The organism is Pseudopedobacter beijingensis, assembly GCF_042678145.1.
Classification (GTDB): Bacteria; Bacteroidota; Bacteroidia; order Sphingobacteriales; family Sphingobacteriaceae; genus Pseudopedobacter; species Pseudopedobacter beijingensis.
This window is the reverse complement of record NZ_JBHUDG010000004.1, coordinates 230686-288356: the sequence shown is the minus strand read 5'-3', so window position 1 is coordinate 288356 and position 57671 is coordinate 230686. Positions and strand designations below refer to the sequence as shown.

59 protein-coding genes and 1 tRNA gene (2 of these 60 only partly in view) are annotated in these 57671 nt (G+C 36.1%); 22 read left to right on the top strand and 38 right to left on the bottom strand.

Translation table 11 applies throughout. From position 1 onward, the window contains the following. Positions 1-197, bottom strand: partial view of a pyrophosphohydrolase domain-containing protein gene (locus ACFSAH_RS06220; RefSeq protein ID WP_379661846.1) — the 5' end (the start) only. The gene continues 271 nt to the left of window position 1, outside the view; 197 of the gene's 468 nt are visible here — the first part of the coding sequence; its start codon is at positions 195-197; its stop codon lies off the left edge, out of view. 146 nt (positions 198-343) lie between these two features. On the opposite strand from ACFSAH_RS06220, the gene ACFSAH_RS06215 reads away from it, so the two are divergent. Beyond that, the gene (locus ACFSAH_RS06215) at positions 344-1687 is read left to right on the top strand and encodes a deoxyguanosinetriphosphate triphosphohydrolase (RefSeq protein ID WP_379661871.1); all 1344 of its coding nucleotides are present in this window, start codon (positions 344-346) and stop codon (positions 1685-1687) included. A 143-nt stretch (positions 1688-1830) separates the two neighbouring features. Here ACFSAH_RS06215 and ACFSAH_RS06210 read toward each other — a convergent pair whose 3' ends face one another. From ACFSAH_RS06210 to ACFSAH_RS06170, 9 genes are all read right to left on the bottom strand, one after another. Next, complete coding sequence (locus ACFSAH_RS06210) at positions 1831-3075, bottom strand: sugar MFS transporter (RefSeq protein ID WP_379661845.1); 1245 nt, start codon at positions 3073-3075, stop codon at positions 1831-1833. A gap of 52 nt (positions 3076-3127) precedes the next feature. Beyond that, positions 3128-4228 (bottom strand): SGNH/GDSL hydrolase family protein, encoded by a 1101-nt coding sequence (locus ACFSAH_RS06205; RefSeq protein WP_379661844.1) that lies wholly within the window; start codon positions 4226-4228, stop codon positions 3128-3130. A 10-nt stretch (positions 4229-4238) separates the two neighbouring features. Continuing rightward, positions 4239-5750, bottom strand: a complete 1512-nt coding sequence (locus ACFSAH_RS06200) for a DUF4434 domain-containing protein (protein WP_379661843.1) — start codon at positions 5748-5750, stop codon at positions 4239-4241. Positions 5751-5911: 161 nt separating this feature from the next. Next, positions 5912-7225 carry an acetylxylan esterase gene (locus tag ACFSAH_RS06195; protein WP_379661842.1) on the bottom strand — a complete coding sequence of 438 codons (1314 nt, stop codon included), beginning with the start codon at positions 7223-7225 and terminating at the stop codon, positions 5912-5914. 11 nt (positions 7226-7236) lie between these two features. Continuing rightward, positions 7237-8244 carry a DUF4434 domain-containing protein gene (locus tag ACFSAH_RS06190; protein WP_379661841.1) on the bottom strand — a complete coding sequence of 336 codons (1008 nt, stop codon included), beginning with the start codon at positions 8242-8244 and terminating at the stop codon, positions 7237-7239. A gap of 7 nt (positions 8245-8251) precedes the next feature. Beyond that, positions 8252-9352 carry a glycan-binding surface protein gene (locus tag ACFSAH_RS06185; RefSeq protein WP_379661840.1) on the bottom strand — a complete coding sequence of 367 codons (1101 nt, stop codon included), beginning with the start codon at positions 9350-9352 and terminating at the stop codon, positions 8252-8254. Between the two features lie 29 nt (positions 9353-9381). Further along, positions 9382-11004 (bottom strand): RagB/SusD family nutrient uptake outer membrane protein, encoded by a 1623-nt coding sequence (locus ACFSAH_RS06180; RefSeq protein ID WP_379661839.1) that lies wholly within the window; start codon positions 11002-11004, stop codon positions 9382-9384. A gap of 34 nt (positions 11005-11038) precedes the next feature. After that, on the bottom strand, positions 11039-14218 hold the full coding sequence (locus tag ACFSAH_RS06175; RefSeq protein ID WP_379661838.1) for a SusC/RagA family TonB-linked outer membrane protein: 3180 nt from the start codon (positions 14216-14218) through the stop codon (positions 11039-11041). 19 nt (positions 14219-14237) lie between these two features. Continuing rightward, on the bottom strand, positions 14238-15422 hold the full coding sequence (locus tag ACFSAH_RS06170) for a n-acyl-d-glucosamine 2-epimerase (protein WP_379661837.1): 1185 nt from the start codon (positions 15420-15422) through the stop codon (positions 14238-14240). Between the two features lie 247 nt (positions 15423-15669). Between ACFSAH_RS06170 and ACFSAH_RS06165 the strand changes: the two genes are divergently transcribed. Together ACFSAH_RS06165 and ACFSAH_RS06160 are read left to right on the top strand one after the other, a co-directional pair. Beyond that, a complete protein-coding gene (locus ACFSAH_RS06165; protein ID WP_379661836.1) occupies positions 15670-16899 on the top strand; it encodes an ROK family protein in 1230 nt (409 codons plus the stop codon). Positions 16900-16921: 22 nt separating this feature from the next. Continuing rightward, positions 16922-17374 (top strand): hypothetical protein, encoded by a 453-nt coding sequence (locus tag ACFSAH_RS06160; protein ID WP_379661835.1) that lies wholly within the window; start codon positions 16922-16924, stop codon positions 17372-17374. A 185-nt stretch (positions 17375-17559) separates the two neighbouring features. Here the strand turns inward: ACFSAH_RS06160 and ACFSAH_RS06155 are convergent, their stop codons facing one another. Together ACFSAH_RS06155 and ACFSAH_RS06150 are read right to left on the bottom strand one after the other, a co-directional pair. Further along, a complete protein-coding gene (locus ACFSAH_RS06155; protein ID WP_379661834.1) occupies positions 17560-17922 on the bottom strand; it encodes a CoA-binding protein in 363 nt (120 codons plus the stop codon). A gap of 120 nt (positions 17923-18042) precedes the next feature. Then, complete coding sequence (locus ACFSAH_RS06150; RefSeq protein ID WP_379661833.1) at positions 18043-19605, bottom strand: NAD(P)/FAD-dependent oxidoreductase; 1563 nt, start codon at positions 19603-19605, stop codon at positions 18043-18045. Between the two features lie 91 nt (positions 19606-19696). Here ACFSAH_RS06150 and ACFSAH_RS06145 point away from each other — a divergent pair, with 91 nt between their 5' ends. The 4 genes from ACFSAH_RS06145 (at position 19697) to ACFSAH_RS06130 (ending at position 22394) form a co-directional block, all read left to right on the top strand. After that, on the top strand, positions 19697-20275 hold the full coding sequence (locus tag ACFSAH_RS06145) for a LemA family protein (RefSeq protein ID WP_379661832.1): 579 nt from the start codon (positions 19697-19699) through the stop codon (positions 20273-20275). A 121-nt stretch (positions 20276-20396) separates the two neighbouring features. Next, a complete protein-coding gene (locus tag ACFSAH_RS06140; RefSeq protein WP_379661831.1) occupies positions 20397-20825 on the top strand; it encodes a TPM domain-containing protein in 429 nt (142 codons plus the stop codon). Positions 20826-20835: 10 nt separating this feature from the next. Beyond that, positions 20836-21600, top strand: a complete 765-nt coding sequence (locus ACFSAH_RS06135; RefSeq protein ID WP_379661830.1) for a TPM domain-containing protein — start codon at positions 20836-20838, stop codon at positions 21598-21600. A gap of 242 nt (positions 21601-21842) precedes the next feature. Further along, entirely contained in the window at positions 21843-22394 is a 552-nt protein-coding gene (locus tag ACFSAH_RS06130) for an NUDIX hydrolase (RefSeq protein ID WP_379661829.1), read from the top strand. 205 nt (positions 22395-22599) lie between these two features. Here ACFSAH_RS06130 and dnaA read toward each other — a convergent pair whose 3' ends face one another. From dnaA to ACFSAH_RS06110, 4 genes are all read right to left on the bottom strand, one after another. Continuing rightward, on the bottom strand, positions 22600-24027 hold the full coding sequence (dnaA, locus tag ACFSAH_RS06125; RefSeq protein ID WP_379661828.1) for a chromosomal replication initiator protein DnaA: 1428 nt from the start codon (positions 24025-24027) through the stop codon (positions 22600-22602). A 96-nt stretch (positions 24028-24123) separates the two neighbouring features. Continuing rightward, the gene (locus ACFSAH_RS06120; RefSeq protein ID WP_379661827.1) at positions 24124-25071 is read right to left on the bottom strand and encodes a bifunctional metallophosphatase/5'-nucleotidase; all 948 of its coding nucleotides are present in this window, start codon (positions 25069-25071) and stop codon (positions 24124-24126) included. Continuing rightward, positions 25049-25801, bottom strand: a complete 753-nt coding sequence (locus ACFSAH_RS06115; protein ID WP_379661826.1) for a 5'-nucleotidase C-terminal domain-containing protein — start codon at positions 25799-25801, stop codon at positions 25049-25051. The genes ACFSAH_RS06120 and ACFSAH_RS06115 overlap by 23 nt, the downstream gene beginning before the upstream one ends. Positions 25802-25813: 12 nt before the next feature. Further along, positions 25814-26341 carry a DUF7935 family protein gene (locus tag ACFSAH_RS06110; RefSeq protein ID WP_379661825.1) on the bottom strand — a complete coding sequence of 176 codons (528 nt, stop codon included), beginning with the start codon at positions 26339-26341 and terminating at the stop codon, positions 25814-25816. Positions 26342-26433: 92 nt separating this feature from the next. Between ACFSAH_RS06110 and ACFSAH_RS06105 the strand changes: the two genes are divergently transcribed. Then, the gene (locus tag ACFSAH_RS06105) at positions 26434-26787 is read left to right on the top strand and encodes a HesB/IscA family protein (protein WP_379661824.1); all 354 of its coding nucleotides are present in this window, start codon (positions 26434-26436) and stop codon (positions 26785-26787) included. 136 nt (positions 26788-26923) lie between these two features. On the opposite strand, the gene ACFSAH_RS06100 is transcribed toward ACFSAH_RS06105, so the two are convergent. The 3 genes from ACFSAH_RS06100 to folP are packed head-to-tail and all read right to left on the bottom strand — an operon-like array spanning position 26924 to position 28894. Beyond that, positions 26924-27181: a (2Fe-2S) ferredoxin domain-containing protein gene (locus tag ACFSAH_RS06100; protein ID WP_379661823.1), complete on the bottom strand. Its 258-nt coding sequence runs from the start codon at positions 27179-27181 to the stop codon at positions 26924-26926. A gap of 11 nt (positions 27182-27192) precedes the next feature. Next, positions 27193-27984 carry a diadenylate cyclase CdaA gene (gene cdaA / locus ACFSAH_RS06095; RefSeq protein ID WP_379661822.1) on the bottom strand — a complete coding sequence of 264 codons (792 nt, stop codon included), beginning with the start codon at positions 27982-27984 and terminating at the stop codon, positions 27193-27195. A gap of 40 nt (positions 27985-28024) precedes the next feature. After that, positions 28025-28894: a dihydropteroate synthase gene (gene folP / locus ACFSAH_RS06090; protein WP_379661821.1), complete on the bottom strand. Its 870-nt coding sequence runs from the start codon at positions 28892-28894 to the stop codon at positions 28025-28027. Positions 28895-28955: 61 nt separating this feature from the next. On the opposite strand from folP, the gene ACFSAH_RS06085 reads away from it, so the two are divergent. The 3 genes from ACFSAH_RS06085 to ACFSAH_RS06075 all read left to right on the top strand — a co-directional run bounded on the left by ACFSAH_RS06085 (position 28956) and on the right by ACFSAH_RS06075 (position 31268). Continuing rightward, positions 28956-29501 carry a DUF1599 domain-containing protein gene (locus ACFSAH_RS06085; protein WP_379661820.1) on the top strand — a complete coding sequence of 182 codons (546 nt, stop codon included), beginning with the start codon at positions 28956-28958 and terminating at the stop codon, positions 29499-29501. Between the two features lie 2 nt (positions 29502-29503). Beyond that, positions 29504-30664 carry a BT_3928 family protein gene (locus ACFSAH_RS06080; RefSeq protein WP_379661819.1) on the top strand — a complete coding sequence of 387 codons (1161 nt, stop codon included), beginning with the start codon at positions 29504-29506 and terminating at the stop codon, positions 30662-30664. Between the two features lie 91 nt (positions 30665-30755). Next, positions 30756-31268, top strand: coding sequence for a shikimate kinase (locus ACFSAH_RS06075; protein ID WP_379661818.1), 513 nt, complete (start codon positions 30756-30758; stop codon positions 31266-31268). A 2-nt stretch (positions 31269-31270) separates the two neighbouring features. Here the strand turns inward: ACFSAH_RS06075 and ACFSAH_RS06070 are convergent, their stop codons facing one another. The 8 genes from ACFSAH_RS06070 to pheS all read right to left on the bottom strand — a co-directional run bounded on the left by ACFSAH_RS06070 (position 31271) and on the right by pheS (position 37837). Further along, a complete protein-coding gene (locus tag ACFSAH_RS06070) occupies positions 31271-31783 on the bottom strand; it encodes a phosphoribosyltransferase family protein (RefSeq protein WP_379661817.1) in 513 nt (170 codons plus the stop codon). Between the two features lie 85 nt (positions 31784-31868). Next, entirely contained in the window at positions 31869-32258 is a 390-nt protein-coding gene (locus tag ACFSAH_RS06065; RefSeq protein WP_379661816.1) for a hypothetical protein, read from the bottom strand. Further along, positions 32258-33655 (bottom strand): 23S rRNA (uracil(1939)-C(5))-methyltransferase RlmD, encoded by a 1398-nt coding sequence (gene rlmD, locus ACFSAH_RS06060; protein ID WP_379661815.1) that lies wholly within the window; start codon positions 33653-33655, stop codon positions 32258-32260. Before rlmD ends, ACFSAH_RS06065 begins: the two co-directional genes overlap by 1 nt. Before the next feature lie 373 nt (positions 33656-34028). Further along, positions 34029-34901 carry a cysteine synthase CysM gene (gene cysM, locus ACFSAH_RS06055; RefSeq protein ID WP_379661814.1) on the bottom strand — a complete coding sequence of 291 codons (873 nt, stop codon included), beginning with the start codon at positions 34899-34901 and terminating at the stop codon, positions 34029-34031. A 1-nt stretch (position 34902) separates the two neighbouring features. Beyond that, complete coding sequence (epsC, locus tag ACFSAH_RS06050) at positions 34903-35715, bottom strand: serine O-acetyltransferase EpsC (RefSeq protein WP_379661813.1); 813 nt, start codon at positions 35713-35715, stop codon at positions 34903-34905. Positions 35716-35785: 70 nt separating this feature from the next. Then, positions 35786-36361 carry a TetR/AcrR family transcriptional regulator gene (locus ACFSAH_RS06045; RefSeq protein ID WP_379661812.1) on the bottom strand — a complete coding sequence of 192 codons (576 nt, stop codon included), beginning with the start codon at positions 36359-36361 and terminating at the stop codon, positions 35786-35788. Then, entirely contained in the window at positions 36361-36792 is a 432-nt protein-coding gene (locus ACFSAH_RS06040; protein ID WP_379661811.1) for a hypothetical protein, read from the bottom strand. The genes ACFSAH_RS06045 and ACFSAH_RS06040 overlap by 1 nt, the downstream gene beginning before the upstream one ends. Before the next feature lie 10 nt (positions 36793-36802). Further along, the gene (pheS, locus tag ACFSAH_RS06035) at positions 36803-37837 is read right to left on the bottom strand and encodes a phenylalanine--tRNA ligase subunit alpha (protein ID WP_379661810.1); all 1035 of its coding nucleotides are present in this window, start codon (positions 37835-37837) and stop codon (positions 36803-36805) included. A 181-nt stretch (positions 37838-38018) separates the two neighbouring features. On the opposite strand from pheS, the gene ACFSAH_RS06030 reads away from it, so the two are divergent. The 3 genes from ACFSAH_RS06030 to trhO all read left to right on the top strand — a co-directional run bounded on the left by ACFSAH_RS06030 (position 38019) and on the right by trhO (position 42132). Continuing rightward, complete coding sequence (locus tag ACFSAH_RS06030) at positions 38019-40235, top strand: DUF5686 family protein (RefSeq protein WP_379661809.1); 2217 nt, start codon at positions 38019-38021, stop codon at positions 40233-40235. Positions 40236-40294: 59 nt separating this feature from the next. Further along, entirely contained in the window at positions 40295-41014 is a 720-nt protein-coding gene (locus ACFSAH_RS06025; protein WP_379661808.1) for a YoaK family protein, read from the top strand. Between the two features lie 170 nt (positions 41015-41184). Next, on the top strand, positions 41185-42132 hold the full coding sequence (gene trhO / locus ACFSAH_RS06020) for an oxygen-dependent tRNA uridine(34) hydroxylase TrhO (protein WP_379661807.1): 948 nt from the start codon (positions 41185-41187) through the stop codon (positions 42130-42132). A 107-nt stretch (positions 42133-42239) separates the two neighbouring features. Here trhO and ACFSAH_RS06015 read toward each other — a convergent pair whose 3' ends face one another. From ACFSAH_RS06015 to ACFSAH_RS05965, 11 genes are all read right to left on the bottom strand, one after another. Beyond that, positions 42240-42635: a hypothetical protein gene (locus tag ACFSAH_RS06015; RefSeq protein ID WP_379661806.1), complete on the bottom strand. Its 396-nt coding sequence runs from the start codon at positions 42633-42635 to the stop codon at positions 42240-42242. Positions 42636-43921: 1286 nt separating this feature from the next. Beyond that, entirely contained in the window at positions 43922-44218 is a 297-nt protein-coding gene (trxA, locus tag ACFSAH_RS06010; protein ID WP_379661805.1) for a thioredoxin, read from the bottom strand. Next, positions 44205-44375, bottom strand: a complete 171-nt coding sequence (locus ACFSAH_RS06005; RefSeq protein WP_379661804.1) for a hypothetical protein — start codon at positions 44373-44375, stop codon at positions 44205-44207. Before ACFSAH_RS06005 ends, trxA begins: the two co-directional genes overlap by 14 nt. Positions 44376-44393: 18 nt before the next feature. Continuing rightward, positions 44394-44861 carry a DUF6691 family protein gene (locus ACFSAH_RS06000; RefSeq protein WP_379661803.1) on the bottom strand — a complete coding sequence of 156 codons (468 nt, stop codon included), beginning with the start codon at positions 44859-44861 and terminating at the stop codon, positions 44394-44396. Between the two features lie 3 nt (positions 44862-44864). Then, the gene (locus ACFSAH_RS05995) at positions 44865-45431 is read right to left on the bottom strand and encodes a YeeE/YedE family protein (RefSeq protein WP_379661802.1); all 567 of its coding nucleotides are present in this window, start codon (positions 45429-45431) and stop codon (positions 44865-44867) included. Next, a complete protein-coding gene (locus ACFSAH_RS05990) occupies positions 45428-46135 on the bottom strand; it encodes a rhodanese-like domain-containing protein (RefSeq protein WP_379661801.1) in 708 nt (235 codons plus the stop codon). The genes ACFSAH_RS05995 and ACFSAH_RS05990 overlap by 4 nt, the downstream gene beginning before the upstream one ends. Positions 46136-46138: 3 nt before the next feature. Continuing rightward, positions 46139-47551 carry an MBL fold metallo-hydrolase gene (locus tag ACFSAH_RS05985; protein ID WP_379661800.1) on the bottom strand — a complete coding sequence of 471 codons (1413 nt, stop codon included), beginning with the start codon at positions 47549-47551 and terminating at the stop codon, positions 46139-46141. Between the two features lie 36 nt (positions 47552-47587). Next, positions 47588-48382 carry a sulfite exporter TauE/SafE family protein gene (locus tag ACFSAH_RS05980; protein WP_379661799.1) on the bottom strand — a complete coding sequence of 265 codons (795 nt, stop codon included), beginning with the start codon at positions 48380-48382 and terminating at the stop codon, positions 47588-47590. Further along, entirely contained in the window at positions 48382-48699 is a 318-nt protein-coding gene (locus tag ACFSAH_RS05975; RefSeq protein ID WP_379661798.1) for an ArsR/SmtB family transcription factor, read from the bottom strand. Before ACFSAH_RS05975 ends, ACFSAH_RS05980 begins: the two co-directional genes overlap by 1 nt. A 67-nt stretch (positions 48700-48766) precedes the next feature. Then, positions 48767-49411, bottom strand: a complete 645-nt coding sequence (locus tag ACFSAH_RS05970; RefSeq protein WP_379661797.1) for an HAD family hydrolase — start codon at positions 49409-49411, stop codon at positions 48767-48769. 47 nt (positions 49412-49458) lie between these two features. After that, positions 49459-50523 carry an AI-2E family transporter gene (locus tag ACFSAH_RS05965; protein ID WP_379661796.1) on the bottom strand — a complete coding sequence of 355 codons (1065 nt, stop codon included), beginning with the start codon at positions 50521-50523 and terminating at the stop codon, positions 49459-49461. Positions 50524-50643: 120 nt separating this feature from the next. Here ACFSAH_RS05965 and ACFSAH_RS05960 point away from each other — a divergent pair. From ACFSAH_RS05960 to ACFSAH_RS05925, 8 genes are all read left to right on the top strand, one after another. Next, positions 50644-50730 (top strand) — tRNA-Ser (locus ACFSAH_RS05960). A 232-nt stretch (positions 50731-50962) separates the two neighbouring features. Then, on the top strand, positions 50963-51448 hold the full coding sequence (locus tag ACFSAH_RS05955; protein WP_379661795.1) for a c-type cytochrome: 486 nt from the start codon (positions 50963-50965) through the stop codon (positions 51446-51448). 154 nt (positions 51449-51602) lie between these two features. Then, positions 51603-53567 carry a Sec-dependent nitrous-oxide reductase gene (nosZ, locus tag ACFSAH_RS05950; RefSeq protein ID WP_379661794.1) on the top strand — a complete coding sequence of 655 codons (1965 nt, stop codon included), beginning with the start codon at positions 51603-51605 and terminating at the stop codon, positions 53565-53567. Between the two features lie 240 nt (positions 53568-53807). Beyond that, positions 53808-54422 carry a hypothetical protein gene (locus tag ACFSAH_RS05945; protein WP_379661793.1) on the top strand — a complete coding sequence of 205 codons (615 nt, stop codon included), beginning with the start codon at positions 53808-53810 and terminating at the stop codon, positions 54420-54422. Then, positions 54403-54855 carry a nitrous oxide reductase accessory protein NosL gene (locus tag ACFSAH_RS05940; RefSeq protein WP_379661792.1) on the top strand — a complete coding sequence of 151 codons (453 nt, stop codon included), beginning with the start codon at positions 54403-54405 and terminating at the stop codon, positions 54853-54855. The genes ACFSAH_RS05945 and ACFSAH_RS05940 overlap by 20 nt, the downstream gene beginning before the upstream one ends. After that, positions 54825-56072 (top strand): nitrous oxide reductase family maturation protein NosD, encoded by a 1248-nt coding sequence (gene nosD / locus ACFSAH_RS05935; protein WP_379661791.1) that lies wholly within the window; start codon positions 54825-54827, stop codon positions 56070-56072. The genes ACFSAH_RS05940 and nosD overlap by 31 nt, the downstream gene beginning before the upstream one ends. Positions 56073-56160: 88 nt before the next feature. Next, entirely contained in the window at positions 56161-56880 is a 720-nt protein-coding gene (locus ACFSAH_RS05930) for an ABC transporter ATP-binding protein (protein WP_379661790.1), read from the top strand. A 35-nt stretch (positions 56881-56915) separates the two neighbouring features. Further along, positions 56916-57671, top strand: the 5' portion of a protein-coding gene (locus ACFSAH_RS05925) for an ABC-2 transporter permease (RefSeq protein WP_379661789.1). The gene runs 12 nt beyond the window's last position; 756 of the gene's 768 nt are visible here — the first part of the coding sequence; its start codon is at positions 56916-56918; its stop codon lies off the right edge, out of view.

Sequence of the window (57671 nt, the reverse complement as noted above, 5' to 3'; positions counted from 1 at the left end):
TCACAAAAAGCATCGGCCACCTCTACCAAATCATTATTTTCTATTGCTTCCTGAAGTTCCTTAAGCTCTTCTTTCAATAGTGACAATCTTAATTCACATCGCTCTTTGGTAGGAATTACAGGCGCTTGCTCTATCGGGTGTTTAAAGGTCGAATGAAATTCTGCCACACTTTTCAATGGATTTGGATCTTGTATCATATCTCTAAAAAATTAAAAGTGGAAAGTTAAAGGTTTAGACTGAAAATTGGAATTATACAGTGTAATTGTTGAAAAAGGAGCAGAAATAAAGACGGAATACTTTGTGCTTGATACTTGTTACTAATTACTTATTTTTGGACGCTATGATGGATTGGAAACATTTAATATCTAACAGAAGATTTGGACAGGAAGACAGACCTTTATATGCGGACAGAGCGAGGTCTGATTTTCAAAAAGATTATGACAGAATTATTTTTTCCTCTCCGTTCAGAAGGCTGCAAAATAAAACTCAGGTTTTCCCTTTACCGGGAAGTATATTCGTCCATAACCGACTCACCCATAGTCTGGAAGTTGCCAGTGTAGGTCGTTCTTTAGGAACCATTTTCCATAACAAGGTACAAGACGAACGCCCGGAGCTTTTAAAAGAGGTTCCGTTAATCAGCGAAGTGGGAAACATTGTTGCCGCCGCAGCCTTAGCCCATGATTTAGGAAATCCCGCTTTTGGCCATTCTGGTGAAGCTGCTATTTCAAGGTATTTCACAGATGGTGACGGAAAAAAATATCAGGACAAGGTTAATCCTGCTCAATGGAAAGATTTAATCCATTTTGAGGGAAATGCCAATGCCATCAGAATTTTAACCCATCCATTCAATGGAAAAGGAAACGATTCTTATGCATTGACTTACTCTACCTTAGCCACCATTGCAAAATACCCCTGTGCATCTATTGCCGGAAAGAACAAGTCTTTTATCAATAGAAAAAAATATGGCTTCTTCCAATCCGAACAGGAAAGCTTTCAAAGGATTGCTAATGAATTACAACTTTTAAAAGTAGAGGATGATCCTATCATTTATCACAGACACCCTTTAGTTTATTTACTGGAAGCGGCTGATGATATTTGTTACAGCATTATAGACCTGGAAGATGCTCATCGTTTAAAAATATTATCCTATGATGAAGTTAAGTCTTACCTGCTGCCTCTAGCTAACAGCAATTCTACAGAAGCCCGGCTAGAAACCGATTATGATGATAATGATGCCAGAGTGGGCTTGTTAAGGGCTAAAGCCATCAACACGTTAATTAACAATTGCACACAGATTTTCTTTGATAATCAAGAGTTGATATTAAAAGGTGAATTTAATCAAAGCCTGACAGAATCTTTGCCTTCTCCCTTAATTGAGGCATGGAAAGCAATTGAAAATATATCTATAGAAAAAATATATAACTACTCTTCGGTAATTGAAAAAGAAGTAGCCGGATACAAAGTGATGGCCGGATTATTGGAAGAATTTGTTCCGGCTTTTATCCATAACGATACACATTACTATAAAAAATTAGTAAAACTGATTCCAAAGCAATTTTTAACGGACAAGGATGATACTTATTCTAAAATACAGTCGGTTTTGGACTTTGTATCAGGAATGACGGATTTGTATGCTGTGGAATTGTATGGAAAGATAAAGGGATTGTCTTTTCCTGCGATAAGGTAATATGTAACAAATGTGAATAAATATTCAGATTTGTTACATATTGTATTCTTCAAAGAGACTATCAAGTATCTATCTAATTCATTCTTCAGAATTATTTTAAGCAATCGAATAAAGATAGTTTAATAAATTTACTCATAGTTCCTTCAATGATTGAATCTGGATTTATACCCATTAAGTCCATAAAAAATCACATATAAATAACAGATTATAGGTATAATAAATGCAACTTGCCAAGTATTCGAATCTTTAACAAGTCCTTGTGCATAAGACACTACCGCCCCTCCTGCTATAGCTGTGGATAGTAGTCCAGATGCTTTAGTAGTATAACTTCCCAAACCATTTACTGATAGAGAAAAAATAACAGCAAACATAATTGAATTACATAATCCGACTAAAATCATTGTCCATACAGCCAGAGTCCCACTAGTATTAATAGAAATTAAAATAAGTGTTGCGGCTAATATGGCCGATGAAGCCAATACAACGGATGGCCTTACAGATCTCAGAACAACAGACCCTGCTAAACGCCCTACCAACATACCTCCCCAATAAAATGCCACATAATTGTTAGCTATATGTTCACTGATGTCTAAAGTATCCGCTATATAGTTTGTAAGAAAAGTACCTATTGCTACTTCAGCACCTACATACATAAAAAGTGCTATTATCCCAAGATTCAAATTTCTGAATCTAAATATACTCTGTCTTGCTTCTTTATCTTGTATCCTTTTGTCTACTACGGTTTGTATATTAGGTAAAGATAAGCGGGAAAGGATTACAGCTATAAAAACCAAAGATATCCCAATCCCCAAATAAGGATAACTTACGGCATCACTGGAAGAACTTGACTCCGTTAGTCTAGACAAGATAAAATGAGCTCCGAAAAGAGGAGCTACGGTAGTCCCTATAGAGCCTACTCCCTGAATTAATGTCAACCTAGAAGAAGCTGTTTCTGGTTTGCCTAATACCGTAATATAAGGATTCGCTGCAACCTGGAGTAACACTATTCCAATAGCCAGAATAAATAGTGCTACTAAGAAAACCGAATATTGATGAAATACAGAAGCTGGAAAGAAAAGTAAAGCGCCAAAAGCAGCTATTACAAATCCCGTGACCATTCCATTTTTATAACCTATATGTTCTACTAATTTTCCTGCTGGAATGGAGACAATTGCATAAGTTAGAAAAAAATAGAACTGTACGAGAGAAGATTCCGAATAACTAAGAGTGAAACCTTCTTTAAAAAAAGGAACTAAAGTATCATTCAAGCAGGTAATAAAACCCATCATGAAATATAATACTGCTAATGAAATTAAAGCAGGCGTATAATTAGAATTACCTGTTGCAGTATTAGATACTTCCATATTTTGACCTGAAGTAAATGCCATATTTTAAAATTTGTTTTTTGTTAAATTAATTTAATACTATAGAATTAAATAGTTATTGAACAGGCCTGTCCTGAAGCTCCCAACCAAGAATAGTTGATATATACGGTATAATAAACATTGCCATTTTTTTCTGACCGGAGTATCCGGGATGCCAAGCAGCCCCCATATCAGAATCATCGTTAAACACACCTTTTAAAGACGCAGTTATATGTAAATTTAGGTCATCTAATTCTGCTGCGAAAGTTTTTATATATTTTTCTAAATCTTCGCTCAAGCGTGGCACAACACATAAAACAGGGACTTCTCCGTAATTATTCCGAATATTAGCAAGAATTTTTTTGTATGCCGAATGAAATTCTACTTCTGACGGATAAGGCTTGGTTGAAAAGTCATTTGTACCCAAATTAACTACAACAAGGCTTGGTTTATACTGATTAAAATTATATTTATGTATGGTATCACTATTTAAAGTGTTCATCATTGCATCCTTCATCGTATATTTTGATTGTGTTAGTGGGTCTCCGTAGTTTCTAACAGCTCCTCTACCGGAATGTGCTATAAGTGCATAATCAGAATTAAAATAACGGGCAATAATACATGCGTAAGTTTTATTCGCATTTTCTGTTTCTATAAAAAAAGGGTCATCGCGATGGTTTCCATCAGTTCCATAACCTGCCGTATAGGAATCTCCTATAAATTCAATAAATCTGTTGTTATTAAAATAATTTCCGGAATATATACGGCCTTTCTTTGGTAGAATAAAATGATGTATAGTAGTTTTTCCAAACTCTCCTTCTGATCTTTTTTGAACTTTTAATCGGTGTTTATTATTTGGATTCAATCCCGATGCTATAACAACATTGGTATCTTTACGTGAAACTCTAATAACATGAGCCAATGTATCGCCTAAGAAAACATTATAAAAGCTAACTCCAGTTTCAGTAACTTTCATAGAACATGATTCTCCAATAAAATCAAAGCCAAAATAAGTACCTGCCCAGTCAAAAGTAACATCCCCAATATTATTGACTAATGTTCTTCCAAAATACTTTATTTCCGGGGCAACTGCTTTAATGTGCACCAAGTCATTAGATTGCCCATATAGTATCTGCGATAACAGACTAAATAAAATAACAAAAGATAATTTTCTCATTCGTTCAGTTTTAAAATACAGGATTAACTAATACTTCGTCTGATAATATCTGTCCGTCTTTATCTCCTTCTGCTATTATTTTTATAAAGCGAGCAGTCTCGTTTAAATCGCCAACCATTGCAATATCTATCCAACTATCATGACGATCATTAGGGCTTGCCTCCATAGCTATTGTCTTTGCTTTTTTAAACTTTCTCCCATCAGAAGAAACATAAAAATCTACGATATTTGGTAGTAGTACGTTTTCTTTTCGATAATGTAAAAAACGTACAGCTATTGATTTAATATTTATTATCTTCTTAAGATCAACCTCAAAATTCATGATACCATTTTCGAAAGACAACCAATTACTATCAGAAGGATCCTCATAACCATATGAATTATCTGTAAGCTTACCTTTATTTATTTTGGAAGAAGGAAGCGTATTAAATTTCACATATTTACCTGTGGCTAAGTTATTTACATTACCCATAAAAGTTTTCTCTAATAAAGGCCATCGCCCGATACCATTTTGCCAATCTGTATAATCTGAATAAAACTTTGCAGAACCAATTGGCTGGCCTATTGGCATTTCCGAAGTAGATTTATCCATAATCCCGTAAATCGAAAAACTCACTATTTCTTTAGCTCCAGACATACTTGCTCCAACTATCTGTGATAGATATCTCGAAAAAGCTGCAGGTACGAGTGCTGATTCACGAGAATTATCTTCTTTTTCCCACGTAAAAGACTCTACATTAGCCCAAAACTCTATTTTTGTCTCTTTATGAATTTGACCTAATATTTGGAAGTTTTCTTTCACTCTTTTTATCGGAAACGGTTCCCTCACACAACCTACTTCATCCTGATAAGCTATAATATCTACTTTTAATTTCTTAATCTGATCTGCAAATTTCCTGTTTCTTATATCTGCATTCCATATACCATACGGAGAAATCATAATTTTCGCATTGGGAGTCAGACTTTTTGCTGTTTCGGTCAATGTATTTACAGCTTCTACCGATTGATCTGGAAGTACAGGAGACAAGCTATCCTCAACAGGAAGATACCATCCATAAAAAGATTTATGCTTACTAAAAAGTTCGGCCGTCTCCCTCATAATCTTTTGTTGAATTACTTTAATCTCCGGTCTACGAATATCATCATCCTGATTAATCGCCCATCCACAACTCATAAAAACATTCATTCCATACTTATCTGCTGCATTCATTATTGCTTCTACAGGACTTTCCTGTCCTTGTGGATAAGCTAAGGCCATAAACTGTGAAGGATAAAAAGACTTTTCTTCATTTGCAACAGCCATGATAACGATATATGAAAGCCCCATTTCTGCATATTCCTTTATTTTAGTATGCCAAAAGAGCGGGTCTGTATAATTCACATGTTTCGGATTCATATACTTATTTCTGACATCCTGATACGGCAAATTCACCCATGTACCTTTTACTTGTTTTGTTGTCTGAGCAAAAGAACATCCTAATGTTAGCAATGTAATTACAATTATATTTATCCACATTTTCATACAAACATTCATTCTGATTTTATTACTTTATGCGTTGTAGTTTTATTCAAGTGTTGACACTTCTTTTGTTAATAACATCTTATATAAGCTTTGAATAACTATATTTTATTTCCCACTTAGGAATGGTTAATTTATTACACATATCTTTCATTAAAGAAAAACTAATGAGTATTGTTATTAAATTGTCTAAAAATCCAGTTATTTACTTTTTCCCATTGATCAGGCGCTGACCAATGTCCCAATCGGGGATCAGGAAATAATTCTTTTGGACTTTGAATTTCGTTATAAGCAGCATAAGTAGAAGTTGGAGCACAAGCTTCATCATTAAAACCCCAAAGATAAAATCCCGGAATTTTCAATATTCTAGCGAAGTTCACCGTATCATAATAACCCGCTGTTTCAATTTTTTTCTGTTGTATGGGATCATTGATATATTCTGGATAAACTATCTGAGGAGCGCCACCTGCTCTCTGATGTAAATAACCAGTGAGATCACATAGAGCTGGATAAAGTGCTGCAACACAATTAACCCTTTTATCCAGTGCTGCAGTTGCAATGGCTAATGCACCTCCCTGACTCCCTCCGCAAACAGCAAGTCGACTTCCGTCAAACTCTGGAAGTTGAAAAATCAAATCCACAGCCCTAATGCAGCCAAGAAAAACGCGCTTATGATAATATTTATTTTTATCCTCAAGATTATACATAAAATAGCCATTAAGTGCACCTGCATTTAACGCTGAATAAAGCGCTGGGTCTAATGTAAGCGGTATACCATGAATCCCTATATCCAGCGTAATGACACCTTGTTCTGCGAGATTTGGCTCACCATACAAGGGCCAAACTCCCGCCCCTGGAAATTTTATGATAGCGGGATACTTTCCTTCTTTTTTGGGTATGCAAAGTATGCCATACACTTTATTTCCAGGCATATAATTATTTACACTTACCTGATACACATTCACCTTATCTGTATTCCTTTCAGGTAATGGTGTAAACACCGGATCCATTGCTATTTTTTCAGAAGCTAAGATGCTACTGTTCCAAAAATCGAGAAAATCTTCAGGCATTTTTGCGACAGCTTTTATTTGACTTGGCTCAAATCCTACAGTCGCAAGATTTCTATAGGTAACCCCATCCATAGTGGTAGTTACTACACAACGTAAAAAACCAGGTTGATCAAGTGTCCCACCCTGTAATATAATGGTTCCTTTTGTGGAAGACTTCCCTGAAAGCATAGGCTTCATTTTTTCTGGACCGATTTCATAATAAATTTCAGCATTCTTAGCAGGTCTTTCTTTGAATAGTACTGTTACCTTAAAAGAAACAACTTCACCCATTTTATATAACGAGTTAGTGTGATTGGGCTCTATTCTTATTTGCACAGATGCCTTACTGTCTGGCTGTTGTGAATAAGCAGTATTTAAGAATGAAAGGCCTAACATACAAAGTATAACAAAAAACATTAATTTTCTCATAAGTCAATATTTTATAACTTTCCTGTTTTTAAATAATTTTTATATCGCTGATGATAATCACCAGACACAGTCACAGGACTATAATAATGGGAATAAGCAAAAGTGATGATACCACTTACATATGGCTGTACAATTTTCATTTGTTCAACAAAACGCTCTATCGGCGCAGGAGACCAATTGCTTTGTACAAAAGTTTCTGCATCAGACCAAAACAATAATCCTGGTTTTGTCTCTACAGCTTTTGATAAATGGTAAAACCAACTATCTAACATTTCGATTTTCAAACCATCTGCTCCGATACAGTCTTGTGGTGCAAAAACATCTCCTGCCTTAAAATTGGTTTTGGAAAATATATAGGTCCACATTTTACTATACTCACTTGCTGATCCCAATCTGTAATTCATAAACGGACATAACATTACAGGCATATCGGGAGTAATAGATCGTAGATGATTAAGATTACTATTAAGTGCATTAACCAACATATCTTGCTTACTTTGAGTTTTATAATTTAAATTGTCAATTTCCCAAGCCCAATACCAACCGTAAAAAGAATTTTTGTACTTTTCGGAATATTTTTCTTTTATCTCACTGGCAATCTGATTACCGATATTCATCTGCTCGTATAACCATGATGAAGTATAAGGCTGCCACCAATCTTCGTGAAAATTTAATCCTATAAAAACTTTCATTCCTGCCCGCTCGGCATTACGCAGGCATCTATCAAGAACATCTACGTTATACTTACTCGTAATACCTGGTAGTTCACTTTCATACAGGGATTGATTATTATAAACAGAAGCATAAAACACAATATATTTCATTTTGACTTCTTTCAACACACTCAATTCTTGTTGCCATTTAGCATCATCCCAGTTATAAACAAGAAAATCCTGTATAAAAGTACCACTAGCCACCAGATATTCTTTTTGTTCTTCTCCTTTAGTTGCTGTTGTCTTTTTACATTGAATAATAGTTGACAATATCAAAAGCAACAAAAAGATTATATATTTTCTCATACGGTGGTTATTTAGCTGGTACTATTCTGAAATTACAAAAAGCGACATCATAATCATCAGGTCCATGTCCATCAAAAGTGATTTGCCATACATATTCCTTATCCAATAAATTACTTTGAATCTGGGACATAGGAATAGTAATCGTTTTCCATTGTCCATTGGTTGTAAAACTTCCAGTTTGTTCAAATGGTTTCCAGCTATAAACTGGAGCATAATCCAGATAAAAAGTCGCCTGCATATTTTTAATAGGCTTTTGGACACTAACTTCAAACTTCAAAACGTAATTAGCGGTAGATCCCACCACGCCAAGTTTACGGGGAACAGAAAATAAGGTTAACCACTGAAAATTGGCATCCCAATTTTGTTTCACATGATAATAATTACCAGTAATCGAAGCGGGTATTGGACCTGCGGACACCATTCCTACTCCATAAATCTCATCTGCTGGATAAGGTGTTAGCGGAAAAAACAAATTACGGTTGTCCTTATAAAATCCATCTGTAACAAGAGGAACAGAAAGTGATGGAGCATAAATACTCAATTTTCCAGACTGTGCTCCCACAGGAACAACAACCTTAAGGGTATTTGCTGAAGCTTCAATAACAGGAACTGTAAAACCACCAGGAAAAGTAACTTCTGCACCATTTTCATTAATATCGTACAAATCGAAATTTTTTCCTATCAAAGATAAAGTTTCCCCTTCCAAAGTATATTCATTATACATTCCCTCTAATACTAGAGCAGGGATTTTTATATCAAAATCGTAAACAGCCACACCTGTTAATGTTGTAACTTCAATTTTGTTAGTAATAACTGAAGGTATTTTACGGGGAATTTTGATACTTATCATTGTATCGACAGCATAAAAATCCTTTCTCTCAACTGGCTCATTATTAAAAGTTACCTTCTGAGCTTTTGAAAGGTTTTGTCCGTAAATAATAAGCCAATCATTCAAGTCGCCCTCTCGTAAATCAGCGCTAAGGTCCAAAGGTTGTGCCACCCTATTTATAACAGGAAGACCTTGAGGCATTTCAGTCTCTTTTTTACAGCCAGCCAAAGCAATGGCCAGTATTAAGAATACTACGCAAATTTTTAAATACTTATTCATAACATAAAATATTTTTAAAAACATGAATTCTACCAATCCGGATTATTTTCATTAATAGCTTTATTCGAATTGATTTCATCAATTGGAATAGGAAATAGCAAATTTCTCTTAGCCCTAACTTTAGAAATATTGTCTTTATCCACAGCTATCTGGTTCATTACCTGTAAATAAATACCCCACCGCAATAAATCAAATCTTCTTTTTCCTTCAAAAACAAGTTCTCGTCCTCTTTCTTCCAATACAAAAGACCTAAAGTCCTGTTTACTCATACCTGTTGGTACAGTAGAGGCCTTACTTCTTGTACGTATCTCGTTCAAAGAGGCGTAGGCAGCAGGCGTAGGTCCATTTACTTCATTTTCGGCTTCGGCATGCATTAAAAACACTTCAGCAAAACGTAACTCAGGAAAGAAAGCATCTGAGTTTTGTGGTTTAGGATCACTTACCTTACTATATTTTTCTGAGTAACCATGGTCATGGTAATCTCCATTGAAAGAATAGACATTCCCTGCAGCATCTGTTTTATACTTTAAACTATCTCTTTCTGGATATAATAGAAATCCATTATTATTAGGGTCACCATAATTCACAATAAATTGATGTCTTACACCGTATAACACGCGGTGGTCATGATCTTCATAATTATTATAGTGGTTATTGCTCATCCATACCGCACCAACATTACTTCTGTCTTCTTTAGCTGCATTAAAATAATAGTTGAGATCATTTTGCAAATCAGGATTTCCATTAAGGGCTTGTATTTGCCACATGTGTTCAACTCTGTTCCTATTTTCAATAGTCCACAAATCCATGAAATTTGGAAACAGACTATATTCTTTACTTAAAATTAAGTTGGCGGTTATTTTTCTAGCCTCTTCATATAATTCCAGACTATTGAACCCCTCATAACCTTTGACTACATCTTTTGCGTAGGTATAAAAAGTATTATTTTGTCCACCACGTACAGTAATAGACGCTCCCTTAAGCGCTCCTGAAGCCATAGTTATATATACTTTTGCAAGTGTAGCACTTGCCACAGCTTTAGTTACACGTCCTTTCTCGCCTGATCGGCTATCATCATGCGGAAACAACATTTCTTCTGCTTTTTTCAGGTCGGAAATAATAAAATTATAGGTTTCAGACACAGATGCTCTAGGTTGATCAATTAATGCCCCAGAAGCAAGGGTTTTATCACGTAGAGGCACTCCTCCATAAATACGCACAAGATTAAAATAAGCCCATCCTCTAAGAAAATAGGCTTCGCCTAAAAGGCGTTGTTTCAGTTCCTCATTCATTTTAATATTTGGAACATTAGCTAAGACTCCATTAGCTCTAGCAATGAGTAAATAATGATCATTCCAAATAGTATTTATTCCCCAGTAAGCAAGTGGGTTACCCGCACCTATACTCCCCAGAAACCAGCCTGCTCCTGATGCATGATCCGAATCTAAATCAATTAACCAATAGGCAGCTTTATAAACCCCTGTAGAATACAACACATTGTATACCCCACTAACTGCAGCGATAGCATCTTCTCCATTTTGATAGAAATTATTGGGAGAAATGAAATCATATGTTTTTTCTTCCAGCATTTTTGAGCAAGAACTCAACAAGGAAGCCCCAACAAAGAGAAAGACAATAATTTTATTTTTCATAACAAAATAACTTAATTTAAAAAACACAAAAACATCAAAATATACACTGCACTCCAAAATTTACAGTTCGCGAATTAGGGTAACCTCCTAAATCTACTCCTCGCAGTGCCGGGTTTTCACCATATCCGTTAACATCTGGATCAAACCCTGAATAATTAGTAATTGTTAGTAAATTGGAGCCAACAACAAATACTCTTGCTTTCTCTATTATTCTCTTATTAATATTAAAAGTATACCCTACATTGACATTTTTTAAACGAATATAAGAGCCGTCTTCAACGAATCTCCTACTAAAATTGAATGTTCTCCAATACTGTACTTCTGCTTTGGGGTTAGTTGCATGTTCCCAGTTCTCCGGAGTCCAACGATTGTTATAAATATCCTTCGTAACATTATTGTAAGCTCCCACATTAGACAAGTAAAGGGTATTCATGCTAATAACATCCCCTCCTTTAACCCCTTGTATAAAAATAGATAAATCGAGTTTTTTGTAATGAAAGTCAGTCGTAAACCCATATGTAAAATCAGGATTTACATCACCTATTACGCCCCTATCCTTATCTGTAAGTACCCCATCCGGCGTAATATCTCTATACCTGATTTCCCCAACAGTTCTTTTTATAATAGCCTCGCTCTGATTTGCATAAAAAGGATGTGCTCTTACCTCTGCCTCATTTCTAAAAATCCCATCTTCTATATATCCGTATAAAGCACCAACCGGTAGCCCTGCTTTTTGTATAAATGGTAAATCATTATTAAACTTAACACTGTTAGCAAATTGGTGCTCAACATCGCCAATATCTAAAATTTTATTTCTGTTAAATGCTATATTACCTCCAATATTCCATAAAAAATCTTTACTGGATATCGGTGTAGTTGTTAATGAAAACTCAATCCCTTTATTCTGGATACTTCCTACATTTTGCAATGCAAATGTAAAACCAGTACTACCCGGAGTTACTATATTCTGTAACAGATCAAATGTTTTTTTGTAATAAAGATCCACATTAAAACGAATTTTGTTATTTAGCAACCCTACATCAGCTCCCGCATTAAACTGATCTGTCGTTTCCCATTTAAGATTTTCATTAGCAGGACCTGCCCAAACATCATCGGCATAGCCACTAGACAGCTTTCCTTCAAGGGTATAGTTGTATGGAATGAGTTTAGAAAGAGATTGATAAGAATTAATAGCTTGATTTCCCGTACGCCCGTAACTGAAACGCATTTTAGCTTCACTAATTAGTTTATTACTTTCCAAAAATTCTTCACGTCCCAAGTTCCAGGCAATAGCTGCTGAAGGAAAAAATGCCCATTTGTTGTTTTTCGCAAACTTACTAGAACCATCTCCCCTGAAAGATACTGTAAACATATAACGGCTATCATAACTATAATTTACCCTAGCAAGAACCGATGACAGAGCAGAAGACGACTTTCCAGAGCGCGGAGGTGAATAGGTTTGCCCTCCCGCCATATTGTTGTTTTCAAGTAAATCATTTACAAAGTTGCTTGCTTGTTGATTCTTATAGGTGCTTACAAATGATTCGTAGGTAGTGCCCACAGTAGCTGATATGTTATGTAAGTCTAATGCTTTAATATAAGAAAGAATACTTTCGGATGTCATAGACCGAGAATTATTATCGCTTTTATATGCAAGTCCCTGACTCTGCATACCTTCATACACCAAACGAGGATAATACTGATCTCTCAGGCTCCCATAAACACCTATACCTATATTTTGCCTAAACTTAAACCCAGCAGGTAAGGCCACTTCAAGATAATTTGAAGAAAACACCTGATTCACTTCAATTCTGTTCAGTACATTATTCACATACAAATAAGGATTTGAAGTAGTTATAGAACGGGAGAAATCATTCAAGGTAGAATCAATTATTGAGGCAGTAGGCTGAAAGGCAAGTGCTGCGCGCACTACACCTGCCTGAACAGATAAATCTTCTGTATTGGTTTTAACCATACTGTTTTCGCTATGCGAATAACTTGTAAATGAACCTGCAGTGAGCCATTTTTTTACATTTCGGAAAAGATTCAGGTTGGCTCCATATTTTTTATAAGAAGAAGATGAAATAACACCTTGTTGATCTAAATAATTACCCGAAAGTGAGTAGTTCCCCTTCTCATCACCTCCAGAGATAGTCAATGTATGATTATGTATTTTCGCAGTACGTAGAATCTCATCTTGCCAATTGGTACTTTTTCCTATAAAATCTTCTGGCCCTTTTGCATAAAAAAGTTCATTGGGATTTGATATAGAGGGTCTCCATTCGCCTGGAAATGGCAATTCGTAGTTTGTCCCCTCGAAAATATTTGAATTGGCATAAGCTTCATTTTGTAAAGAGGCGTAATTATAGGCATCCAACATTTCTATTTTCTTAATCACACCAGAAAAACCGTAGTTTAAATTAAGCTCTACTTTATCTGCCCCTTTTCTCCCTTTCTTGGTAGTAATAAGCACCACCCCATTAGCTCCTCTCGATCCATAAATAGCAGTCGCCGATGCATCACGCAAAACATCAATAGATTCTACATCTGCAGGATTTAGGAATGATAGCACATTAATCGTTTGTTTGTCTCCTGCCTCCAAAGCGCCTGGAGTAGCACTACCATTGTTAGCAGCCAATGGCACACCATCAATAACATATAACGGCTGAGTTCCTCCAAGAAAAGAATTGGTTCCTCGTATCTGCATACTTAGCCCTGCTCCTGGAGCTCCATCATTCTGATTTATAACAACCCCAGCTACACGTCCTTGCAAACCAGATAAAATATTAGATGGGCTAGCCTTCATGATATCTTCTCCTTTTATTGAAGAAATGGCTCCCGTTACATCCCTTCGTTTGACTGTCCCGTACCCTATCACCACCACCTCATTAAGCTTCTTTTCATCGGGCAACATAATTACATTTATCTTTTTACGTCCATTTAAAACAATCTCCTGCGAACCAAAGCCTATATAAGAAAATATCAATATTGAATTTGGGCTAGTTAGGTTAATGGAATAAGAACCATCAGTACCAGTAACCCTATTATTCGCAGATCCTTTTTCGGCTATTGACACACCAATAAGAGGCTGATTTTCACTATCAGTAACACGCCCACTAACTGAAATTTGCGCTTTCAGAAATGAAGCTATTAGCATAAGGGGAATGAGTAACAGGAAAATCCTGCTATTATTCTTTAAATTAGGTTTACACATAGTTATTTTGATTTATAATTTAGTTTATTTCTATTTTATCAGCTATATTTTTAAATACTTTCAAGCATTGAAAGAGCCCTCTAGGCACATGAAAGCACCCTTTCCATTTCCCCCCCTTAAGAGTCAACAAAGGTTCACCCTGTCTATTTAGATATCCATACCACTCTGGAAATTCGGGATCTTTAAAATGTGCCCACGTATAATCATGTAATCTCCCAAACCACTCCAGACATTCTGGACGTTCTGTTAATTGATACCCTTTACTCAAAGAAATCAAGGCCTCTATATGCACCCACCATAGTTTCTGATCCCATTCCAATTGTTGGGGAGGAAATCCTGATCGATCCATAAAATAAAATATCCCTCCATACTTTTTATCCCATCCATAATCAAGCATATTTAAAGTAATATCAACTGCTTTTTTTATAATATCTTCTCTATTTAAGCGCACCCCCAAATCCATAATAAACCACATTGCTTCAATAGCATGTCCTGGATTTACCAATCTCCCCTCAAAAGTATTGGATAGCTGCCCGTCTAGAGTAACATTCTCTATCACTACCCCTCCCAATTCGGGCCGATAAAAAACCTCAAGAACTTCGTGTACACAATCATCAATTAATTTCTCCAATATTCCAGGAGATAATAAATGCTCTATCTCCAACGCCAGGTTGCACAATATCATTGGAAGAGCAAAGTTTTTTAGATTCCGGCTACCCGGAACCGCTTTATTCCATTTCCCCTTCGGATTGTCTACTTTAGTAAGTATAACCTCAAATGTTTTCTTGGCTATTTCCGCATATTCTTTATTTCCGGTCGCTAAGCTTAATTGGCCAAATGCTATAGTAGCAAAAGTATAAGAGAATATATTGTAAGGCTCTACCAGCGCATTACCTTCTCTATCTAATGAAAAATACCAATTATAATCACCATCATGTCCATGCTTCTTTAGAAACTCTGCTCCTTGAATGGAGCAACTCAACCATTCTTCGTTTTTATTCAATTTATTATACAAAGACGCAAACATATACACCTCTCTAGCCTGCAACCAAACAAACTTATCAGTATCAAAAACATTCCCTTCGCGATCCAGACAGGTAAAATACCCTCCAAACTCCTCATCCTGAGAATATTTCAACCAAAAGGGCATAATATTTTCTAATAATTCGGTTTCGTACAACTCAGCCAGTAACTTAAAATCCATCTTTATCTTCTTAATTTTTTTTAATAACACAAATTCCTCAAACCACCACAACTATTAAACAATAGTTCTCATTACACATATTGAACATAAATAAAATTCAAATGTAATACAATAATATAAAATATATTTAAAATATAAAACAAAATAAATAATATTTTTTAATAACAACAAGAGCAATAAAAAATAAACATCAAATGATACTTAGCTATTCCATCGTTTAAATATTATCTTTGCAACTATTATTATTATGAAAAGAACTTTTATAGAGAGCCTGAATGACGAAGGTATAACAGGCGTTGCTTTTAAAAACATCAATCTTAAAAAGGAAACATTAGCCTATTTTGTAGAGAAGGGAAATGCTACCATTGCAGACATTGGCAAAGAGTTAAATATCAGTGTACCGAAAGCGACTACTCTGATAAATGACCTGATTACAGAAAATATTGTAAAAGACTTTGGAAAAGTAGACTCGACAGGGGGTAGAAAGCCTAACATATATGGATTAGTGTCAGACTCTGCCTTTTTTATTGGTGTCGACATAAAAACAACATGTGTAAGAATAGGCATTTCAGATGTCCAAAATAACCTAATTAACATCACTGAAGCCATCCCTTACCACTTACAGAATACCATATCATCATTGGATAAGCTTTGCGATATTATTATAGATTATATAAATAATTTATCTATACCTAAATCCAAAATCTTAGGAATAGGAATGAATATATCTGGTAGAGTAAACAATTTCACGGGGTACAGCTATAGCTTCTTTAATTTCCATGAAGAACCGCTAAGTAAAACCCTATCAGAAAAACTGGGCGCAAAAGTGTACCTGGAAAATGATTCCAGATCAATGGCCTATGGTGAGTTTTGTTCTGATCTTGTAAATGAAGAAAAAGACGTTCTTTTCATAAATATGGATCACGGTATTGGATTAGGGATATTGGTTAACGGGAGTCTTTATTATGGGAAATCTGGTTATTCAGGAGAATTTGGCCATATTCCTATTTTCGACAACGAAATCATCTGTCATTGTGGAAAAAAAGGATGTCTGGAAACCGAAGCCTCGGGATGGGCATTAAAGAACATGTTGATAGAAAAATTAAAAAACGGACAATCATCTATTATAACACAATATAAAAAAGACATCGATTCCATTACACTGGAAGATATTCTGGATGCTGCGAATAATGATGATTTTTTATCTATCGAATTAATTGGAAAAATAGGTGAAAATTTAGGTCGGGGAATTGCGTTGCTCATTAATATATTCAACCCCGAAGTAGTGATATTGGGAGGTAGCCTGGCAGCAACAAAAGAATTAATACGTCTTCCTATAATATCTTCTGTTAACAAATACTCCTTAAGTCTTGTTAATAGCGATACTAAATTTATTATATCTAACCTTGGCGATAAATCTGGCATTATTGGTGCTTGTTTAATTGCCAGAAACAGAACTTTAGGTATATTTAAATAAAATTCATTCAAAAACAACAACAATGAAAAAGTCATTTATCTATCTTTCGGTATTGGCAGTCTCTTTGGCGGCATGTAACCAAAATCCAAAAAACACACAACAACAGGAACAGACCGAAGACCATTCAATGCATAACAAATGCTATCAGGCAATCACAAACGCTGATACTTTAAACATGACTATACACGATCATGGGGGGAAAGTGATGGGAACATTGGATTTCAAATTCAAAGAAAAACCAAACACCAATGGACAGATTACAGGAGAGTTCAGAGGTGATACCTTATTTGTAGATTACAGCTATGAGTTTAATAATACTCCTTCTAAAAATCCATTGGTATTTCTGAAACAAGGAGAAGATTTAATTCAGGGTTCTGGAATAATTGAAACTTACTTAGGAAAAACCTATTTCAAAGAAGGGTCTCAGATAAATTTCGGAGAAGGTTTCAACTTAAAGCCAACGGATTGTAAGTAATCATTCCTAAAACAAAAAGAAGGTACTAAACTGATACTTTTAGCTACCTTCTTTTTAATATATTATTCTCGTTTAGCAAAGCTTCTCTAAAGTATCTCATAACGAAAGATGAACGAAGGATGAAAGCTCTTGAACACTTTCAATACCCCACCTTACTAATTCCAACTTCTAAAACTTAAGTACTTTTAATATTCGCCTATAGACAGCAGTACCAACGTACAGGCCCTTTCCGTTTCTATACCTAATTCATTAGCTCTATTTTCCAGTTCAGTGTTTTCCGTACCCGGATTAAAGATAATCCGCTTTGGCTTTGTTTTTAATATATAATCGTACAGATCTTGTTGATGCGCAGGCCCCACATATAAAGTAATTGTATCTATATCGGTATGGATAACTTCCGGTTTTTCAATCATTTTCCCGGCAACTTCTCCCTGCTTCAATCCCACATTTACAATTTCATGCCCATGCTCTACCAACCTATTTGCTGCTAAATAAGCATATCTGGATGGATTTGTACTTGCACCAAGAATTAATATTTTCTTTTTCATATCCATTTATTTTAAAAACCGCAGAGGGCACTAAGTTCTCAAAAATGCTTGTGACAAATGTTTATTCGTCTGCTTATATTTAAATCTTTCTGTGCATTTTTTGTATACTTTGCGGTTAATTTATTTTAAAAACTTAAAAACTGCATCAGCACACGCCTGCCCATCAATAGCGGCAGAAATTATTCCTCCCGCATATCCTGCACCTTCTGCACAAGGAAACAACCCTTTTACTTGTGGATGCTGCAAACTATCTTTATCTCTTGGAATCCTAACCGCAGAAGAAGTACGAGATTCTACCCCCACAAGTATTGCTTCATTGCTAAAATACCCTACTCTTCCTTTCTGGCCTGCCATTTTCTTACCGAAGGCAGGCAAAGCTTTAGCCAGGCTATCAGCAATAAATCCAGGTAAAACTTCTCTCAAGTCAGCTGAAATCAATCCAGGCAGATAAGAATTATCAGGTAAATCAGCAGAAACCTTGCCATTCACAAAATCAACCATACGCTGGGCGGGTGCTTTTAATTTCCCACCTCCTATTTCAAAAGCCCTTTTTTCTACCTCCTGCTGAAACTCCAGCATTCCTAAGGGTTTTGCAGAGTCTTTTACATCTGTTAAATTCACCTGCACAACGGTTCCCGAATTGGCATAAGGATTATTCCGTTTTGAGGGACTCCAACCATTAACCACTATTTCATCTTTATCTGTAGCACAGGGCGCTATAATTCCACCAGGGCACATACAAAAAGAAAAAACACCACGTCCGCCGACCTGCTCCACCAGACTATAATAAGACGGGGGCAAGTTTTCATGTCGAACATCACAGTGATATTGCACCTGATCTATAATTTCCTGCGGATGCTCTATTCTTACACCTAAAGCAAATGGTTTGGACTCTAACAGGACATTTTTACGATCCAATAAATAATAAATATCTTTTGCGGAATGTCCGGTAGCCAGAATAAGTGCAGATACCTTTATAGTACCCTTATTGGTAATGGCCGACGCTATGCTTCCATTAGCTACAGAAAAATCCTCCAATTTTGTATCAAAATGAAATTCCCCTCCTGCTTCCAATATTGTATTTCTAATCTCAGCTATAATATGAGGAAGTTTATTGGTCCCGATATGTGGTCTTGCGTCTATTAAGATATCTTCTGAGGCTCCATGGTCCACAAAAATCCGGAGCATTTTCTGGACATCGCCTCTTTTATTAGATCGGGTATATAATTTACCATCAGAATAAGTTCCGGCTCCGCCTTCTCCAAAACAATAATTGGACTCAGGATTAACCACTCCTAATCTGTTTATAGCAGCCAGGTCTCTCCGACGTTGCTTCACATCTTTCCCTCTTTCAATTACGATAGGCTTCAAGCCCAATTCTATCAGTCGTAAAGCAGCAAATATACCTGCTGGCCCTGCTCCCACAACCAATACTGGTTCGGCATTTTTTACATTTTGGTAAGCACCAGGCATCTCCGACAAAGGCATTTCTTCATCAATATAAAGCCTAACAATTAACCTATACAAAACTTGCTTTCCTCTTGCATCTATAGAGCGCTTAATTACTTTGAAGCCTTTGAGGTGTTTGGCAGCTATTTCTGCCTTTCTAAGGATTGATCTACGGATTTCATCTTCATTGAATATAAAATCTGGCGAAATGGCAATCTCTATTTCCTTAATCATGATAAAATGTCGGGTATTTATCCCGAATCGTAACAAAGGTATGAAAATTGATGTCCAAAAGCGTAAATTGGTAAAATCAAAACTTGAAAAAATGAAAAAATTACTTTACGGCTTTATAGCACTTTTTGCTGTTCTTACATTAAACTCTTGTGGCTACAATACTAACGTAGCTTTAGATGAAAAGGTTAAAGCACAATGGGGCGAGGTTGAAAACCAGTACCAAAGAAGAGCAGACTTGATACAGAATCTGGTAAATACAGTTAAAGGAGCTGCTGATTTCGAAAAAACAACATTAACAGAAGTTATAGAAGCCAGAGCTAAAGCCACTTCTATTCAGGTTAATCCAGATCAGCTAACTGAAGAGAACATTAAAAAGTTCCAGGAATCTCAAGGTCAACTCAGTCAGGCTTTAGGAAGATTAATGATGGTATCTGAACAATATCCACAATTGAAAGCAAATCAAAACTTCCTTGACCTGCAAACTCAAATAGAGGGCACCGAAAACAGAATAGCTGTTGCAAGAAGAGATTTCAATATGGCGGTACAGGAATACAATACCAACATCAGAAAATTTCCTAACAATATCTTCGCCGGTATGTTCGGATTTTCTCAAAAAGGAAGTTTCACTGCAGATGCGGGAGCAAATAAAGCACCTGAGGTTAAATTTTAAGATATAGTATTATTGGTAAATAAAAAGGGTGTCAGGTAGTAAAACCTGCTTTGGTGGAGTTGTTTAGAATATACCTGACATCCTTTCATTTTATTTTTATCATCGGTATTAATTTATAATTATGGCTATGCTTACTGATAAAGATCAGGAAAAAATAAAAAAATCTATAGAATGGGCGGAGAAAGCCACTTCTGGAGAAATCAGGGTTTGTATTGAAAAAAAATGCGAAGACAACCCTTACGAACGAGCCATACAATGCTTCTATGATCTCAGCATGGAACAAACCCGCCTAAAAAACGGCGTATTAATTTATCTGGCCATTAATAGCAATAAGCTGGCTATTATAGGTGATAAAGGTATTAACGAAGTAGTGCCTGCAAATTTCTGGGATACGGTCAAAGAATTAATGATAGCGCATTTTAAGAAAAATGATATTGCAGAAGGTATTAGTTTGGGAATTATAGAAGCGGGAAAGCAGTTAAAAAGATTTTTTCCATATCAAGATAACGACATCAATGAATTACCGGACGACATCGTATTTCTGAGCTAAAACTAAATAAATGAAAAAATTACTTTTTGTCACCTTAATCACCATTTCTACCCTTTTTTCTTTTGCTCAGGATTTCCCTCCCAAACCCAATACCTTAGTAAATGACTACACAGGAACTTTAACCGCTGAAGAAAAGCGATCGTTAGAGAATAAACTGGTTGCTTTTGACGACTCTACCTCTATACAAGTAGCCGTGGTTTTAATCAGGTCATTGGATGGTTACGATATTAGCGATTACGGTTACAAATTGGGAAGAGCCTGGGGTATTGGACGCAAAGACAAGAATACGGGCGTACTGCTTCTGGCCGCTATCGATGACCGTAAAGTCACCATACAAACCGGATATGGAATGGAAGGCATGCTTCCGGACATTATCACCAAACGAATTATTGATAATGAAATAAAACCCAATTTCAGATCCGGAGATTACTACAAAGGCCTGGACGACGCTACATCAGCAATCATTAGCTACAATAAAGGCGAATACAAGGGAAATGGCCCTAAAAAAGAAGGCGAGGGCATCCCAATTGGTCTTATCATACTTATAGCCATTATAGTAATCACCCTTATCGGCAGAGGTGGAAAAGGCGGCGGTGGAAGAAATGTTATTGGAGGGCGAGGTGGCGCCGATATATTTTGGTGGTCTGTTTTAAATGGAATGGGCAATAGTGGTCGTGGAAACGGAGGAGGTGGATTTGGAGGAGGCTCGGGTGGTGGTTTTGGCGGATTTGGAGGCGGAAGTTTCGGTGGCGGAGGAAGCAGCGGAAGCTGGTAAATCCAGATAAAAAGAATCCCGAAAAGCCAAGGATCATTCCGATGAATCGACGCAATCTGTATTTTTACATGACCAGATTGCTTCATCATCTTTCCTCGCCATAATGCGTTTTTTGACCTTATTAGACAGTCCCTCTATCTGGTTAAACAGAAAACAGAATTCTCCTGAAAAGGTATTATCCGGATCACCTGGCTTATATTTTTAATCCCTATTTGCTCTGGGAAAAACTAAACATATAGAAAATGACAATACAAAAATGGAAACAACTAAATTCCAAATACATCAATAAATCTCCTTGGGCCACATTAAGAGTAGACACTTGTCAATTACCTAACGGAAAAATTGCCAACGAATACTATGTAATGGAATATCCAGATTGGGTAAATGCTGTAGCCGTTACAGAAGATGGCAAAATTATATTGATTAAACAGTACAGACATGGCGCCGATATTATATCATTGGAAATCCCCGGAGGTGTAATTGATGGCGATGAAGCACCTGAAGAGGCCATTAAGAGAGAGTTATTAGAAGAAACCGGTTATCTTTTTGAAGATATTGAACCCTTAGCAGCCGTATACGCTAATCCCTCCACGTCAAATAATATAACCCATAGTTTTTTAGCCAGAGGTGGCAAAAAAATCAAAGACCAGGAACTAGACGAACATGAAGAGATAGAAGTAAGTTTACATTCTATAGAAGAAGTGAAACAATTACTCCTGGAAAACCAATTTCCTCAGGCTTTGCATACTTCTGCCCTGATGTATGCCTTAATAAAACTACAGGCATTGAAGTAATGAATGTAACATTCATTACTCCTTTAAAACAAAAAGAGGCAGTCTCAAATTAGTGCTTTTTGTCAGGCTGAGCGGAGTCGAAGCCTGCCTAGTGCATTCAAGGCATATTTCGACAAGCCTGTACTGAGCTTGTCGAAGTGCTCAATATGACATTCCACTTTATGAGACGGCCCTTTCTTGTTTGCAATACTTATTATTAGAAGTCTTAGTTCATTTTCAGTTTTTTCTGAATATCATGAACATAGGTTTTGAATTTCTTATCTGTATCTATTAAATCTTCTACTGTCTGACAAGCATATATCACCGTAGAGTGATCTCTGCCTCCAAAGAAAGCACCTATAGATTTTAAAGATGTTTTGGTATGACTTTTAGCCAGGTACATGGATATCTGACGAGCCTGAACAATTTCTCTTTTTCTCGTTTTTGATTTCACCATTTCTACAGGAACTTCAAAATACTCACACACTAATTTCTGGATGTATTCCATAGAAATTTCTTTATTGGAGTTTTTGATAAAGTTCTTTAGCATCTGTTTAGCCAAAGATAAATCAACTTCTTTTTTGTTCAGTGTAGATTGCGCTAATAAAGAAACCATCGCTCCTTCCAGCTCACGAACATTATTATCTATATTGTGCGCTACATATTCAATAACATCTTCCGGCAGTTCGATTCCGTCCTGATACATTTTCTTTTTCAGAATAGCCATACGGGTTTCAATATCCGGAACGGTCAAATCTGCAGACAAACCCCATTTAAATCTCGACAAAAGCCTTTCCTCTAGTCCCGCTAAATCTTTCGGAGCTTTGTCAGAAGTAATAATTAATTGCTTGCCTGATTGGTGCAAGTGGTTAAAAATATGGAAGAATATATCCTGTGTCTTGTCTTTTCCGGCAAAGTTATGAACGTCATCCATAATAATAACATCCATGGCCTGGTAGAAATTCACAAAATCGTTAATGGTATTGTTTTTTAATGAATCTACAAACTGCTGGCAAAACTTTTCACAGGAAACACATATCACTAGCTTATCAGGCATAGTAGCTTTAATTTCGTTACCTATTGCCTGGGCTAAATGCGTTTTCCCTAAACCTACGCCTCCGTAAATCATTAAGGGATTAAAAGAAGTACCTCCCGGTTTAGCGGCTACTGCAAATCCTGCAGATCTTGCCAAACGATTACAGTCTCCTTCTATAAAATTCTCAAAAGTATAATTTGGATTTAGCTGAGGATCTACCTGCAACTTTTTAAGTCCCGGTATAACAAAAGGATTCTTTATGTCTTTATTTAAAGCTACCGGCATGGGAATCGATTGATTTTTCCCTTCTGCCCCATTACCACTAGAAGGCATATTGGTTGTATAAGGTTTCTGTGCCGATGATTTTTCGACTACAATATTATATTCTAATCTTCCCGTCTCTCCTAACTGATTCTTGATTGTCTTTCTAAGTAGCCCTACATAGTGCTCTTCTAACCACTCGTAAAAAAACAAACTCGGTACCTGTATAGTTAAAATGCTCCCCTCAAGCTTAAGTGGTGATATAGGTTCGAACCAAGTTTTAAAACTCTGGGTCGGTATATTATCCTTAATAATTTGAAGACAGCTTTCCCAAACGCTGGCACAAGTTTTTTCCATATTTTCTCCTAATAAACTGATTTTAAATGCGATGGAAATTTGCGGGGTTGCTCATTTCCGTGATTCGAATATTCAAAAAAAAATCGGCATTAAAAACTATATTTTAAAATTATTCTCAACCACTTCTATAGCAGATGAATATACTACTTTTTTATTGTTTTTTCTACTAAAAATATAGTCAATCCGACCTAAATTGATTCCGGCAAAGCCAACTTGATTTACCAGCACCTCATTCCCCGAAAGATTACGTATAATATCAGGTCGTGGCAAAAATGTATGGGTGTGTCCTCCTATAATTAAATCGGTATAATACGTTTTTGAGGCCAAAACAACATCGCTTATCTTATTCCCTTTATACTTATAACCTAAATGTGATAAACAAACTACCAGATTACATTTATGATTAAGCTTTAGCTGTTTTTCCATTTCCAAAGCTTTTCCAAGCGCATCTATATATTTAGAGTTACCATACTCTCTTTTATTAACTAACCCCTCAAAATCTATCCCTATGCCATAAACACCTACCTTTACTCCATCCTTTATATATATCTTATAAGGAATTGTCTTTTTATCCAGTTCTGTTTCCGAGAAATCATAATTAGAGTTAATGATTGGGAAATTGGCATGTGGCAATTGTTTAGCAAAACCACCAACACCATTATCAAAGTCATGGTTTCCCATAATTCCTGCATCATATCCCATCATACTCATCATTTTTATCTCCAGCTCTCCTCCCCAATAATTAAAATAAGGTGTCCCCTGAAATATATCCCCTGCATCAAATAAAAAAACGTTTTGCTCTTCCTTTCTGATTTGTTTAATCAAAGCTGCTCGAGGCGCTACACCTCCTCTTCCCTGATTTCGGCTGCCATCCATAGGAAAAGGGTCTATTCTGCTATGCACATCATTGGTATGCAAAATGGTAATCTTTACAAAATCATCTTTTGCGAATAAGCTTTCGGGCTTAAACCCTAACGCCAAAAGAGCGCTTCCTGCCGAGACGGATTTTATAAATTTCCTTCTATCTATAACTAATTCTTCCATCAAGTATCGGATTTAGTGTTTTCCCTTGTTTATTTTGTTTCCGCACATAATAGATTAGCGCATCTCTTAAGAGAAAGTTCTGATCTATGATTTCTTTAGATTTCTGAAAAATAGCACCCCCATCTCCACCATTAGCCATATAATCTGAGGTTAAAACAATATATTCTTTATCAACATCTATAGGTTTACCATTTATAAGCACATCTACAGCTTTTCCAGAAGCCCGGTCAATCTTAAATCTGGCTCCTGACAAGGCATCTCCTCCAGATTTTGCTAAAAAATCAAAAAAAGCCGGCATATCCTTTCCTGAGAATTTCACACAAACCAGAGCATTTTCAAAAGGCATCAATTCAAATATTTTAGATAAAGGAACCTCTCCTTTCGGAATAGATGTTCGTAACCCTCCATAATTTGAAAAAGCTATATCAAAAATAATCCCTTTATCTTTAGCTGCGTCAGCTATAGCATCAGCAAAAAAATCATTCAGTAGCCCTTCTGGTTTATCCTTTGATATCTCCTTTTCCGAAACCACTACAATCTCATTCATAATCGAATCCATTTGTTTCTTATAGGGATTGTAATAAGCTAACAATACGGAATCCTGAGACAAGTCTTTTGTAATCAGATATTGCTGTGACTGAGGTTTAGATACATAATATTTTGGACTACACGCCTGTAGCCCCAATGCCAACATTACATAACACAAACCTTTCATCAATTTTTTACTCATATAAGAAAATGATTATAAATTTTGCAACTGACTTCTCACAGTCATCAAAGCCAGCTCATAAGGATCGCTTTCCAAAGCTGATAATTTAGCAAACACCACTTTACTTAATGCTACGGCACTGGCATCAGCAGGCAACTCGTTTTTACTGGTGTTAATCAACATAATGGTATCTTCTTTTACCCTTTTGATTATAGACCACGTGTCTGTCGACAGATACAATTGCTGTGTTACATTATGCTGATATTCTTCCCTAATCTCTTCAAGTGCTCTCATCTGTAATTCACCAGCGCTTTGGCCGGTTGTGTGCAATCGCATCATCAAATTTGTTGGGTTTATCCTTTCTATAAACAATGTCATACGTTCCAGGGCTTGTAACTTCAACGGCAGAACTTCTTTGTTGATGTTACTCTTATAGCCTAACAAAGAAGTATATTTATAGTTTTCAAAAAATCCCTTAAACATATAATAAGCAACAAATAGCAGAATAACACCCGCAATTACCAGTTTAAGTATATCGTATAGTAAAGAGGTTATGTCCATATAAATTTTGTAAGATGATAGTAAAATTGAGTTTTCTTTGAAACAAACATCTGCATTTTAACTTATATTTGAAGTAAATTTATTGAAAACTTATGAGTACAGAAACTGCAGCAAGTGTAGCCCCTGTTACCTTAACAGATGGTGCTAAAAACGAAGTAAAAAAGTTAATATCTCAACAAGAACTGGGTGCTGACTTCGGCTTACGCGTAGGTGTTGAGGGTGGCGGATGTTCTGGAATGAACTATGTTTTAGGTTTTGACCAGATAAAAGAGGGAGACAGTGAGTACAATATTGATGGAATAAGGGTTTTCATGCATAAAGCACATGGTTTATATTTAGCCGGTATGGAAATTGATTTCCAACAAGGTTTAAATGCCAGAGGTTTTGTTTTTAACAACCCCAATGCTTCCAGTACTTGCGGGTGCGGAACCAGCTTCTCGGTTTAACAGAGCTATAAAAGGTACAAATAATTTCTTTAAAAAATCCTTATTTAAGGTAAGGATTTTTTTAAAGGCTATTTTTCTTCCTTAGAGCAAAACGCTGTTGGAAGTATAAAAGCCACACTAGACTCGAATCACTTCCCTAAAGCTTTTCTAATAGCCTAATTACTTCTTTTTCTGAATATTCTTTTAACCATATATTCTGTGGCTGAAAGTTTAAAACCGGTGCAAACTTACATCTATCACTACACTCAATCCTAATCACTTCAGTATCTCTCTTCATCTTATTATTCTTAATATAGGATTTCAACTCTTTGTAGCAATCTTTTCCACCTTTTTTACCACATTTGCTGCCTGTGCAAACGTATATAATCTGATTCGGAATAGTGAATCTGCTCATAGCACTAATTTTTAAAAATCTTTATTCAACAAACGTTCCAATTCGGTAAAACTAATATTCATTTTCACCTTACCTTGTTGTGCATAAGAAATTTCGCCCGTTTCTTCAGATACAATTAATGCCGTACACTCGCTGGTTTCTGTAATACCTATTCCAGCCCGGTGTCTTAACCCAAATTGAGGAGGTAGTTTATCATTTTCCGTTAAAGGCAAAATGCATCCTGCGGTTTTAATACGATTTTCTGCAATCACCACAGCGCCATCATGTATAGGGCTATGTTTCTGAAAAATACTTTCTATAAGCCGTTTAGAAATTCGGGCATCAACAAACTCACCTGTATTACCAAAAACATCCTGATCAAAATATTTAGAAAAAACAATTAATGCACCCGTTCTTGTCTGTTTCATACTTTTACAGGCATCTATAATAGGCTTAATCTTTGCCAGGTTATTTTTTTCTACTTCCTCTTTCCCAAACACCAGTTTCATCCACAACTTATTTCTTAAGGATATGTTTTTACCAATAGATAGCAAAAAACGCCTGAATTCTTGCTGAAAAACAATAATCAGTGCTATCAAGCCCACACTAACAAAGCTATTGAGTATGCCCGATAGCAATTTCATGTGCAACATTTTGCTGGCCACAAAATAAAGAACGTAAATAAGAATAAAACCAATAAATATATTTACTGCAATGGTTCCCCGTATAAGATTGTAGATATAATAAATAATAATAGCTACCAACAGGATATCGACTACATCGATAACCGTCATTTTCAAAAAGCTAAAGTCCAGAAACTCCATGTCGACTTATATTATTTCGGGCAGAATGCCGTGGTTCAATTTATAAAAAATCTTTGTTTCTATTATACACCTCCAACAGTTTTATACATTCTTTTGCCTGCATCACATCATGTACTCTTAAAATTGAAGCTCCATTTTGTAAAGCAAGTACGTTAAGAACCGTTGTACCGTTTAGGGCCTCTTCGGGTTTAATACCCAAAGTTTTCCATATCATAGTCTTGCGGGATATTCCCACCAAAACAGGACCCCCCAATATACGCATCTCATTAATTCTGGAAAGCAAATAATAATTCTGTTCTGTATTTTTAGCAAAGCCAAAACCGGGATCCAAAATAATATCTTTAACACCTAAAGCTTTTAAATGATTGATCTTACTAGAGAAATATTCCATCAATTCTCCAAACAAATCATCGTATTGAGTTAAAGAGGTCATGTTTTTAGGGGTTCCTTTCATGTGCATCAAAACATAAGGGACCTGCAATTTTGCTACTGTAGCAAACATTTCATCATCTAACTCTCCTCCCGAAATATCATTGATAATATGCGCTCCCGCTCCTATAGCCGCCTCCGCCACACTTCCTCTAAAAGTATCTACAGACAAAATAGTTTCCGGGAAGCTTTCTTTTATAGCTGTTATCACCGGCAACAACCTACCCATTTCCTCTTGAGCCGATACATCTTCTGCTCCGGGACGCGAAGAATAGGCTCCTATATCTATCACATCTACCCCTTCAGTAATAAAATTTTCTACACGTTTCAGGATTTCCTCTTTTTTATCTAACCTGCTTCCGGCATAAAAAGAATCCGGGGTAATATTGAGAATCCCCATCACCAAAGGACTCGATAAATCCAACAGTTTCCCCTTCACATTTAAGGTTGTCTTTACCTGAAAAAATGTATCTTTATCCATAATATTTATATTCGTCAAAAATACGATTAGTTACATTCTAAACACTATAATAATTAAAGCTTTGGCATTCGACACATCTGCACAATACGATAAGGTTATAAAAATATGTAAAGATTTATTCATGAAGAAAACCCGTGATTACGGCACTGCATGGAGAATTTTAAGACCCAGTTCATTAACCGATCAGATATTTATTAAAGCACAGCGCATCCGTACCCTTGAAGAAAAAAAAGTCAGTAAAGTTGGCGATGATGTTAAGGGAGAATACATTGGTATTATCAATTATTGTGTAATGGCAATCCTACAACTTGAACTGGACCAGCAAATCGGCACAGAACTTGATCCTTCTTTTGTTGACACGGAATTTGACAAAAGGGTACAGGAGACCAAAGACTTGATGTTTGCCAAAAACCATGATTATGGAGAAGCCTGGCGAGAAATGAGAATTAGCTCGTTAACCGACCTCATTCTTCAAAAAATCCTCAGAGTGAAACAAATTGAAGATAATGCCGGACTAACCATTGCTTCGGAAGGTGTAAAGGCGAATTATCAGGACATGTTAAACTACGCTGTTTTTGCATTAATTAAATTAGGTTTAGCGGATTGACAATGATTAGATCGAGAAAAAGCGCATCAACTTTAGAATGGATTGTAAGATTTTTTGTTGGCTTACTTTTCATTTTTTCAGGACTTATTAAATTAAACGATCCACTTGGTTTTTCTTACAAACTCGAAGAATATTTCGAAGTTTTTCATGTGGTAGCACTTAGTCCCTTAGCTGTATTTTTCTCTATCTTTATTTGTACACTGGAAGTTTCTTTAGGGATTTTGCTTCTGTTAGGCATATCTAAAAAAAATGTAAACACCGGATTACTGGCACTGGTTATTTTCTTTACCTTTTTAACCTTTTATTCTGCTGCATTTGATGTGGTTAAAAGTTGTGGGTGCTTTGGCGATGCCATTCCGTTAACACCATGGCAATCTTTTGCAAAAGACCTTGTACTTTTAGTACTTATCACTTATTTATTTGTTAAAGAACGTCAGCGGGGCGTATCTCAAAAACACAACAAATTTTTAACGTGGATATCTTTTCTATTACCCTTAGCTTTTGGACTTTATACTTATTACTATTTACCGATTATAGATTTTCTTCCCTATAAAGAGGGGGCAAATATTCCCGAATCTATGAAGATTCCCGAAGGCGCACCACAAGACGAGTATGAGATTATATATACGCTAAAAAGTAAATCTACAGGTGAAGAGAAAAAGATTAACGACAAGGAATATCTTGCCACCAAAATCTACGAGAACCCAGACTGGGAATTTATATCTTCATCTGATCCGGTATTAGTAAAAGCAGGTTACCAACCAAAAATCAAAGACCTTAACATTTTTGATTCACAAGGGGTAAGTTATACGCATGAAATTATAGAAAACCCTTATTATAATCTGATAGCGGTGGGCTGGAAGCTCGACAAAGCAAATGAGAGCGCTATCCAAACCATTAACACATTAGCTATCAATACGGCAAAAAACTACAATACCAGAACGGTACTGTTAACATCAAATTCGGCACAGGATGCAGATAAACTAGCCAAAGAAAACAAATTGATGTTTGAGATTTTTTATGCTGATGCCGTTCCCTTAAAAAGTATGGTCAGATCTAACCCGGGACTTATTTTAATGAAGAATGGTGTAATTATTAAAAAATGGCCTTCAAGCGACCTTCCTTCTTATGAAGAGTTAGAGAATGGTTATCTTGGAAAATAGGTTGTAAAACTTTTATGTATTGTTATTATGGATGTTTCAAAGCCTGAAAACCATTTTTATAAGGATATACTGGATTTTAAAACTTAAACGAATGAAAATATTTTTAGTTGGATATATGGGCTGCGGAAAAACCCGAATGGGGAAAAAGCTGTCTGCAAAACTAAACCGTCCTTTTATAGATCTGGACGTTTTGATAGAAACCACACAACAGGCATCTATTCCTGATATTTTTGTGCAAAAAGGCGAAAATCATTTCAGGGAAATAGAGCGTGACACATTACAACAATCTGCCATAGCAGAAGATGCTATTGTTTCTACAGGCGGCGGCGCACCCTGCTTTTTCGACAATATGGAATGGATGAATAATAACGGTATTACCATTTTTATTGATCCACCAGAAAAAGTATTGGCAGATCGCTTAATTGCTGCAAAAACCGAAAGACCATTGATTAAAGGGAAGTCTAAGGAAGAACTGTTGGAATTTATTAAAGAAAAACTAAAAGAACGAAGGCCTTTTTATGAACAGGCCAGAATAAAACTTGATGGCGTAGATTTAACACCTGACGATGTTATTGCCGCTTTGGAAAAAGAAAACCTCATGTAGAACTACATGAGGTAAACTCCGTCTTCCTCTCCGTTTTCGTCTAAAACAACAGACACATGTTCTTTTAGAACGGTAGACAGTTCCAGTCCCACAAAATCTGCAGAAACAGGAAACAACTTATGACTTCTGTTAATTAAAACAACAGATCTCAATTTTTTCAAAGGAATATTAAGGAATACACCCAGTCCGTAAGCAATAGTACGTCCACTGTTTAACACATCATCAATCAGGATAATCACCTTATTTTCGCATTCACTTAAAGGTACATCTATAGCCGATTCAAGCTTAGAACTATCTTTATTCAGCTCAACCTTTACTATCCTGATTTTTAGATCACTGATTTTTTTCAGAACTTTTTGCAGTCTCAAAGCCAAACGATAACCTCTGGCTACAACACCCGCTAAAATAATCTCCTTTTCATCTATATTATCTTCCAGAATCTGGTAGGCAATCCTATTTATCTTCTGTTGAACCTGAATATGGTTTAAGATAAGAACTCTTTTATTGGACGGCATAAACTTTATTTTTCAGATGTTAAGTTAAATAATTTCTCTTATTTTTCTAAGGATGATATATTTAAAACTCCCCAATTTTTATTTTTTAATAAGGTACAAATACAAAATTAGCTCCTTCCGGTACAACCGCAAAAACACAAGCATAAGCATCCGGATCTTTGTAGCTATATAGAAAAACATCTTTCTTGTCTTTTTCGATAATCCCTTTCTCTAAAAACTCTTCAAGCGTAGATACCTGTACAGTCCATTCCCTACCCATCTCTTCCTTATCTATAATAATCTCACCAATAGAAACCTGATGCTGGTGCGCTATAAAAATTGGATATAACGAAAGACCTTCTACCATAATATCCACAGCAACTTCCCGTAGGGTATCCTTATAAAAGTTAAGATCTTTCTGAAGAGATATCAAAGGAGATTCTTTAGGTAACTCCTGCTCACCTCCCACATTCCCTAAAAGTTCTTCTGCATCCATTATTTCTTCAATTTTAAAAGTACAACATTTTCTACGTGTTGAGTATGCGGAAACATATCTACCGGTTTAATCCTAACCACATCATATTTATCTGTCAGCAAGGCTAGATCCCTGGCTTGTGTGGCCGCATTACAACTTACATAAACAATTTTATCTGCTTCCATTTCTACCAGCCTCGCCACCACATCAGCATGCATTCCTGCTCTCGGCGGATCGGTGATGACTACATCAGGCTTTCCATGTTCCGCAATAAAATCAGCATTCAAAACATCCTTCATATCACCAGCATAAAATTTGGTATTATGGATATTATTGATCTGCGAATTAATTTTAGCATCTTCTATGGCACTGGGAACGTACTCTACACCAACAACTTCTTTTGTACTACGCGCCACAAAATTGGCTATAGTACCTGTTCCTGTATATAAATCATAGACCAGTTCATTTCCGGACAGTCCGGCAAAATCTCTGGTTATCTTATAAAGTTCGTAAGCCTGCAAAGAATTGGTTTGGTAGAAAGATTTTGGACCTATCCTGAATTTCAAACCTTCCATTTCTTCAAAAATAAAAGGCTCTCCTCTATATACATTTACTTCCTGATCGAATATGGTATCATTTTTCTTCTGGTTAACGATATAGAGCAGCGATGTAATTTGAGGAAAGGTCTTTTCCACATAACTCATCAATAATTCTATTTGCCCTTCTTCCGGATAGGCAAACACAACAATTACCATAATTTCTCCCGTAGAAGAAGTTCGGATAATAAGATTTCGTAAAGCCCCCTCATGAGCCCTCAAATCATAAAAAGAAATATGATGTTCCAGCGCAAAATCTCTTATACTGTTTCTAATCGTATTGGAAGGATCTGCCTGCAGATAACAATGCTCTATATCCAGAATTTTATCAAACCGCAAAGGGACATGAAAACCTAAAGCATTCATTTCTTTATCTAAGCCACTTGCAATATCTTCATCTGTTAACCAACGTTTATTAGAAAAAGTATATTCCAGCTTATTACGGTAATAGGATGTTTCTGACGATGGCAAAATATCTTCAACTCCTGAAACATCTATCCCCCCTAATCTTTGAAGTGCATCCGAAACAGATTTTTGCTTATACTTTAACTGCGCTGTATACGACATGTGCTGCCATTTACATCCTCCGCACACTCCAAAGTGTGTACAGAAAGGATCTTGCCTATCTTCTGAGAATACTTTTAGCGCATGAATCTTAGCTTCGGCAAATTTTTTCTTTTTCTTATAAACCGCAGCATCAACTACATCGCCCGGAATAGCCTTTTCTATAAAAACAACTAAATCTTCGTGTCTTGCAACACCTTTTCCTTCTTCTGCAATATCAAATACATGCAGTTCTTCTAGTATCTTTTGATTAGCCAATGATCTTATTTTTTGGAAGGCAAATTTACGTTTTTTTAAACAGTTACAACAATTTGCAGCTGGTTTAAAGTGTTTGATGGAAGTTAAAAATGTAAATTTAGGTCAATATAATCCCATCTATTCCAGAAAAGAACAGCTTTATACAGGATATCAGATAAAAAGACCTACTATAAACAAGTAGAATCTGTTGGCTGGCTTTTCTTCAATCGTAAACTTTTTATCAACCAGTTCCGAAAAATGAGCTAAACCTCTGTTCATCAGTTTCATATTTCCATAAAGATAGCAATATATATACCAAAAACCAAAACGGTATATTATTATTAAATTAAGAAAATATGTACATAATATTACTGATAAACTGGAAGTTAGCAGATTAACCGAACAAATCACTGCTTAGATAACGATCTCCACGATCACAAGCTATAAAAACAATTATCCCGCTATCAAGTTCTGAAGCTACTTTTAACGCAGCATGACAAGCCCCTCCAGTACTCATACCCGCAAAAATGCCTTCTGTTTTCACCAAAGATCTCGTTGTAAGAACGGCATCTTCCTGCGATACATCTATCACTCTATCTACTCTTGACTCATCAAATATTTTAGGGAGATATTCTTTAGGCCATCTTCTTATACCGGGAATAGAAGAGTTTTCTGTAGGCTGGCAACCTACAATTTGTATGTCCGGGTTTTGTTCCTTTAAAAACATGGAAGTCCCCATAATGGTACCTGTTGTGCCCATAGCACTTACAAAATGGGTTATATTATGCTGTGTATCTCTCCATATTTCAGGACCTGTTGTTTTGTAATGCGCCAGATAATTATCGGGATTAGCAAACTGGTTTAAAAGAAAATAATCATCCGTAGCTCCTTTTTCTTCGGCATAATCACGGCAAGCCTCTATACTATCCAGTAAAACAACTTTTGCCCCAAAGGCTTCCATAGTAAGCGTACGTTCTCTTGTAGAATTAGCCGGTAATACCAATTCCAATTCTAAACCAAACAAACGTGCTACCATTGCTAAAGCAATACCTGTATTGCCACTGGTAGCTTCTATCAGCTTCATTCCAGGTTTTATATCTCCCCTATCTATAGCACTCTGAATCATATTCAAAGCTGCTCTGTCTTTAACACTGCCTCCCGGATTGTTCCCTTCTAATTTAGCGTAAATCTTCACGTTCTTATTAGGGTTCAATTTGGTTAATTCTACAATAGGGGTATTACCCAAAACGTCTAATATACCTGCCATTTTAATGATTTTTATTTTTCTCGGCAACCTGAACTGATGCCAAATGATATACAATAGAATCTGAAGGCACACTCTTGGTTAACCACACATTTCCTCCAATAATGCTATTTTTACCTATCACGGTATCTCCACCTAAAATAGTGGCTCCCGAATAAATAACCACATTATCTTCAACCGTAGGATGTCTTTTAGTCCCTGCCAAACCTTTATCTACACTTAATGCACCTAATGTAATCCCCTGATATAGCTTTACATTATTTCCTATAATTGCTGTTTCTCCAATGACCAAACCGGTACCATGATCTATATAAAGATACTCTCCTATAGTAGCTCCCGGATGAATATCTATGCCTGTTTTGGAGTGAGCGTATTCTGTAAGTATCCGGGGAATAACAGGCGTATTTAGCCTTAAAAGCTTATTAGCTATGCGATAAAAAGAAATAGCGTAGAATCCGGGGTACGATCTGATAATTTCAAATTCGTTATTGGCCGCCGGGTCACCATCGTGGATTGCCTTAATATCTGTTTTAAGTAACCTGTATAATTCGGGAATAAAGTCTATAAACTCATTCACTATCAAATTATGGTCACAGTCTTTACATGCATGAGTGGTATCCAATAAAAACAGGAGATCTGTTTTTATTTTTTCAAAAGCCTGCTCCACCTCCTCATAAGTTTTAATGGGATTTACTGCTTGCTCAGGAAAAATTAAACGTACCAGACGCATTGCCCATTTTGCTATATCAACATTAGAGGGTACAACTTCTGTCTTTAGCTGTTTCTGGAATATATAATTGTAAAATTCTTTATCCATTTTATGGCATGTTTAGTTCATGCTGTTAGAATTATAAAATAAAAAACAGATCATACTGTTTACCTGCATATTATAATGCAGCCTTTACCAAATATGGTAAAATCTCCTTCTGGAAAGACACAAAGTTCTTTCTCACGTCGGCATCGCTAACAGATGTAAAAGCAAAAGAAAAAATAATACTTTTACTGGATTTAATCAAAAATCTTAATCTTTCAGGAAAAGTTTCATCATCATTTAACTCTTCAACCGCCATAAACTCTGCATATAATAATTGCTCAAGTTCATCGGAAAGCTTTTTTAAAAATTCTTGTGAGTTGGTAGACTCTCTGATAAAATCCCAGCCTATAAACTCGTTACAAATGGTATACGAAAGTTTGCTAACCCTCAGAATCAGACTTTTCAGGTATTCTTCTTTGGATGTTTCTGCAACACCCTGATGCAGTAAATCGCTTACACTTACCTGAAGATAATCCATCAGGATTGCGTGTAACACCAATTCCTTACTTTCGAAATATTTATAGATAGTAGCTTTAGCTATTTTTGCTCTTCTGGCTATTTCATTAACACTGGTTTTATGATAACCATATTTACGAAACAGTTCCTGAGCTGCCTTTTTTATACTATCTTTTATTTTATCTACCTCCATTAATTTGTTACTCTTATCATGTCTCCCGCCATGACTGAAACACTGTACCGTACTAAAGGCATCCCTGAACTTCCTGAGATTCTGTTACCGTCAGAAAGTTGAAAAATAACCCCTGCACATTTATCTTCACAAGTAAAGGCACTGTTTAACACAACATTACATTGTTGTTCTATGCTTGCAGGACTCCTTTTATCATAAGCCATAATGACTCCTGAATTATTATATAATATTAATCCTCCCACCCCCTGGACATTTCCTGTTGCCTCTTTTACATCTACAGAAGTGCCTTTGGTCTTTAATGAACTAAATTTTGGGTCCTGCAAAGAAAATTTAGCATCCACCAAAACATAGGGAAAGTTATCATATTGATTTTTCCCACATGAAGTAAAAATCAGAAAAAACAAAACAGATAACAACCTACATTTCTTCATCGTCTTCTTTTTATACTATTTCTGATTGAAATTGCTTTAAGAAACGAATATCATTCTCAGAAAACAGCCTTAAATCTTTAATCTGATATTTCAGGTTAGTTATTCTTTCTATTCCCATTCCAAAAGCAAATCCGGAGTATTTCTTACTATCTATCCCTACATTTTCCAACACATTCGGATCTATCATTCCGCACCCCAGAATCTCTACCCAACCACTTTGTTTACACATCTGACAGCCTTCTCCTTTACAAATAGAGCAGGAAATATCCATTTCTGCCGATGGTTCTGTAAATGGAAAGAAGGATGGTCTGAAACGCACTTTTGTCCCCTCACCATATAATTCCTGCACAAAATAATATAAGGTTTGCTTCAGATCAGCAAATGACACCTTTTCATCCACATATAAACCTTCTATCTGATGAAAAAAACAATGTGCTCTGGCAGAAATAGCTTCATTTCTATAAACGCGACCCGGCATTAACGCCCTGAAAGGTGGCTTGCCCTGTTCCATTAACCTAACCTGAACAGATGAAGTATGCGTACGCAAGGCGATATCATCTCTACCACTATTTTTCTTGATAAAAAATGTATCCTGCATATCTCTTGCCGGATGCTCCTCAGGAAAATTCAATGCAGAGAAATTATGCCAGTCATCTTCAATTTCAGGCCCTTCGGCCACCACAAAGCCTAATCTTTTAAAAATCTCTAAAATCTCCTTCCTTACCAAGGATAGTGGATGTCTACCGCCAATCTCCATTCCAGAACCCGGCAACGTTAAATCCTCGCTACTTTGCTGATCTTTTTCCTGAGACCCAAACCCTTCTTTCAATGCACTATAGCGTTGCTCCGCAAATTGCTTAAATTGATTAAGCACCTTTCCCAAAACACGTTTTTCTTCAGCAGAAACACCTTTAAATTCTTCAAATAAATCTTTGATTATACCTTTTGTGCCCAAAAATTTAATTCTGAAGCGTTCCAGTTCATCTGCGTTTTCAGGAGTAAAACCCTGTATTTCGGAAGTATATAAATCGATTTTAGATTGCATAACACGCAAATTTAATAAAAAATGCCTCAAAACATGGGTTTATATATTCTGATTTTTACACGCAGAATACATACAATAAAAAACAACTAAATCTGTTACATTGTTATAATTGTTTTTAGCCTTAAATAAGCTATATTAACAATGTTTTTGAGCTTTTTCACATATTTGACACTTGGGTTTTATGAGGTTTTGGTGTTTGACGATACTTTTATTTCTCTATTTCGATGCGTTCTCTGATTGGGGGAAAAGGGAACATGAGCTTGGAGACAGTATCATCAGACAAGCTATTGCCCTTAAAAATTACGAACGAAAACTTAACCTGAAAGCTAATGCCTACCTAAAAAACACATTGGTATTAGACAAAGCACCCAAACGTTTTTTAGGTAAAAACGTCAAAAAACTTCTTAAACTTAAAGACACTGAAAAACAGGCCCTTTACATTCACGAAGCTATTTCGGATCTTTATTTTAGTGATTCAAAAATCATAAAAGAAGACATCAGTTTTTTTAAAAATTATGGCGAATTCCGTCAGGCATGGCGTTTTAATAAAGCTTCTGATCTTTTACTTGACTTTAATGAGAACTATGTAGAACTGGAAGGCTTTAGCGATAAAAAATATGTATCTCCTATAGCAAACAGTGCATTTAAATATTACGATTTCTTTTTTGACAAGACTTTCGAAGATGAAAACGGGATTAAATTATATAGTATACGGATATACCCCAAAAACTTTTTCGAACCGGCATTTTACGGATATATATTTATTAATGCTGCTACAATGCAAATTACCAACCTTTCGCTAAATCTTGGCGACAACGGAGGAATCAGCCTTATCAACTATTTAACCATACATCAGGACCTGATTAAAATAGATAACTTTTATTACCCTTCGCAAACTAAAATAAATTATTATGGTAACAATTTTGGTTTTGCTTACAGCGGTGTATGTGTCGCTACTTTCAATTACTTCACCCAAAATGAAGCTGAGGAAAACATTTTTAATAAGTATGAATCGCTCAAGATTGAGCGACAAAACCAGGAAGGAGAAGCCAAACTACAACTAAACCGCCCCATACCGCTGACCCCTCTGGAAAAAAGTTCTTACAGACTGGACGACAGCTTAAAGAATGCACAGGGAAAAAAGAAATACCTTGACTCCCTGGATAATCTTAGTTTGCAACAAAGAATCTCACCCTTTCTTTTCAGTAAGTTCAACATACAAAACACCTACAAAGAATACAGTATTAGTTTTGATGCTATTGCTCCGTCACTGTTTTACAATACCGTAGAAGGTCCCGGTATCAAATATGGTGTGAGGTATACAAAATACCGTGAATTTGATGGAAGTTTCTTTACGATTAAGCCCGAGGTCCGCTATGGTTTTAAAAATAAAGAATTCAACTCCGATATTGCTTTTTCATGGCTATATAGTCCGCAAAAGCGCGGTGTATTGGGCATAAATATGGGAAGTACTTATCGTGACCTTAACCCTAATGGCTCTTTAAGTACACTTTATAACTCTTTAAACTCTTTGTTATTTGAGCAGAATTTCATGAAACTCTTTAGAAAAACCTATGGTAGTGTTTCTTCGGGTCGTGAAATCACAAACGGACTTTATCTCTCCGGAGGGATCGAGTTATCCCGGAATATCTCTGTATCAAATATGTACGATTATTCTTTTCGTAAAATAAAAGATAAGAATTTCACCTCCAACAACCCTTTTGATGAAGACGATGGCAAACTTTTTCCAGACCATACTACCCTAAGATTCTCGAGCACACTAGTATATACTTTTAATCACCAATACATTAGCAAAGAAGGAGTCAAAATCTACAAAATACCTGATAATCCCCGCCTAATACTTACTTATAAAAAAGGTATACCCGGTATATTCGGTTCGGAAAGTAATTTTGACTATCTGGAATTTGAGGTCCAACAAGAAAAGTTAGATATTGGATTATGGGGATATGCTTCTTTTTCTGTATCTGCCGGTAAATTCCTGAACCACAAAGTGAATTATTTCCCCGATTGGAAGCAATTTGGAGGTAACATGGCATTAATATTTAACCCCGGTCTCAAGAACTTCCACTTATTGGACTACTACACCTATAGTACCGACAGGGAATTTATTGAGGGACACTGGGAGCATAATTATAATACTAAGTTTTTTGGAAGCATCCCCCTTATTAGAAAGTTAAAATTACAAGAGTTAACCGGAGCTGCACTTCTTGTACAACCCGAAAAGGGCTTATATTACGAAATATATGTAGGCCTACAACGATTGGGGGGACGAATAGACTATGCTTTCTCTTTTGACAACCATGGTTTATTAAATCACGGCTTTAAATTTTCGTTCAGATTTCAAAGCCCTTACAAGTTTAAACAAGACAGATATTGATACATTCCAAATAAGCATTAAAAAAATATAACTTTGTCATTAAAAGCTATTGATAAGTCATGTTTCGACATAAAGGAAAAAACAGAACATTTTCCCATAATCTGAGACTAGCTTCAATGTTGTCTTTGGTTGCAGGAATAGTAAATGTAACTGGTGTAATGGGATTAAAAGTGTTAACCACAAATGTAACAGGGCATTTTGCCTATTTTGCAGAAGAAATGGTTATCCAACATTATTCAGTAGCCATTATCTTCTCTCTGTACATTTTATCATTCCTGCTGGGTGCATTTTTCTCCAACTTGCTCATAGAAATATTCATCAGAAAAAGAGCTTTCATCTCCTACGCCATCCCAATCTCTGTAGAAATATTATTGTTATTAACCATATCTTTAGGAGCAAATAATTACTTTAACAACAGTGTTAGTGCCTGTATCTTACTATTTGCTATGGGCTTACAGAATGCCCTGGTTACTAAAATTTCAAACTCAGTAGTCAGAACTACACATCTTACCGGATTATTCACTGATTTAGGGATTGAGCTTTCTCAACTGATATTCTACAAAAGAAATGAGTCCAATTTCAGAAAACTGCTCCAAAGCATTAACCTTAAACTGGCCATTATACTGTGTTTTTTTATGGGGTGTTTGCTAAGCGGTGTACTTTACAAAACGATGCACTTCCACACACTATTCATTGCTGTGGTCATACTTTTATTTGCATTGTTTTTCGATTCTGCCCGTTCCAGATACTATCATTTAAAAAGAAAGCTTACTCATTAATAAAGCTATTCTATTTGGGTCTTGCCTGCTCCAGCTATTTTTATCCTTAACCTTTTTCATAAAAACCACTAAAAAAGTGACGTAAATCATACCTCCCAATTTTAGCTTTAAACTGATTTTTAATACTTTTGCAACTCATTTAACACTGTTTACAGCAGTATCAATGGTTTATGAAAGCTTACCAAACACTCTTATATTACTGTTATAGCCACATCGAGGATGCGGAACAGTACGCTGCAGATCACCTGAAATTTTGTAAAGAAACAGGACTAACCGGACGTATCATTATTGCTGATGAAGGCTTAAACGGAACCGTTTCCGGTACCGTGGAGCAATGCAAAAAATACATGGACTATGTTTATGCTGATGGTCGTTTTAATGCTACCGAATTTAAAATAGATGAAGTAGACGAACCTTCTTTCATGAAAATGCATTGCAGATACAAAGCAGAAATTGTACACTCAGGCCTACGTGATCCAAACATCATCGATCCTACCCAAAAAACCGGAAAACATCTGGAACCAGTTGATTTCATGGAAATGAAAGATCGCGATGATGTAGTAGTTTTGGATGTAAGATCTAACTACGAACACAAAATGGGAAAATTTAAGAATGCGATAACTTTAGACATCGACAATTTCAGAGATTTCCCTGATATGATTAATCAGCTAGCACAATACAAAGACAAAAAAATACTAACTTATTGTACGGGTGGCATTAAATGCGAAAAAGCATCAGCTCTTTTGCTTCACGAGGGTTTCAAAGATGTTTACCAACTACATGGTGGTATTATTAAATATGGGAAAGAAGCCGGTGGAAAAGATTTTGAAGGGAAATGTTATGTTTTTGACAACAGAATTGCTGTAGATGTAAACTCTGTGAACCCGGAAGTTATTTCTGTTTGCTATAACTGCGGCACTAAAACTACAAAAATGATCAACTGTGCTAATCCTGAGTGTAACGAACATTTCACCCAATGCGAGGAATGCGGATGGAAAATGGCTGGCTGTTGTTCTGATGCTTGTAAAGAACATCCACGGAAAAGACCTTATGACGGAACTGGTTATTATGTAAAAGTTCCTATGCCGGTGAATAAGAAAGATATAACTTTAGCTTAAAACAAGTTTAACCGTAAAGAGCGACAAGAATACACAAAGGGCGCAAAGTTTTTATACTCTGTGCCCTTTCTATAATTAAAAACACAATCAACAATAAAGACTTAATATTAATCACCCTTCGAACTCTCCAGCAAAGAACAATTTTCATCTACTAAATCAAAAGTAATCGCATATTGGGGTAAGGGACCACAAACAGCTGGCATAATTTGGGAATCAAGCTTAGATACATTGCTGACCTTCACAAAAAAAGTTCTGCCATCTTTAAATTCCTCAGGCATAACACCTGTACTATAAGCTTGTTCATACTTTATACCATTTCCGTCCGCCCATAAAGATTGAGGCAAAGCCGAATTAGCAGTAACAATATGAACGACCGTACCGCAAGTACTGTTATTACTTATTAATCTAGCTTTATAACAATTTTCTGCAAGATTGTCTGGTTTATCACAACTAACAAACAAGCCAATACAAATTGCTAAAGTGATAATAATGATATTTTTCATGTCAAATACAGTTAAGTTTTAAATATCAACACTTAAATACTGTTATACCGTCTTGAAAAAGCATTTGATTAGATCGAATTCTTACTGTATTTACATTCTAGTTCAAACGTATTTGGATCGGAAACTACAAAAAGGAATCTTTCGGTATTAAATTAGCTTACACAAAGCTATAAAATAATCACAAAAAAGCAAACAATAAGCGTTAAAATAAATTAAATTTCCATAAAATTTCAAGACGATCCGATTATACCGGGCTACGTTACCCTAGTAACAGTCAGCTCTTCATTAATTTTACTAATAATTTAGATTCCCACTAGCTATAAGCAAATCATAATAAAAGAATTACTTTGTAACAAAGTCGTGGAGGTTCAGCATAGCTCTCATAATATATTAAACAAATCCCTCAACGCATTAATAATTCAAAATAATGCTCCGTATATTATATTAAAACTGTTCTGATAGTACTGTTTGCTATCAACGAATCGGGGACTATTTTTTATCTGATGATCTCTAGTCTGTTTCCTATATCAAATACACAAAATTATGGACAAAGCATTATAGTATTTAAGTTTAAATAAAGAAGTGCTTAAATAGTGATTTTATAGAGTTCTACCTCTATGAACCCTCTACAAACCCTCTATTTACCCACTAGTATATCTCCTTAAAAAACTACACAATTCAGACTACATAGTTAATCAATAGCGGAGGGAAATTGAAAGTAAACAAAGTTAAATTTCTATCAGAAGAGCTTTCAAAACAGATCTCTTCTCAAAAGCATTCGGGATCGGGATAAGGCAATAAACATCGGTTATGCTAAATCAAAATTTCTTTGTCATACCTATACTTCGGCATTTGTCATGGTGAACATTTCGGCAAGCTCAATACAGGCTTTAGAAGGTATCTCGTTATTAAAAACAGATTACCTTTCTCTGCAATGTTTCCCGACAGAAGACATTGCATTTAAACATTTACAAGAAATAATACCTTTAATGATTTTATAGCACATCGTCCTTTTAGAGACGATATCAGGAGAGAGATTCAACTTTTATTGTGTTTTTAACACAGTTTATTTCGATGAGTAGAGCGAAGAGAAACCTCTTCCTAAGTACTTCTGAAAGAGATTCCTCAACTGCGTCCGGGATGACGGAAATCGGCTTTATGTCTTTACCTTCTTCTATTGAAATTTAATAATTCTTTTTTATCCCTTTAAATTTTACAGATACAAACATAGGATAACAAGGTTCTTTTAATACAACTCTATTCTTAAATTCCACTTAAACAACAATCTACTTATTCGCATCAATAATCTTCTTCAATTCCCCTGCCGGCACTACTCCGCTTTGTCTCCATTTAATCTGCCCATCTTTGAAAAGAATTAAAGTAGGAACAGCCATTACATTTAAAGCAGTAGCAGCCTGTTCATTTTTATCAATATCTATCTTTAATATGGTGGCATCTTCACCCACTTCCTTTTTCAATTCGTCTAAAATTGGCGCCATTGTTTTACATGGTCCGCACCACTCTGCAAAAAAGTCAACCAATACCGGTTTTCCGGAGTTTATGATTTCTTTAAAATTTCCCATATTTTATTTTCCTTATCAATTTAACTATACTTCCAACATTCAGAGCCAGATAGATTAAAAGAACAATCAACATTCCTTTGATCTTTCCAAACCTGAAACCTGCAATCAATAAAATACCGATTGCTATAAAATGCCTGTATAGCTTAAACTTCGTCATCAACTAACGAAATTAAGATTATTTAGGCAGTTTATCACTTAATAATCCATAAACCCATGTACCCAATATGGCACTTAAAAAAGTAATGCTTACGGCTAAATATCCGTAACCAAACTGCGCAAATATAGGTCCCGGGCAGGCACCTGTTATCGCCCATCCTAAACCAAATATTAAACCACCATAAATTTGCCCTTTATTAAATTTCTTGGGTTGCAGCACAATATCATCTCCACTCAGTGTTTTTATCTTAAATTTCTTGATTATGAATAATGAAATTGCCGCAACAATAACTGCGGTTCCTATGACTCCAAACATATGAAATGACTCGAACCGGAACATTTCCTGAATTCTAAACCACGACACAACTTCAGTTTTAATAAATACTACGCCAAAAAAGGCTCCCAAAAGCAAATACTTGAAGTTTGCCGCAAAGGATACTTTATCCTCTGTCTGCATATTTATCTTATCTAATTCTTTAGTTTCCATTGTTTAAAACAGCTTAAAAATTTGAGGAATGATAAACCAGGTGGATATTATACCACCTACCATAAAAGCAATAGTTGCCACTAAAGAAGGCCATTGCATATTGGCTATTCCCATAATAGAATGTCCGCTGGTACAACCTCCGGCATATCTGGTTCCAAAACCAACCATAAAACCTCCGAACACTAAAAATATCAGACCTTTTAATGTAAATATCTGGTCTATTCCAAAAATATCTTCCGGAAGAATTCCACTAAAATCTTTTACTCCTAACTCGATAAGATAAGTTTTAGTACTTTCTGAGATTTGTACCGGTTCAGGATTTTTAAAAAACAGGGCTGTAATTATACCACCTAAAAAAATACCAAAAACAAAAAATAGATTCCAGCTTTCTTTCTTCCAGTTGTACTGAAAAAAAGGGATTTTAGCCGGCATACAAGCAGCACACATATGCCTTAAAGAGGATGATATACCAAAAGATCTGTTTCCTATTAATAACAGGGTTGGAACAACCAGCCCTACCAAAGCTCCTCCAACATACCAGGGCCATGGTTTACTTAAAATCTCGATCATTGACTTTCTATTTTTAAATTTTGATTAGTTTGGATAGCTTGATATCCTCCTTTTACATTAACTACATTTTTAGCTCCATGCAACTGCAATAACGAAACTGCTATCATAGATCTATACCCCGAGGCGCAATGCACATAATAGGTGTTTTTATTTTGCAATGCCTGGGACCATGCTGGTAATTCTGATAATGGATTATTTAAAGCAGTAACCAGATGCCCCTGTCGATATTCTTCCGGCTTTCTCACATCCAGCACCTGCTTGTTCTTTCCTGAAATCACTTTCTCCAGATCTGCCGCTTCAACCTCATTTATTTTCTGAAGTTTTTTTCCAGCTTTAATCCAGGTATCTATCCCACCTTTCAGAAAACCTTTTACATGAAAATATCCCTTTTCGTTCAATTTTGATAAAACGTTCTGAGCTTTGTCTTCATCTGCAATAACCAATATAAATTGATTTTTATCCGGTACCGCTATAGACAACCAGGTTTCAAAAGGTCCGTCAACACCTAAAAAGACAGACTTTTTAATATGTCCTTCTGCAAATTCTTTGGCAGATCTGGTATCAAGGACAATAAACGACCTGCTTTCTAAACTTTTCTCGAATGTTACCAAATCCAACGGAAGGGGTACTACAACCTCTTCTGCCTGAATTGCAGATACTCCGGAAAACATCAGGATAAAAAATACAACTATAATATTTTTCATTTTTTAGCTTTTTTTCGATGGACAAGAAAAATCGGTAGTTTTTAGTCCCGACTCATTTTTAATAGCAGCAAAACCACCCTTAATATTTACCAAATGATCAAAACCTCGGGCTTTTAAAATAGACGCTGTAATCATAGATCTGTATCCCCCGGCACAATGCAGATAGTATTTATCTGTTTTATTGATTTCGCTTGTCCAGTCGTTTATAAAATCAAGAGGCTTATTTTCTACCCCTTCTATATGCTCAGCTTCATATTCTCCGGGTTTTCTTACATCAAGAATTTCAAGTTTTTGCTCACTCGATAATGTCCCCAATTCTACAGCATTGACCTCTTCTACGGTATCTATTTCTTTACCCGAAGCTAACCAGGTCTGGAATCCGCCTTTCAGATACCCTATAGTATAATCATAACCTACCCGAGCCAAACGTTTTACGGCTTCTTCTTCTCTTCCTTCTGGTGACACCAATAACATCGGCTGATGCAAATCAGTAATTAAAGCACCAACCCATGGGGCAAACTGCCCGTCCAGACCTATAAAAATAGAATTGGGGATAAAGCCTTTGGCAAACTCTTCCGGAGTTCTCACATCCAGCAACAGTGCGCCTTCGTCATTTGCTGCCTGCTCAAATTCATCGGCATTCAGTGCATTTAATCCTCTCTCGTACACCGTTTCTATGGTATCTATGCCTTCTTTATTCATCTGTGCATTTTTAGAAAAATATTGAGGTGGCGGCAATATCCCGGTAGTTAGTTCTTTGATGAAATTTTCTTTTGAAATATCACTCAATGCATAGTTAGTCTTTTTCTGATTCCCCAAAGTGTCAAAAGTTTCCTTACTCATGTTTTTTCCACATGCAGAACCTGCACCATGTGCCGGATAAATCAGTACATGATCATTTAAAGGCATAATTTTGGACCGCAACGAATCATAAAGATCAGAAGCCATTTCTTCTGCCGTTTTATTGGCCGATTTTTGTGCCAGATCCGGGCGACCAACATCTCCTATAAAAAGAGTATCTCCGGTAAAAACACAATACTCCTTACCTTCTTCATCTAAACACAGATAACAAGTAGATTCTGGCGTATGTCCCGGTGTATGCAATGCTCTTATCGTTAATGCACCTACTTTAAACTCCTCGTTATCTTTAGCTATATAAGCTTCAAATGAAGGTTGAGCTGTTGGACCATAAACAATAGTTGCTCCTGTTTTTTGTGCCAGATCTACGTGTCCCGAAACAAAATCAGCATGGAAATGGGTTTCAAAAACATATTTGATTTTCGCTCCCGCCGCTTCCGCTTTCCTGATATATGGAGCCGTTTCTCTTAATGGGTCTATAATAGCTACTTCGCCATTACTTTCAATATAATAGGCAGCTTCTGCCAAACATCCCGTATATAATTGTTCTACTTTCATCTGTTTATTTTTATTTACTAGGTGGAACCGATATATTTATTTTATAATATTAATGATGATTACTATTGCCAGGCTTAAAACAAACCACCCGAATATGGTTTTTAGTTTTTTTGCATTGGTTAATTTCCCAATATATACCCCTGCTAATACACCGATAACTGCTATAAGTGAAAACTCGAGTAAGTACGGCCATTGGATATCTGTAAGGTGTTGAAAATCTCCGGTAAACCCCACCAAAGAATTCAACGATATAATAAGCAGAGATGTCCCTATAGCTAAATGTACTGGTAAACCTAAATACAGTGTAATTGCCGGAACAATCAGAAATCCCCCACCGGCACCAATTAACCCCGATAAGATACCTACTACCACCCCGCTACCTATTGCCACTTTATAATTAGGCTGTTCTATCTTCTCCGAATCCGCTTTATCACTAAACCATATCATTTTCACCGCACTTAGTATCATTACTAAGGCAAACAGCGACATTAAGGCTGTATCTTTTGTAAGGGTGAATGTGCCTATTTGCAAAAGCTCGTCGGGCAGGTTATGCACCACAAAGCGCCTGACCAACCACACTGTTAACATAGAAGGAACCGAGAATAATATAGCCAGCTTAATATCTACAAGCTTTTCTTTAAAATAGCCCAGCATCCCTACAAAAGAAGTAACTCCTACAATAAACAACGAATAACCCGTTGCCAAAACAGGCTCTATACCTGATATATAAACCAAAATGGGTACCGTGAGTATAGAACCTCCTCCTCCGGTAAGTCCTAAAGACAAACCTACTACCAGCGCTAAAATGTAACTTAATAATTCGTTAGCCATTACATATTGCAATTACATTTTTCAATACAAGCCAGTAGTCCAAGTAGCTCTCGTTCTTTTAAAGAATAAAAAACCTGTACTCCTTGCTTCTCTGCTTTCAACAAACCTTTTAATCTCATATTATTTAAATGATGAGAAACTAAAGACTGTTCACACGCTAGCACATCGCACAATTCACCTACACTCATTTTCTCTGTATTGCCCAATAGCTCGATAACTTTCAATCGTAAAGGATGTGCCACTGTTTTCAAAATATAGGCTGCCTTTTCTAGTTTTTCGGTAGTCAATTCATTTGCCATATTCAAATATATGAACATATTATCATATATTGATAAATAAAGAAACATTCATGACTTTTCATAGACAAAAAGTTGCTGTGGTAACTTACAGCAACTCTAGCTCACTATAATTTGCTATAAAAGTGATGATATTACTATATCTGAAAAAATCTTCTTCCGGATGCAAGGTGGTAATAGCTACAGCATCCATTCCCGCATTTGCAGCTGCTTCAATTCCTTTGGGAGCATCTTCAAATACCAGACATTTGGAATATTCGACCCCTAAAATATCCGCCGCTTTAGTAAAGGTTTGAGGGTGAGGTTTACTTTTATCTACATCATCTGCACTGACGATAACATCAAAATATTTTCTAATATTCAGATTATCTAAAATAAAATCTATATTAAACGGTATGGCTGCAGAACCAATAGCCATTTTAATTCCGGCTTGATGCGCTTTTTCTAAAAATGCTCCCAAACCATCTATTAATTTCATTTCCGGACGGTAAGCCTCCTGATAAGCTTTTTCTTTATCTATAGATATTTTTTCTACTTCTGCATCTGAAAAATGTCCCGCTCCAAAAACCCGCTCCAATAACTCAGCGTTTTTTCCGTACATCTGCAATACCACCTCGTCATAAGTCAGATCTGCTCCTAGTTCTGATAATATCTTTTTCCAGGCTCTGCCATGGAAATGCATGTCGTCTATAACTGTTCCGTTTAAATCAAATAAATATGCGCCGTATTTCATCTTTCTATAGTAAAAATTGCTAAAGCCAAAGGTAATCTTTTATAAAGTTAGTTTTTGGATCCTTCGCCTAAAAGCATTCCCCAGGGCTTCATAGATTCGACCCTATCGAAGATTATTTTTAAAACAGCCACAACCGGAATAGAGAGGAACATGCCAGAAACACCCCATAGCATCTCCCCTATAAACACCCCTAAAACAGTAATAAAAGCATTAATCTTAACTTTAGAGCCTACAACTGTAGGCAATAGAATATTGGCATCAAATGCATGAATTCCTATTAATGCCGCCACCACAAAAAGCACTTTAGTAAAAGCCATTGTTGTAGCAAAAGTAACCAATGCACTAATAAACATAGCCGTAAATATTCCGACGTAAGGAATAATATTGATGATACCTGTAAGCATTCCTAATAAAAATGCATATTTGATTCCCAGTGCCCAGAATACCAAACACGTTATAGTACTAACCACTGCAATCTGGATCATGATACCCACCAGATAATTTCTGATGATATATTGAATTTGTTCTAAAGCATCGTTTACCGTATCAAGATGTTCCTCCTTAAATACCGCATTCAGAAAATTGACAATATGCCTTCTGTAAAAAAGTATAAAAAAGGTATAGATAAAAGTAAAAACAAGAAATATAATAGTAGAGGATAATGACACTACTGTTGCACTGATAACTACTGTTGAAGATGACAACATTTTTTTTGCAGCATCTGTAAGATAGGTTACCTGATGGCTTTTATCTACATTAAAACTTTGTGCTATCCATTCCTGAAACTGCTCTATAGACTTGATAAACTGCTCTTTAAACTGTGGCCAATCTTCTGACAGAGAGCTAAACTGCGACCCTATCAGATATAATATACCTGATATAAGAGAGATGAAAAGAATAACAGAAAGTATACTGGCCAAACCTTTAGGAAATTTAAGTCTCTGTTCAAGAAACTTAGATACGGGATATAATAGGATGGCAAACAAAAAAGAGAATATCAGCGGAGACAATACCGCTTTACCTAATATGGCTAAATATCCCATGGCTATTAACGAAACAAGCACCATGGCTAGCTTCACATAAAAAGGCTGTTTTCTTATAGTTGAATTCATATATTGACTATTTTTCAAAGTTAGACTTTAAATCCTACAAGAACTATTCCTGAAAATTGTTTTTAATAGCAGATGGATTTTTTTTTATTACAATTATAATTACATTTGCAACCCACAAACAGAGAGGTGTCCGAGTGGTTGAAGGAGCTACCCTGGAAAGGTAGTATACGGGTAACCGTATCGAGGGTTCGAATCCCTTCCTCTCTGCAATAAAACAACAAAAAGTCAATTATAAACCTAATAACAGCTTTTCCTGTAATCACCTTTGAATAGGGAATATTCATCGTATCAGCACTGCCTCTTTTAAGAATGAGGGAAAGTCCTGTCTAAACCAGACATGTTATTAAAATTCGCATCTCTTCTCCATACAACATGATTACAATCATAAATAAACGAAAAAGGCACTTGTACTTTTGAGTCGGACTTAATCGACATCAAAATGAACAAGGCAATTTTCACAACAGCTATTCTGGCTACAGTTTTTTTAATCGGTTCTTGTGGAGGAAACAGTACTACATCAGAATCAAAAAGTATTTCAACAGAACAAAGTACGCCGACAGCCAACACATCAGACTACGACCCAAGCCGTGGAGATGGAAAATTCAACGACTCAAATGTAACGGCTGGCGCATTAGATGTTGCAATGGCAGATCAGGGAAAAGCCATTGCGGCCACTAAATGTAACTCTTGCCATAAGCACACCGATGAAAAACTGGTTGGACCAGGCTGGAAAGGTGTTACCCAACGCAGAACGCTGCCATGGATCATGAATTTTATTACCAATCCCGATCAGATGATAGATAAAGACCCGGAATTGCAGGCTCAATTGGAGCTATGTTTGGTGCGCATGCCAAACCAAAATCTTTCTGATGACGAGGCAAGAAGTATAGTTGAATTTATGCGTCAAAATGATGGTGTAAAATAATATCTGAAGTCGGAAGACCGAAGTCTGATTGTCTATAGTCAATGATGAACAGTTTATAATAAAATTTACCAGTGACTGATGAATAATTAGCTATCAGGACAGATAACACCAGCGAAAGACAAAAAACGAAATAAAATAATTAACCCCTATTATTATGTTAAAACATACCACACTTTATCTTCTATCTGCCATTTTCCTGATGGCGGCATGTAAACCAAAAGGAGCCGGAGATGCAGTTAATAGTGATGCAGCGTCTAAAGTATATGTTGCTCCCGGGCAGTACGACGAGTTCTATGGATTCGTTTCAGGAGGGTTCAGCGGACAATTATCTGTTTACGGATTTCCTTCTGGCAGGTTATTAAAAGTACTTCCTGTATTCTCACAAAATCCGGAAACTGGTTATGGATATAGTGAAGAAACACTTCCTATGCTGAATACTTCTCATGGCTTTGTCCCTTACGATGATTTGCATCACGTACAGGTTTCACAAACCAATGGTGAAATGGACGGCCGTTGGGTATTTGTAAACGGAAACAATACCCCAAGGGTAGCCAGACTGGATCTTAAAACTTTTAAAACTGTTGAGATTCTGGAGTTACCTCATAGTGCTGGTAATCACTCCTCTCCTTTCTTAACTGAGAACACAGAATATGTGGTTGCCGGAACACGGTTCAGTGTCCCTGATGATGGCGTAGAATATCCTATACATACCTATAAAGATAACTTTAAAGGAACCATCAGCTTTATAGGAGTAGACAAAGAAAAAGGCGATATGAACATTGCTTTCCAGTTAGAAGTACCTGCTTTAAACTTCGACCTGAGCCACAGTGGTAAAGGCCCAAGCAGTGGATGGTTTTTCTTCTCCACTTACAATACAGAAAAAGCTTATACACTTTTGGAGGTCAACGCTTCTCAAAGAGATAAAGACTTTATTATGGCTGTAAACTGGAAAAAAGCCGAAGAAATGATTAAAGCTGGTAAAGGAAAAAAGAAACCGGCTAAATATGCTCACAACAAATGGGACGAACATAAGCATTCTGCAACGTCTGAAATTAAAAACGAGGTTCTGGTGCTTACTCCCGACCAGTTAAAGGAAGTATGTTACTTTATCCCATGTCCAAAATCGCCACATGGTACAGATGTTGACCCATCGGGTGAATTTATTGTAGGGAGTGGTAAACTAGCAGCTCTTCTACCTGTGTTTGCATTCTCAAAAATCAAAAAAGCTATCGAGAACAAAGATTTTGATGGTGAGTACGATGGATTTAATGTCTTAAAATACGAATCGGTATTACATGGCGAGGTAGAAAAACCAGGTTTAGGCCCTTTACATACAGAATTTGACGATAAAGGAAATGCTTATACTTCTTTCTTTGTTTCTTCAGAAATTGTAAAATGGAACGTAAAGTCATTAGAAATATTAGACAGGGTACCAACTTATTACTCTATTGGACACTTAACTGTACCGGGTGGAGATACGAAAAAACCTTATGGAAAATATGTTGTTGCTTACAACAAAATTACCAAAGACCGCTATTTACCTACCGGACCTGAACTTACACAGAGTGCTCAGTTATATGATATTTCGGGTGATAAAATGCAACTACTATTAGACTTCCCTACCATTGGCGAACCGCATTACAGTCAGATTATTCCCGCAAGTATCATTAAAGATAATTCTTTAAAATTCTATAAAATCGAAGAGAATCAACATCCGTATGTTGCAAAAGGTGAAGATCAGACAAAAATTACCAGAGAAGGAAATAAGGTACATGTTTACATGACGTTGATAAGAAGTCACCTAACTCCTGATAATATTGAAGGTATCAGAGTTGGAGACGAGGTTTATTTCCATGTAACCAATTTAGAACAGGACTGGGATTTGCCTCACGGATTTGCTATAAAAGGCGCCAATACCGCAGAACTACTAATAATGCCAGGTGAAACACAAACCTTAAAATGGACACCAAAACAAACAGGTATTACTCCTTTTTACTGTAGTGACTTCTGTAGTGCACTGCATCAGGAAATGTCTGGCTATATCAGAGTATCTCCTGCCGGAAGCAATACTCCGTTAAGATATGGTACAGGTGAAAAAGCTCCGGGGCCACAGAATTAATTGACTGTTATATTGAGCCAACAAACTCAATGGATAAACAATATGAAAGACGTTGGAGAGATTGCCACGTCGTACCTCCTCGCAATGAACAAATAGCTTCGTTGCGAGGAATCAAAGCAATCTCATTATCAAACACTTGCACCAACATATCAATAGTAACAAACAAAATCAGCCTGGCTTCCAGAAAATATCCAATCATGAGATCACTTTTATTTATAAAACTCTGATAAAGAAAAGAAGATGAACCAAGTAAAAAAGAAGAAAACAGGTCTATTAGGAATAACAAAAACGCTTTCTGTTATTTGCGGGATAGCACTGGCAGTAGTCATTTTTGTACCTATCTGGAAAATAGAACTTAAAGCACCTCAATATCCAGAAGGATTATCCATGCATATACATGCTAACAAACTATCGGGCGATGTAGAAATTATTAACGGGCTAAACCATTACATAGGTATGCGAACTTTGCATGCAGATGATTTTGTGGAGTTTACCGTACTCCCTTACATTTTCATCTTTTTTGCATTGATGGGAATTTTATCAGCTGTTGTAAACAAAAAATGGTTTTTCATATTGTGGGTAAGTCTCTTTTTTCTTTTCGCTATCGTAGCGATGGTTGACTTTTATCTTTGGGAGTATGATTATGGCCATAATTTAGACCCTAAAGCACCTATACAGGTACCGGGCATGAGCTATCAGCCCCCTTTAATTGGATTTAAGCAATTACTCAATTTCGAGGCGTTTTCAATTCCCAGTACAGGCGGTTGGATGATGTTAGGTGTGGGATTATCTATGATATTTTTACTATTCAAGGAAATTAAAAACTCAAGAAAAAATGTTCAAGTACATATTTAAAGTAAGCTATTCTCTGATTATCTCAGCACTGTTTATTCTTTCTTCTTGCAGTACAAAACCGCAGCCTATACAATTTGGGGTAGACAACTGCGATTTCTGTAAAATGACCATCAGCGACCAACGCTATGGTGCCGAACTGGTTAGTAAAAAAGGGAGAATATTCAAGTTTGATGATATTCATTGTATTAAAGGTTTTATAGAAAACGGACAGATAAAACACCAGGACATTGCCGGATCATGGATCGTGGATTTTGCTCATCCCGAAAAGTTGATTTCTGCTAAGGAGAGTTATCTGTTTTTCTCAGAACAATTAAAAAGTCCAATGGGATCTAACATTGCAGCTTTTGAAAATACTCATGAAAGAGCAAAAATTCAGGAAAACTATTCAGGAACCGAAATGAAATGGGACGATTATTTAGTACAGCATCATTAATTATCACTTTTTTGTTCATCTTCCTTGCAGATAATGCAAAAGCAAAAAAGCTGGTTGTCTCTAGCCAATCGCGGTTTAAGACTATAACCAAAGCACTACAAGCCGCACAGGATGGAGATACCATTTTAATTAAATCGGGTTTATACCGTGAAGGCAGTCTGAAAATCAACAAAAAGATTTCCTTAATCGGAGAATCGTTCCCTATTATAGATGGTGAAAACAAGTACGAAAACTTATTAATAGAAAGTGATAACGTATTGATAGATGGTATTGCATTTAAAAACTCGGGCAGTTCCAGCTACATGGATATTGCAGCTTTGAAAATACAAAACTCCAAAAACATCACAGTGCGTAATTGTCGCTTTCAGGATAATTTTTTCGGGATACATTGCATGAACTCCAGTTTCTGCACATTTGAGAACAATCAACTTCAATCAGGGAATATTAAAGGAAAACCCGCTGCAAATGGTATACATTGCTGGAAAAGTAATCATCTTAAAATCGTCAACAATCATGTTTCTGGACATAGGGATGGTATTTATTTTGAGTTTGTCACAAAATCTACCATAGAAAATAACCAAAGCACAGGCAACAAACGTTATGGATTACATTTTATGTTTTCGCATGATGACACCTATAACCATAATATTATTAAAAAAAATGGTGCTGGTGTAGCTGTTATGTACAGCAAACGGGTAAAAATGTATAATAATGTATTTGCCGAAAATTGGGGCAATGCTGCTTATGGCCTGTTGCTGAAAGAGATTATGGACAGCCATATCGAAAACAATATATTCCAAAACAATACCATAGCTATTTTTGCTGAAGGAGCCAACCGTATTAAAATGATCGGAAACAGATTCGAGAAAAACGGATGGGCTTTACAGATACAAGCCAGCTGTAGCGATGCCTACATCAGCCTGAACAATTTTATAGGTAATACTTTTGATGTGGCTACCAACGGCAGTTTGGTTATGAAATATTTTGATAAAAATTACTGGGATAAATACGAAGGGTACGACCTGAACAGAGATGGTTACGGAGATATACCGCATAGACCCGCTACATTTTATTCCATGATTATTCAAAGGAATCCCGGTGCGTTGATGTTATTCCGTAGTTTTTTTGTCAAACTGATGGACAAGGCCGAAACTCTATTTCCTAATCTAACTCCGGAAAACCTAAAAGATAATAAACCAAGAATGGGAAAAATATGATGAGTGGAAAGTTTAAAATCATGAGTTAAAAGTGGAAAGCTAAAACATCACGCAATCTTGATACTAACTACTAGATACTAAAAAACAAATGATAAGCATAGCAGGCATCAACAAAACGTTTGGAAAATTTGAGGTCCTCAAAAATATAAATCTTGATCTCGGAGGTGACCATATTATCGCTCTGATAGGAGCTAACGCGTGTGGTAAAACTACATTAATTAAAAGCATATTAGGAATGGTTATTCCCGATTCGGGTAAGATATCGGTAAACGGAATGGACATCAGTAACCAATGGGAATACCGGAAACTGATTGGCTACATGCCTCAAATAGGTCGTTATCCTGAAAATATGCGGGTTGCACAGGTACTGGAAATGATAACTGACTTAAGATGTAATGGAACTCAAAATCTGGATAAGGAGTTATATGAAGGGTTTAAGCTTAAAGATATCCTCGACAAAAAAATGGGAACACTTTCCGGAGGAACAAGACAAAAAGTAAGTGCTCATCTTGCCTTTTTATTCAACTCGCCCATTTTAATTTTAGACGAACCTACAGCCGGGTTAGACCCTTTATCTTCCTTTCTGTTAAAAGAAAAAATACGAATCGAAAAGGAAAAGGGGAAATTGATTTTGATTACTTCACATATTTTAAGCGAACTGGATGATATCGTTAGTCAGATTATTTATATGGAAGAAGGCGAAGTCATCTTTGATAAATCCATCCAACAATTGAAAGAAGACACTCAAAAATCCAGACTGTCCGAAGCCATTCCGCATTTAATGAAATTAAAATCAGAAAAAGCATAATACCTAAATACCCCAGTCCACTAAAAAAACAACAGATGAAAAAAGTAATTAAATACGTGATGCTGGATATTTTAAACAGCAAAATAATTATTGCCTACACCCTTTTTCTTTTCTGCTTTTCTATAGGTTTATTCATGATGGAAAATGTAGTTGAAAAAAGTATGGCCAGTTTACTAACCTTAAATCTAATTATAGTACCTATCATCAGTATTATCTTTTCTACCATTTACGTTTATAATGCAACGGAATTTATAGAATTACTTTCGGCACAACCTATCAAAAGAAAAACACTTTGGTTAAGTATATTTTTTGGTCTTGCATCGGCATTCGTATTGGCATTCGGTATAGGTTGTGGAATTCCTATTCTCATTTTTGCTTTCAATGCTACCGGAATCACTTTGTTAATTACCGGACTATTCCTGTCGATAATCTTCGTTTCCATAGCCTTATTATCTTCTGTTTATATCAAAGATAAAGCGAAAGGAATTGGTGTATCGCTAATGATCTGGATGTATTTCTCTATCCTGTTTGATGGATTAGTCCTTTTCTTATTATTTCAATTGCTGGAATATCCATTAGAGAAACTGATTATAGCACTTAGCATATTAAACCCAATTGATCTGGCAAGAATTGTCACGCTTTTAAAAATGGATATTTCTGCTCTAATGGGCGCTACAAGCGCAGTCTTCAAACAAAGCTTTACCGGTGCTGCTGGAAGCACCATTACTTTTGCTGTTTTAGCGTTATGGGCTATTGTTCCATTATGGTTTTCGACCAGAAAGTTCCAGAAA

What these genes read in the sequence shown, in the direction of transcription:
- ACFSAH_RS06205 (WP_379661844.1), bottom strand. Translation starts at nt 4,228, where the DNA reads ATGAGAAAATTATCTTTTGTTATTTTATTTAGTCTGTTATCGCAGATA.
- ACFSAH_RS06130 (WP_379661829.1), top strand. Translation starts at nt 21,843, where the DNA reads ATGACAATACAAAAATGGAAACAACTAAATTCCAAATACATCAATAAA.
- ACFSAH_RS06040 (WP_379661811.1), bottom strand. Translation starts at nt 36,792, where the DNA reads ATGAAGAAATGTAGGTTGTTATCTGTTTTGTTTTTTCTGATTTTTACT.
- ACFSAH_RS06200 (WP_379661843.1), bottom strand. Translation starts at nt 5,750, where the DNA reads ATGAAAATGTGGATAAATATAATTGTAATTACATTGCTAACATTAGGA.
- ACFSAH_RS06075 (WP_379661818.1), top strand. Translation starts at nt 30,756, where the DNA reads ATGAAAATATTTTTAGTTGGATATATGGGCTGCGGAAAAACCCGAATG.
- epsC (WP_379661813.1), bottom strand. Translation starts at nt 35,715, where the DNA reads ATGGATAAAGAATTTTACAATTATATATTCCAGAAACAGCTAAAGACA.
- ACFSAH_RS05930 (WP_379661790.1), top strand. Translation starts at nt 56,161, where the DNA reads ATGATAAGCATAGCAGGCATCAACAAAACGTTTGGAAAATTTGAGGTC.
- ACFSAH_RS06195 (WP_379661842.1), bottom strand. Translation starts at nt 7,225, where the DNA reads ATGAGAAAATTAATGTTTTTTGTTATACTTTGTATGTTAGGCCTTTCA.
- ACFSAH_RS06080 (WP_379661819.1), top strand. Translation starts at nt 29,504, where the DNA reads ATGATTAGATCGAGAAAAAGCGCATCAACTTTAGAATGGATTGTAAGA.
- cdaA (WP_379661822.1), bottom strand. Translation starts at nt 27,984, where the DNA reads ATGGAGTTTCTGGACTTTAGCTTTTTGAAAATGACGGTTATCGATGTA.
- ACFSAH_RS06175 (WP_379661838.1), bottom strand. Translation starts at nt 14,218, where the DNA reads ATGTGTAAACCTAATTTAAAGAATAATAGCAGGATTTTCCTGTTACTC.
- ACFSAH_RS06145 (WP_379661832.1), top strand. Translation starts at nt 19,697, where the DNA reads ATGAAAAAATTACTTTACGGCTTTATAGCACTTTTTGCTGTTCTTACA.
- ACFSAH_RS06070 (WP_379661817.1), bottom strand. Translation starts at nt 31,783, where the DNA reads ATGCCGTCCAATAAAAGAGTTCTTATCTTAAACCATATTCAGGTTCAA.
- ACFSAH_RS06105 (WP_379661824.1), top strand. Translation starts at nt 26,434, where the DNA reads ATGAGTACAGAAACTGCAGCAAGTGTAGCCCCTGTTACCTTAACAGAT.
- ACFSAH_RS06170 (WP_379661837.1), bottom strand. Translation starts at nt 15,422, where the DNA reads ATGGATTTTAAGTTACTGGCTGAGTTGTACGAAACCGAATTATTAGAA.
- ACFSAH_RS06065 (WP_379661816.1), bottom strand. Translation starts at nt 32,258, where the DNA reads ATGGATGCAGAAGAACTTTTAGGGAATGTGGGAGGTGAGCAGGAGTTA.
- ACFSAH_RS05965 (WP_379661796.1), bottom strand. Translation starts at nt 50,523, where the DNA reads ATGAATTCAACTATAAGAAAACAGCCTTTTTATGTGAAGCTAGCCATG.
- ACFSAH_RS06210 (WP_379661845.1), bottom strand. Translation starts at nt 3,075, where the DNA reads ATGGCATTTACTTCAGGTCAAAATATGGAAGTATCTAATACTGCAACA.
- ACFSAH_RS06025 (WP_379661808.1), top strand. Translation starts at nt 40,295, where the DNA reads ATGTTTCGACATAAAGGAAAAAACAGAACATTTTCCCATAATCTGAGA.
- ACFSAH_RS06000 (WP_379661803.1), bottom strand. Translation starts at nt 44,861, where the DNA reads ATGGAAACTAAAGAATTAGATAAGATAAATATGCAGACAGAGGATAAA.
- ACFSAH_RS06150 (WP_379661833.1), bottom strand. Translation starts at nt 19,605, where the DNA reads ATGATTAAGGAAATAGAGATTGCCATTTCGCCAGATTTTATATTCAAT.
- cysM (WP_379661814.1), bottom strand. Translation starts at nt 34,901, where the DNA reads ATGGCAGGTATATTAGACGTTTTGGGTAATACCCCTATTGTAGAATTA.
- ACFSAH_RS06015 (WP_379661806.1), bottom strand. Translation starts at nt 42,635, where the DNA reads ATGAAAAATATCATTATTATCACTTTAGCAATTTGTATTGGCTTGTTT.
- ACFSAH_RS06005 (WP_379661804.1), bottom strand. Translation starts at nt 44,375, where the DNA reads ATGACGAAGTTTAAGCTATACAGGCATTTTATAGCAATCGGTATTTTA.
- nosD (WP_379661791.1), top strand. Translation starts at nt 54,825, where the DNA reads ATGGGACGATTATTTAGTACAGCATCATTAATTATCACTTTTTTGTTC.
- ACFSAH_RS05945 (WP_379661793.1), top strand. Translation starts at nt 53,808, where the DNA reads ATGAACCAAGTAAAAAAGAAGAAAACAGGTCTATTAGGAATAACAAAA.
- ACFSAH_RS06155 (WP_379661834.1), bottom strand. Translation starts at nt 17,922, where the DNA reads ATGAAAAAGAAAATATTAATTCTTGGTGCAAGTACAAATCCATCCAGA.
- ACFSAH_RS05980 (WP_379661799.1), bottom strand. Translation starts at nt 48,382, where the DNA reads ATGGCTAACGAATTATTAAGTTACATTTTAGCGCTGGTAGTAGGTTTG.
- ACFSAH_RS05970 (WP_379661797.1), bottom strand. Translation starts at nt 49,411, where the DNA reads ATGAAATACGGCGCATATTTATTTGATTTAAACGGAACAGTTATAGAC.
- ACFSAH_RS05940 (WP_379661792.1), top strand. Translation starts at nt 54,403, where the DNA reads ATGTTCAAGTACATATTTAAAGTAAGCTATTCTCTGATTATCTCAGCA.
- ACFSAH_RS06140 (WP_379661831.1), top strand. Translation starts at nt 20,397, where the DNA reads ATGGCTATGCTTACTGATAAAGATCAGGAAAAAATAAAAAAATCTATA.
- ACFSAH_RS06110 (WP_379661825.1), bottom strand. Translation starts at nt 26,341, where the DNA reads ATGGACATAACCTCTTTACTATACGATATACTTAAACTGGTAATTGCG.
- ACFSAH_RS06135 (WP_379661830.1), top strand. Translation starts at nt 20,836, where the DNA reads ATGAAAAAATTACTTTTTGTCACCTTAATCACCATTTCTACCCTTTTT.
- trhO (WP_379661807.1), top strand. Translation starts at nt 41,185, where the DNA reads ATGAAAGCTTACCAAACACTCTTATATTACTGTTATAGCCACATCGAG.
- ACFSAH_RS06030 (WP_379661809.1), top strand. Translation starts at nt 38,019, where the DNA reads ATGAGGTTTTGGTGTTTGACGATACTTTTATTTCTCTATTTCGATGCG.
- trxA (WP_379661805.1), bottom strand. Translation starts at nt 44,218, where the DNA reads ATGGGAAATTTTAAAGAAATCATAAACTCCGGAAAACCGGTATTGGTT.
- ACFSAH_RS05985 (WP_379661800.1), bottom strand. Translation starts at nt 47,551, where the DNA reads ATGAAAGTAGAACAATTATATACGGGATGTTTGGCAGAAGCTGCCTAT.
- ACFSAH_RS06185 (WP_379661840.1), bottom strand. Translation starts at nt 9,352, where the DNA reads ATGAATAAGTATTTAAAAATTTGCGTAGTATTCTTAATACTGGCCATT.
- ACFSAH_RS05995 (WP_379661802.1), bottom strand. Translation starts at nt 45,431, where the DNA reads ATGATCGAGATTTTAAGTAAACCATGGCCCTGGTATGTTGGAGGAGCT.
- ACFSAH_RS06115 (WP_379661826.1), bottom strand. Translation starts at nt 25,801, where the DNA reads ATGAGTAAAAAATTGATGAAAGGTTTGTGTTATGTAATGTTGGCATTG.
- dnaA (WP_379661828.1), bottom strand. Translation starts at nt 24,027, where the DNA reads ATGGAAAAAACTTGTGCCAGCGTTTGGGAAAGCTGTCTTCAAATTATT.
- ACFSAH_RS06160 (WP_379661835.1), top strand. Translation starts at nt 16,922, where the DNA reads ATGAAAAAGTCATTTATCTATCTTTCGGTATTGGCAGTCTCTTTGGCG.
- ACFSAH_RS06165 (WP_379661836.1), top strand. Translation starts at nt 15,670, where the DNA reads ATGAAAAGAACTTTTATAGAGAGCCTGAATGACGAAGGTATAACAGGC.
- pheS (WP_379661810.1), bottom strand. Translation starts at nt 37,837, where the DNA reads ATGCAATCTAAAATCGATTTATATACTTCCGAAATACAGGGTTTTACT.
- ACFSAH_RS06120 (WP_379661827.1), bottom strand. Translation starts at nt 25,071, where the DNA reads ATGGAAGAATTAGTTATAGATAGAAGGAAATTTATAAAATCCGTCTCG.
- ACFSAH_RS06215 (WP_379661871.1), top strand. Translation starts at nt 344, where the DNA reads ATGGATTGGAAACATTTAATATCTAACAGAAGATTTGGACAGGAAGAC.
- ACFSAH_RS06100 (WP_379661823.1), bottom strand. Translation starts at nt 27,181, where the DNA reads ATGAGCAGATTCACTATTCCGAATCAGATTATATACGTTTGCACAGGC.
- ACFSAH_RS06180 (WP_379661839.1), bottom strand. Translation starts at nt 11,004, where the DNA reads ATGAAAAATAAAATTATTGTCTTTCTCTTTGTTGGGGCTTCCTTGTTG.
- ACFSAH_RS06190 (WP_379661841.1), bottom strand. Translation starts at nt 8,244, where the DNA reads ATGAGAAAATATATAATCTTTTTGTTGCTTTTGATATTGTCAACTATT.
- folP (WP_379661821.1), bottom strand. Translation starts at nt 28,894, where the DNA reads ATGGATAAAGATACATTTTTTCAGGTAAAGACAACCTTAAATGTGAAG.
- ACFSAH_RS05955 (WP_379661795.1), top strand. Translation starts at nt 50,963, where the DNA reads ATGAACAAGGCAATTTTCACAACAGCTATTCTGGCTACAGTTTTTTTA.
- ACFSAH_RS06045 (WP_379661812.1), bottom strand. Translation starts at nt 36,361, where the DNA reads ATGGAGGTAGATAAAATAAAAGATAGTATAAAAAAGGCAGCTCAGGAA.
- ACFSAH_RS05990 (WP_379661801.1), bottom strand. Translation starts at nt 46,135, where the DNA reads ATGAAAAATATTATAGTTGTATTTTTTATCCTGATGTTTTCCGGAGTA.
- nosZ (WP_379661794.1), top strand. Translation starts at nt 51,603, where the DNA reads ATGTTAAAACATACCACACTTTATCTTCTATCTGCCATTTTCCTGATG.
- ACFSAH_RS05975 (WP_379661798.1), bottom strand. Translation starts at nt 48,699, where the DNA reads ATGTTCATATATTTGAATATGGCAAATGAATTGACTACCGAAAAACTA.